General features: G+C 62.3%; 53 protein-coding genes and 4 tRNA genes (1 of these 57 running past the window's edge). 18 read left to right on the plus strand and 39 right to left on the minus strand.

Annotated features, from left to right (window positions below; genetic code table 11):
• From NKJ26_RS05380 to rpsL, 4 genes are all read right to left on the minus strand, one after another.
• A partial coding sequence (locus NKJ26_RS05380) for a GTP-binding protein (protein WP_352694296.1) occupies positions 1 to 542 on the minus strand: 542 nt, incomplete at its 3' end.
• A gap of 64 nt (positions 543 to 606) precedes the next feature.
• Positions 607 to 2697, minus strand: a complete 2091-nt coding sequence (gene fusA / locus NKJ26_RS05385) for an elongation factor G (RefSeq protein ID WP_352694298.1) — start codon at positions 2695 to 2697, stop codon at positions 607 to 609.
• Between the two features lie 30 nt (positions 2698 to 2727).
• Entirely contained in the window at positions 2728 to 3198 is a 471-nt protein-coding gene (gene rpsG, locus NKJ26_RS05390; protein ID WP_008875664.1) for a 30S ribosomal protein S7, read from the minus strand.
• Between the two features lie 75 nt (positions 3199 to 3273).
• Entirely contained in the window at positions 3274 to 3645 is a 372-nt protein-coding gene (rpsL, locus tag NKJ26_RS05395; RefSeq protein WP_006333356.1) for a 30S ribosomal protein S12, read from the minus strand.
• Positions 3646 to 4119: 474 nt separating this feature from the next.
• On the opposite strand from rpsL, the gene NKJ26_RS05400 reads away from it, so the two are divergent.
• Both NKJ26_RS05400 and NKJ26_RS05405 read left to right on the plus strand, forming a co-directional pair.
• Positions 4120 to 4401 (plus strand): hypothetical protein, encoded by a 282-nt coding sequence (locus tag NKJ26_RS05400; protein WP_027027747.1) that lies wholly within the window; start codon positions 4120 to 4122, stop codon positions 4399 to 4401.
• Between the two features lie 145 nt (positions 4402 to 4546).
• Positions 4547 to 5473: a Gfo/Idh/MocA family protein gene (locus NKJ26_RS05405; protein ID WP_352694301.1), complete on the plus strand. Its 927-nt coding sequence runs from the start codon at positions 4547 to 4549 to the stop codon at positions 5471 to 5473.
• Between the two features lie 359 nt (positions 5474 to 5832).
• Here the strand turns inward: NKJ26_RS05405 and rpoC are convergent, their stop codons facing one another.
• From rpoC to tuf, 12 genes are all read right to left on the minus strand, one after another.
• A complete protein-coding gene (gene rpoC / locus NKJ26_RS05410; RefSeq protein WP_352601823.1) occupies positions 5833 to 10029 on the minus strand; it encodes a DNA-directed RNA polymerase subunit beta' in 4197 nt (1398 codons plus the stop codon).
• A 128-nt stretch (positions 10030 to 10157) separates the two neighbouring features.
• Positions 10158 to 14294 (minus strand): DNA-directed RNA polymerase subunit beta, encoded by a 4137-nt coding sequence (gene rpoB, locus NKJ26_RS05415; protein ID WP_352694303.1) that lies wholly within the window; start codon positions 14292 to 14294, stop codon positions 10158 to 10160.
• Between the two features lie 252 nt (positions 14295 to 14546).
• A complete protein-coding gene (gene rplL / locus NKJ26_RS05420; protein WP_023762907.1) occupies positions 14547 to 14924 on the minus strand; it encodes a 50S ribosomal protein L7/L12 in 378 nt (125 codons plus the stop codon).
• A 54-nt stretch (positions 14925 to 14978) separates the two neighbouring features.
• Complete coding sequence (gene rplJ, locus NKJ26_RS05425) at positions 14979 to 15497, minus strand: 50S ribosomal protein L10 (protein ID WP_013531412.1); 519 nt, start codon at positions 15495 to 15497, stop codon at positions 14979 to 14981.
• 396 nt (positions 15498 to 15893) lie between these two features.
• The gene (rplA, locus tag NKJ26_RS05430) at positions 15894 to 16592 is read right to left on the minus strand and encodes a 50S ribosomal protein L1 (protein ID WP_352694305.1); all 699 of its coding nucleotides are present in this window, start codon (positions 16590 to 16592) and stop codon (positions 15894 to 15896) included.
• A gap of 4 nt (positions 16593 to 16596) precedes the next feature.
• The gene (gene rplK / locus NKJ26_RS05435; protein WP_056590915.1) at positions 16597 to 17025 is read right to left on the minus strand and encodes a 50S ribosomal protein L11; all 429 of its coding nucleotides are present in this window, start codon (positions 17023 to 17025) and stop codon (positions 16597 to 16599) included.
• Positions 17026 to 17200: 175 nt separating this feature from the next.
• Complete coding sequence (nusG, locus tag NKJ26_RS05440; protein WP_027027737.1) at positions 17201 to 17728, minus strand: transcription termination/antitermination protein NusG; 528 nt, start codon at positions 17726 to 17728, stop codon at positions 17201 to 17203.
• 27 nt (positions 17729 to 17755) lie between these two features.
• Positions 17756 to 17959: a preprotein translocase subunit SecE gene (gene secE / locus NKJ26_RS05445; protein WP_352602025.1), complete on the minus strand. Its 204-nt coding sequence runs from the start codon at positions 17957 to 17959 to the stop codon at positions 17756 to 17758.
• Positions 17960 to 18429: 470 nt separating this feature from the next.
• A tRNA-Trp gene (locus NKJ26_RS05450) sits at positions 18430 to 18505 on the minus strand.
• A 200-nt stretch (positions 18506 to 18705) separates the two neighbouring features.
• The gene (locus tag NKJ26_RS05455) at positions 18706 to 19188 is read right to left on the minus strand and encodes a group II truncated hemoglobin (protein ID WP_352694703.1); all 483 of its coding nucleotides are present in this window, start codon (positions 19186 to 19188) and stop codon (positions 18706 to 18708) included.
• Between the two features lie 92 nt (positions 19189 to 19280).
• Positions 19281 to 20903 carry a COG3904 family protein gene (locus tag NKJ26_RS05460; protein WP_502903084.1) on the minus strand — a complete coding sequence of 541 codons (1623 nt, stop codon included), beginning with the start codon at positions 20901 to 20903 and terminating at the stop codon, positions 19281 to 19283.
• A 204-nt stretch (positions 20904 to 21107) separates the two neighbouring features.
• Positions 21108 to 22283, minus strand: a complete 1176-nt coding sequence (gene tuf / locus NKJ26_RS05465) for an elongation factor Tu (RefSeq protein ID WP_256753628.1) — start codon at positions 22281 to 22283, stop codon at positions 21108 to 21110.
• Positions 22284 to 22597: 314 nt separating this feature from the next.
• Here tuf and NKJ26_RS05470 point away from each other — a divergent pair, with 314 nt between their 5' ends.
• Positions 22598 to 23485 carry a DMT family transporter gene (locus NKJ26_RS05470; RefSeq protein ID WP_352694308.1) on the plus strand — a complete coding sequence of 296 codons (888 nt, stop codon included), beginning with the start codon at positions 22598 to 22600 and terminating at the stop codon, positions 23483 to 23485.
• A gap of 150 nt (positions 23486 to 23635) precedes the next feature.
• Here the strand turns inward: NKJ26_RS05470 and NKJ26_RS05475 are convergent, their stop codons facing one another.
• Positions 23636 to 23893, minus strand: a complete 258-nt coding sequence (locus NKJ26_RS05475) for a GlsB/YeaQ/YmgE family stress response membrane protein (RefSeq protein ID WP_352694310.1) — start codon at positions 23891 to 23893, stop codon at positions 23636 to 23638.
• 130 nt (positions 23894 to 24023) lie between these two features.
• Here NKJ26_RS05475 and NKJ26_RS05480 point away from each other — a divergent pair, with 130 nt between their 5' ends.
• Positions 24024 to 24488, plus strand: a complete 465-nt coding sequence (locus NKJ26_RS05480) for a YidB family protein (protein ID WP_352694312.1) — start codon at positions 24024 to 24026, stop codon at positions 24486 to 24488.
• Between the two features lie 65 nt (positions 24489 to 24553).
• Here the strand turns inward: NKJ26_RS05480 and NKJ26_RS05485 are convergent.
• Together NKJ26_RS05485 and NKJ26_RS05490 are read right to left on the minus strand one after the other, a co-directional pair.
• A tRNA-Gly gene (locus tag NKJ26_RS05485) sits at positions 24554 to 24627 on the minus strand.
• A 90-nt stretch (positions 24628 to 24717) separates the two neighbouring features.
• Positions 24718 to 24802 (minus strand) — tRNA-Tyr (locus NKJ26_RS05490).
• A 200-nt stretch (positions 24803 to 25002) separates the two neighbouring features.
• Between NKJ26_RS05490 and NKJ26_RS05495 the strand changes: the two genes are divergently transcribed.
• The gene (locus NKJ26_RS05495; RefSeq protein WP_352601835.1) at positions 25003 to 25848 is read left to right on the plus strand and encodes a TrmH family RNA methyltransferase; all 846 of its coding nucleotides are present in this window, start codon (positions 25003 to 25005) and stop codon (positions 25846 to 25848) included.
• Between the two features lie 119 nt (positions 25849 to 25967).
• Here the strand turns inward: NKJ26_RS05495 and NKJ26_RS05500 are convergent, their stop codons facing one another.
• The 3 genes from NKJ26_RS05500 to gcl form a co-directional block, all read right to left on the minus strand.
• Positions 25968 to 26855 carry a 2-hydroxy-3-oxopropionate reductase gene (locus NKJ26_RS05500; protein ID WP_352694315.1) on the minus strand — a complete coding sequence of 296 codons (888 nt, stop codon included), beginning with the start codon at positions 26853 to 26855 and terminating at the stop codon, positions 25968 to 25970.
• Positions 26856 to 27085: 230 nt separating this feature from the next.
• The gene (gene otnI / locus NKJ26_RS05505; RefSeq protein ID WP_352694317.1) at positions 27086 to 27883 is read right to left on the minus strand and encodes a 2-oxo-tetronate isomerase; all 798 of its coding nucleotides are present in this window, start codon (positions 27881 to 27883) and stop codon (positions 27086 to 27088) included.
• A gap of 168 nt (positions 27884 to 28051) precedes the next feature.
• Positions 28052 to 29833 carry a glyoxylate carboligase gene (gcl, locus tag NKJ26_RS05510; RefSeq protein ID WP_352694319.1) on the minus strand — a complete coding sequence of 594 codons (1782 nt, stop codon included), beginning with the start codon at positions 29831 to 29833 and terminating at the stop codon, positions 28052 to 28054.
• Positions 29834 to 30047: 214 nt separating this feature from the next.
• On the opposite strand from gcl, the gene bhcR reads away from it, so the two are divergent.
• On the plus strand, positions 30048 to 30869 hold the full coding sequence (gene bhcR, locus NKJ26_RS05515) for an HTH-type transcriptional regulator BhcR (RefSeq protein ID WP_352694705.1): 822 nt from the start codon (positions 30048 to 30050) through the stop codon (positions 30867 to 30869).
• A gap of 94 nt (positions 30870 to 30963) precedes the next feature.
• Here bhcR and NKJ26_RS05520 read toward each other — a convergent pair whose 3' ends face one another.
• Both NKJ26_RS05520 and NKJ26_RS05525 read right to left on the minus strand, forming a co-directional pair.
• The gene (locus NKJ26_RS05520) at positions 30964 to 31272 is read right to left on the minus strand and encodes a BA14K family protein (protein WP_027028248.1); all 309 of its coding nucleotides are present in this window, start codon (positions 31270 to 31272) and stop codon (positions 30964 to 30966) included.
• 240 nt (positions 31273 to 31512) lie between these two features.
• The gene (locus tag NKJ26_RS05525) at positions 31513 to 31680 is read right to left on the minus strand and encodes a hypothetical protein (protein WP_081689692.1); all 168 of its coding nucleotides are present in this window, start codon (positions 31678 to 31680) and stop codon (positions 31513 to 31515) included.
• Between the two features lie 217 nt (positions 31681 to 31897).
• Between NKJ26_RS05525 and NKJ26_RS05530 the strand changes: the two genes are divergently transcribed.
• Positions 31898 to 32629 carry a cysteine hydrolase family protein gene (locus NKJ26_RS05530; protein WP_352694322.1) on the plus strand — a complete coding sequence of 244 codons (732 nt, stop codon included), beginning with the start codon at positions 31898 to 31900 and terminating at the stop codon, positions 32627 to 32629.
• Positions 32630 to 32796: 167 nt separating this feature from the next.
• A tRNA-Thr gene (locus NKJ26_RS05535) sits at positions 32797 to 32872 on the plus strand.
• A 79-nt stretch (positions 32873 to 32951) separates the two neighbouring features.
• Here NKJ26_RS05535 and NKJ26_RS05540 read toward each other — a convergent pair.
• Positions 32952 to 33533 (minus strand): DUF2569 family protein, encoded by a 582-nt coding sequence (locus NKJ26_RS05540; protein ID WP_352694324.1) that lies wholly within the window; start codon positions 33531 to 33533, stop codon positions 32952 to 32954.
• Between the two features lie 368 nt (positions 33534 to 33901).
• Positions 33902 to 34516 carry a TetR/AcrR family transcriptional regulator gene (locus tag NKJ26_RS05545; protein WP_352694326.1) on the minus strand — a complete coding sequence of 205 codons (615 nt, stop codon included), beginning with the start codon at positions 34514 to 34516 and terminating at the stop codon, positions 33902 to 33904.
• Between the two features lie 91 nt (positions 34517 to 34607).
• Here NKJ26_RS05545 and NKJ26_RS05550 point away from each other — a divergent pair, with 91 nt between their 5' ends.
• The 5 genes from NKJ26_RS05550 to NKJ26_RS05570 are packed head-to-tail and all read left to right on the plus strand — an operon-like array spanning position 34608 to position 39178.
• The gene (locus tag NKJ26_RS05550) at positions 34608 to 35699 is read left to right on the plus strand and encodes a polyamine ABC transporter substrate-binding protein (protein ID WP_352694328.1); all 1092 of its coding nucleotides are present in this window, start codon (positions 34608 to 34610) and stop codon (positions 35697 to 35699) included.
• A 13-nt stretch (positions 35700 to 35712) separates the two neighbouring features.
• Positions 35713 to 36579 carry an ABC transporter permease gene (locus NKJ26_RS05555; protein WP_352694330.1) on the plus strand — a complete coding sequence of 289 codons (867 nt, stop codon included), beginning with the start codon at positions 35713 to 35715 and terminating at the stop codon, positions 36577 to 36579.
• A gap of 1 nt (position 36580) precedes the next feature.
• Positions 36581 to 37363 (plus strand): ABC transporter permease, encoded by a 783-nt coding sequence (locus NKJ26_RS05560; RefSeq protein WP_352694332.1) that lies wholly within the window; start codon positions 36581 to 36583, stop codon positions 37361 to 37363.
• Positions 37360 to 38424, plus strand: coding sequence for an ABC transporter ATP-binding protein (locus tag NKJ26_RS05565; protein WP_352694334.1), 1065 nt, complete (start codon positions 37360 to 37362; stop codon positions 38422 to 38424). The genes NKJ26_RS05560 and NKJ26_RS05565 overlap by 4 nt, the downstream gene beginning before the upstream one ends.
• A 1-nt stretch (position 38425) precedes the next feature.
• Complete coding sequence (locus NKJ26_RS05570) at positions 38426 to 39178, plus strand: MBL fold metallo-hydrolase (RefSeq protein ID WP_352694336.1); 753 nt, start codon at positions 38426 to 38428, stop codon at positions 39176 to 39178.
• Between the two features lie 7 nt (positions 39179 to 39185).
• Here the strand turns inward: NKJ26_RS05570 and NKJ26_RS05575 are convergent, their stop codons facing one another.
• The 4 genes from NKJ26_RS05575 to NKJ26_RS05590 all read right to left on the minus strand — a co-directional run bounded on the left by NKJ26_RS05575 (position 39186) and on the right by NKJ26_RS05590 (position 43988).
• Positions 39186 to 39884 (minus strand): TetR/AcrR family transcriptional regulator, encoded by a 699-nt coding sequence (locus NKJ26_RS05575; RefSeq protein WP_352694338.1) that lies wholly within the window; start codon positions 39882 to 39884, stop codon positions 39186 to 39188.
• Positions 39885 to 39970: 86 nt separating this feature from the next.
• Complete coding sequence (locus NKJ26_RS05580) at positions 39971 to 41398, minus strand: amidase (RefSeq protein ID WP_352694340.1); 1428 nt, start codon at positions 41396 to 41398, stop codon at positions 39971 to 39973.
• 95 nt (positions 41399 to 41493) lie between these two features.
• Positions 41494 to 42528, minus strand: a complete 1035-nt coding sequence (locus NKJ26_RS05585; protein ID WP_352694342.1) for an extracellular solute-binding protein — start codon at positions 42526 to 42528, stop codon at positions 41494 to 41496.
• A 485-nt stretch (positions 42529 to 43013) separates the two neighbouring features.
• On the minus strand, positions 43014 to 43988 hold the full coding sequence (locus tag NKJ26_RS05590; RefSeq protein WP_352694344.1) for a hypothetical protein: 975 nt from the start codon (positions 43986 to 43988) through the stop codon (positions 43014 to 43016).
• Positions 43989 to 44178: 190 nt separating this feature from the next.
• Between NKJ26_RS05590 and glf the strand changes: the two genes are divergently transcribed.
• Complete coding sequence (glf, locus tag NKJ26_RS05595) at positions 44179 to 45363, plus strand: UDP-galactopyranose mutase (protein ID WP_352694346.1); 1185 nt, start codon at positions 44179 to 44181, stop codon at positions 45361 to 45363.
• 34 nt (positions 45364 to 45397) lie between these two features.
• On the opposite strand, the gene NKJ26_RS05600 is transcribed toward glf, so the two are convergent.
• Positions 45398 to 46369 carry an NAD-dependent epimerase/dehydratase family protein gene (locus NKJ26_RS05600; RefSeq protein WP_352694348.1) on the minus strand — a complete coding sequence of 324 codons (972 nt, stop codon included), beginning with the start codon at positions 46367 to 46369 and terminating at the stop codon, positions 45398 to 45400.
• 181 nt (positions 46370 to 46550) lie between these two features.
• The gene (locus NKJ26_RS05605) at positions 46551 to 46742 is read right to left on the minus strand and encodes a hypothetical protein (RefSeq protein WP_352694349.1); all 192 of its coding nucleotides are present in this window, start codon (positions 46740 to 46742) and stop codon (positions 46551 to 46553) included.
• A gap of 343 nt (positions 46743 to 47085) precedes the next feature.
• Between NKJ26_RS05605 and NKJ26_RS05610 the strand changes: the two genes are divergently transcribed.
• Positions 47086 to 47859, plus strand: coding sequence for an NAD kinase (locus NKJ26_RS05610; RefSeq protein ID WP_352694351.1), 774 nt, complete (start codon positions 47086 to 47088; stop codon positions 47857 to 47859).
• A gap of 191 nt (positions 47860 to 48050) precedes the next feature.
• Positions 48051 to 49613 carry a DEAD/DEAH box helicase gene (locus NKJ26_RS05615; protein WP_352601878.1) on the plus strand — a complete coding sequence of 521 codons (1563 nt, stop codon included), beginning with the start codon at positions 48051 to 48053 and terminating at the stop codon, positions 49611 to 49613.
• 60 nt (positions 49614 to 49673) lie between these two features.
• On the opposite strand, the gene NKJ26_RS05620 is transcribed toward NKJ26_RS05615, so the two are convergent.
• Positions 49674 to 50567 carry a LysR family transcriptional regulator gene (locus tag NKJ26_RS05620; RefSeq protein WP_352694353.1) on the minus strand — a complete coding sequence of 298 codons (894 nt, stop codon included), beginning with the start codon at positions 50565 to 50567 and terminating at the stop codon, positions 49674 to 49676.
• Between the two features lie 120 nt (positions 50568 to 50687).
• On the opposite strand from NKJ26_RS05620, the gene NKJ26_RS05625 reads away from it, so the two are divergent.
• Positions 50688 to 51569, plus strand: a complete 882-nt coding sequence (locus NKJ26_RS05625; RefSeq protein WP_352694355.1) for an NmrA/HSCARG family protein — start codon at positions 50688 to 50690, stop codon at positions 51567 to 51569.
• 47 nt (positions 51570 to 51616) lie between these two features.
• The gene (locus tag NKJ26_RS05630) at positions 51617 to 51889 is read left to right on the plus strand and encodes a DUF2798 domain-containing protein (protein WP_352694357.1); all 273 of its coding nucleotides are present in this window, start codon (positions 51617 to 51619) and stop codon (positions 51887 to 51889) included.
• A gap of 213 nt (positions 51890 to 52102) precedes the next feature.
• Here NKJ26_RS05630 and NKJ26_RS05635 read toward each other — a convergent pair whose 3' ends face one another.
• From NKJ26_RS05635 to NKJ26_RS05660, 6 genes are all read right to left on the minus strand, one after another.
• Positions 52103 to 52708 carry a hypothetical protein gene (locus NKJ26_RS05635; protein ID WP_352694359.1) on the minus strand — a complete coding sequence of 202 codons (606 nt, stop codon included), beginning with the start codon at positions 52706 to 52708 and terminating at the stop codon, positions 52103 to 52105.
• Positions 52709 to 52949: 241 nt separating this feature from the next.
• On the minus strand, positions 52950 to 53600 hold the full coding sequence (locus NKJ26_RS05640; RefSeq protein WP_352601882.1) for a YiaD family glycine zipper/OmpA-like lipoprotein: 651 nt from the start codon (positions 53598 to 53600) through the stop codon (positions 52950 to 52952).
• 152 nt (positions 53601 to 53752) lie between these two features.
• Positions 53753 to 54121: a GFA family protein gene (locus NKJ26_RS05645; protein ID WP_352602033.1), complete on the minus strand. Its 369-nt coding sequence runs from the start codon at positions 54119 to 54121 to the stop codon at positions 53753 to 53755.
• 194 nt (positions 54122 to 54315) lie between these two features.
• Positions 54316 to 54693: a hypothetical protein gene (locus NKJ26_RS05650; protein WP_352601884.1), complete on the minus strand. Its 378-nt coding sequence runs from the start codon at positions 54691 to 54693 to the stop codon at positions 54316 to 54318.
• 240 nt (positions 54694 to 54933) lie between these two features.
• A protein-coding gene (gene prfB, locus NKJ26_RS05655) for a peptide chain release factor 2 (RefSeq protein WP_155915073.1) occupies positions 54934 to 56065 on the minus strand; the annotation gives its coding sequence in 2 pieces (ribosomal slippage) (positions 54934 to 55998 and positions 56000 to 56065; 1131 coding nt in all).
• A 123-nt stretch (positions 56066 to 56188) separates the two neighbouring features.
• Positions 56189 to 56657, minus strand: partial view of a penicillin-binding protein 1A gene (locus tag NKJ26_RS05660; protein WP_352694361.1) — the 3' portion only. 1988 nt of this gene lie beyond the right edge of the window; only the last 469 of its 2457 coding nucleotides appear in the window; its start codon lies beyond the right edge, outside the window — the gene reads right to left on this strand; it ends in the stop codon at positions 56189 to 56191.

Raw genomic sequence — 56657 nt, forward strand, 5'->3', positions numbered from 1 at the left:
ATCTTCTTGTCGGAATCTTCCAGGGCGGCCAGCGCCGAACCCTTGACGATCGGAATGTCGTCGCCGGGGAACTCGTTCTTGGTCAGAAGCTCGCGAACCTCGAGCTCGACCAGTTCGAGCAGCTCGGCGTCGTCGACCTGGTCGACCTTGTTCAAGAACACCACGATCGACGGCACGCCGACCTGACGGGCGAGCAGGATGTGCTCGCGGGTCTGCGGCATCGGGCCGTCGGCGGCCGACACGACCAGGATCGCGCCGTCCATCTGCGCGGCGCCGGTGATCATGTTCTTCACATAGTCGGCGTGGCCGGGGCAGTCGACGTGGGCGTAGTGGCGGTTGGCCGTCTCGTATTCGACATGCGCCGTCGAGATCGTGATGCCGCGCGCCTTCTCTTCCGGCGCCGCATCAATCTGGTCATAGCGCTTGTATTCGCCAAAATACTTCGTGATCGCCGCCGTCAGCGACGTCTTGCCATGGTCAACGTGACCAATCGTGCCGATGTTCACATGAGGCTTGGTGCGCTCGAATTTACCTTTTGCCATGTGATGTCTCCAATCCTGCTCGCCCGTACGGGCCTTGAATTAAGTTACCGCCGCAACCCGTTGGTTACGCGTATTTCTTCTGCACTTCCTGGGCGACCGCGGTCGGCACAGGCTCATAATGATCGAACTGCATCGTGTAGGCCGCGCGGCCCTGGCTCATCGAGCGCAGGTTGTCGACGTACTTGAACATGTTGGCCAGCGGCACCATCGCGTTGATGACCACTGCCACGCCACGCGCTTCCTGGCCCTGGATCTGGCCGCGACGGCCGTTCAGGTCGCCAATCACGCTGCCGACGTAATCTTCCGGCGTCACCACCTCGACCTTCATGATCGGCTCGAGCAGCTGCACGCCAAGCTTGGGCGCTGCTTCACGGAAGCAAGCGCGGCCGGCGATTTCGAAGGCGAGCACCGAGGAGTCGACGTCGTGGTAGGCGCCGTCGATGAGCGTCGCCTTGACGCCGATCATCGGGAAGCCCGCGAACGGACCCGACGTCATGACGCTGTTGATGCCCTTCTCGACGCCAGGGATGTATTCCTTCGGAACGGCGCCGCCGACGATCTTGGTCTCGAACTCGAATTCGCTGCTGTCCGGGTTCGGCTCGAAGACGATCTTGACGCGGGCGAACTGACCGGTACCGCCGGTCTGCTTCTTGTGGGTGTAATCCTGCTCGTGCCTGCGGGTGATCGTCTCGCGATAGGCCACCTGCGGCGCGCCGACATTGGCCTCGACCTTGAACTCGCGACGCATGCGGTCGACGATGATGTCGAGGTGAAGCTCGCCCATGCCGGAAATGATCGTCTGGCCGCTTTCCTCGTCGGTCTTGACGCGGAACGACGGATCCTCGGCGGCCAGGCGGTGAAGGGCGAGGCCCATCTTTTCCTGGTCGTTCTTGGTCTTCGGCTCGATCGCGATCTGGATGACCGGATCGGGGAATTCCATGCGCTCGAGGATGACCGGATGCAGCGGATCGCTCAGCGTGTCGCCGGTGGTCGTGTCCTTGAGGCCAGCCAGGGCAACGATGTCGCCGGCAAAAGCCTCCTCGACGTCGGCGCGCGAGTTGGCATGCATCTGAAGCATGCGGCCGATGCGCTCTTTCTTGCCCTTGACGGTATTGTCGACCGAGATGCCCTTGGTGAGCCTGCCCGAATAGATGCGGGCAAAGGTCAGCGAACCGACGAACGGGTCGTTCATGATCTTGAAGGCGAGCATCGACAGCGGCTCGTTATCGTCGGCGTGACGCTCGATCTCGGCGTCGGTCTTGGCATCGACGCCCTTGATGGCGGGAACATCGGCTGGCGACGGCAGATATTCGACGACGGCGTCGAGCAGCGGCTGCACGCCCTTGTTCTTGAAGGCCGAGCCGCAGAACATCGGGTAGAACTTCACCGCGATGGTGCCCTTGCGGATCAGCGCGCGGATCTCGTCATTCGACGGCATCTTGCCTTCGAGGTAATTTTCGAGCGCCGTCTCGTCCATTTCGACGGCGGCTTCGATCATCTTCTCGCGGTATTCCTCGGCACGAGCCTTGAGGTCTTCCGGGATCTCGACGACGTCCCAGGCGGCGCCCAGCGTCTCGTCGCGCCAGACCAGCGCGTTCATCTCGACGAGATCCACAACGCCCTTGAACTCGGTCTCGGCGCCGATCGGAAGCTGCATGACGACGGCATGCGCGCCGAGGCGCGAACCGATCATCTCGACCGAGCGGTAGAAGTCAGCGCCGATCTTGTCCATCTTGTTGCAGAAGATCATGCGCGGCACGCGGTACTTGTCGGCCTGGCGCCAGACGGTTTCCGTCTGCGGCTCGACACCGGCGTTGGCGTCGAGCAGCGCAATGGCGCCGTCGAGGACGCGCAGCGAACGCTCGACTTCGATGGTGAAGTCGACGTGTCCGGGGGTGTCGATGATGTTGAAGCGGTGCATCTTGCCGTCACGAGCCTTCCAGAAGGTCGTGGTCGCGGCGGACGTGATGGTGATGCCGCGCTCCTGCTCCTGCTCCATCCAATCCATGGTGGCAGCGCCGTCGTGCACTTCGCCGATCTTGTGCGACTTGCCCGTGTAATAGAGGACGCGCTCGGTGGTCGTCGTCTTGCCGGCGTCAATATGCGCCATGATACCGAAATTGCGGTAGTCTTCGATTTTGTATTCGCGGGCCATCGTAGCTGCCTCTCAGTCTCGTTCGCGCTTTTACCAGCGGTAGTGCGCGAAGGCGCGGTTGGCTTCAGCCATCTTGTGGGTGTCTTCACGCTTCTTGACGGCCGTGCCGCGGTTGTTGGCCGCGTCCATCAGCTCGCCCGAAAGGCGGTCGACCATGGTCGTCTCGTTGCGGTTGCGGGCAGCCGCGATCAGCCAGCGGATGGCCAATGCCTGGCGGCGCTCTGGGCGCACGTCGACCGGAACCTGGTAGGTGGCACCACCGACGCGGCGCGAACGCACTTCCACATGCGGCGCGACATTGTCGAGCGCCTGATGGAAGACGGTGACCGGCTCCTGCTTGGTCTTCGACTGAACCTGGTCGAGAGCGCCGTAGACGATGGTCTCGGCAACCGACTTCTTGCCGTCATACATGACGGCGTTCATGAACTTGGTGACGATCAGATCGCCGAACTTCGGGTCCGGATTGATCTCACGCTTTTCTGCACTGTGACGACGGGACATTTTTTCTCTGCCTCAATTCTGCGTGGTGGCCTGGATCCCGGATACTTGTCCGGGATGACCTTCGCTACGCTTCGGTCACTTCGGACGCTTGGCGCCGTACTTCGAACGGCGCTGCTTGCGGTTCTTCACACCCTGCGTGTCGAGCACGCCACGGATGATGTGGTAACGGACGCCCGGAAGATCCTTGACGCGGCCGCCGCGGATCATGACCACGGAGTGCTCCTGAAGGTTGTGACCTTCGCCGGGGATGTAACCGATCACTTCAAAACCATTGGTCAGGCGGATCTTGGCCACCTTGCGCAGCGCCGAGTTCGGCTTCTTCGGCGTCGTGGTGTAGACGCGCGTGCAGACACCCCGCTTCTGCGGGTTCTGCTGCATGGCCGGGACCTTGTTGCGCTTCACCGGCGCAATGCGCGGCTTGCGGATCAGCTGGTTGACGGTAGGCATTAAACCCTCTTGTCTCTCAATTCCGTGTCTCGCCCGGTCAGGGCCGCTCAAAGCGTCATTTCCATACGCAAATTCGGGCCACAACCGCGCCTCGCGGTCTTGCCCGAACAAATCGCAGAGGAAGCGGAAGCCGCTTCATGCACGCCGGAAATGTCTTTTCGCTCGTAAAACGAACCCTGTTTGAAGCAAACTCCAAAGCGTGTCGCTTCGGACGGGAGAGCCTCACATCGGTTCTGACTGGCCGGCTTCTACTCGTAAGCCTGCGAACCGTCAACCCCGAAGCGGCAAATATTGCAATGAAGCCGGGGGTTGGCAGCCATGCGAAAACCGCATGTAATTTTCTTTCGCCATTTTGCAAGGGCGCGGCAGAAAGTGACCGGCTTTTGGCTGTCCCATGGCCCTGCTTCATGCGAAAAGGCCGCATGAGCAGACAAAGTGCCCTCGCCCGCATCCATTTGCCAGGAGGAATCGGCCGTGAACGACAATGAAGAACGTCCGGTCACCATCATCACCGGCCGGGTGTGGAAGCGGAAGGGCGGCAAAGTGGAAGGCGTCCACGTCATGCTGGTCGCCCCGGACGACGATTCGGCAGTGCGCCGGGCGCTCGAATCGCTTGCGGCGGAAGGTTACGCCGAAGCCGAGCTCGACCAGATCGGCGACATGGACGGCGTGCCCGACGACGAGCCGCACCTTTCGGCCTATCAGGGCGCGCTCGAAGGCGAAGTCTCGATCGTGACCTTCGACGAGCCGATCTGAAAACCTGGAGCCGATTCGGTCTTTCGAACCGGCGAATCGAATCCTCACGGGTGCCTTGAAAGCCGGGACCGACCGTTCCGCTTCGGCTTGCCCGCGACAAGTGTTCTGATAGAACGCTCACCATCATTCAACAGACGGAGCGGCCGTGTCCCAGCCTATCAACATCGGTATCGTCGGCGTCGGCAAGATCGTCCGCGACCAGCACTTGCCAGCCCTGGCGAAAGACCAGGGCTATCGCCTGATCGCCGCCGCCAGCCGGCATGGCAAGGTCGATGGCATTCCGAATTTTCCCACCATCGAATCCATGCTCGACGCGGTGCCGGAGCTTGAGGCCGTGTCGCTCTGCATGCCGCCGCAGTTCCGCTACGATGCAGCGCGGACAGCCCTGTTGGCGAAAAAGCATGTCTTCCTGGAAAAGCCGCCCGGCGCAACAGTCAGCGAGGTCGAGGACCTGAAGGCGATCGCCGCGAAAAACGGCGTCTCGCTGTTCGCCAGCTGGCATTCGCGCTACGCGCCGGCGGTCGAGGCCGCGCGCGCGTTCCTAGGTTCGGCCAAGATCAAGTCCGCCGCCATCAACTGGAAAGAAGATGTGCGCCGCTGGCATCCGAACCAGGAGTGGATCTGGGCTCCCGGCGGTTTTGGCGTCTTCGATCCCGGCATCAACGCGCTATCTATCGCGACGCACATCCTGCCGGCGATGTTCATCACCTCGGCCGAGCTCGATTTTCCCGAGAACCGCGCCGCGCCGGTCGCGGCCCATGTCACCTTCCGCACCTCGGGGGGATTGCCGGTGACGATGGAACTCGACTGGCTGCAGACCGGTCCGCAAAGCTGGGACATCCTGGCCGACACCGACAAGGGCGCCATGGTGCTGTCGGGCGGTGGCTCGAAGCTGGCCATCGACGGCCGCGTCGTCCATGACGAGCCGGAAGCGGAATACCCGATGCTTTACAGGCGTTTTTCCGAGATCGTGCGGGCCGGCGCCTCCGACGTCGATCTGGCGCCCCTCCAACATGTCGCCGACGCCTTCATGCTCGGCAAGCGCAATGTGGTGGAGGCGTTTTTCGACTGAAGTGACAGAGGCCGGGGGCGACCATCGCTGCGGGCTCTCGGATCACCTGGCAAGCGCCCGCGCTGCCCCTCATCGCCCTGCCGGGCACTTCTCCCCGTATAGTGACGGGGAGAAGGGGCTGGCCGCGAACTCGGCGCCTTTTCTGCACCGCTGGCGATTTGGCGAAATCATCCGCGAAAGTGTCCTTCTCCCCGTCGCTATACGGGGAGAAGATGCCGGCAGGCAGATGAGGGGCGGCGCAAACCATCAAACAAAAGAGCCGCCGGGTTGCCCCGACGGCCCTGTTGCCTGAGATTCCTAGAGCGATTCACGGGTGAACCGCTCTATTTTTTTGTTTTGTTGCCCTGGGGCCGCCGCGCTTACTGCGCGGCGGTTGTCATGTCGGCCAGCATCGGCTCGGCGACTTCCACACCGGAGGCCTTGCGGCGCTCGTCGATGATCAGTTCGTCGCGCGAGGTGGCGATGCGGCGGATCTGGCTCATCGTGCCGCCGGTACCGGCCGGGATGAGCCGGCCGACGATGACGTTTTCCTTCAAGCCCTGCAGCATGTCGGTCTTGCCGGCAACAGCCGCTTCCGTCAGCACCCTGGTCGTCTCCTGGAAGGAGGCGGCCGAGATGAAGGACGGCGTCTGCAGCGATGCCTTGGTGATGCCCAAGAGCACCGGCTGGCCTTCGGCCGGCTTCTTGCCGTCTTCGATCAGGCGCTCGTTGACCTCTTCCAACTCGATCACGTCGACGTGGTCGCCCGGAATGTAGGTCGAATCGCCCTGCGTGGTGATCTCGACCTTCTGCAGCATCTGGCGAACGATCACCTCGATGTGCTTGTCGTTGATCGACACGCCCTGCAGGCGATAGACCTCCTGGATTTCGTTGACGAGGTAGGAAGCAAGTGCCTCCACGCCCTTGATCGCCAGGATGTCGTGCGGCGCCGGATTGCCGTCGAGGATGTAGTCGCCCTTCTCGATGACGTCGCCGTCCTGGAGATGGAACGGCTTGCCCTTCGGGATCAGGTATTCGACCGGCTCAAGCGTCGAGTCATGCGGCTCGATGATGATGCGGCGCTTGTTCTTGTAGTCGCGGCCGAAGCGAATCGTGCCATCGATCTCGGCGATGATGGCGTGATCCTTCGGACGACGTGCCTCGAACAGTTCGGCAACACGCGGCAGACCGCCGGTGATGTCCTTGGTCTTGGCGCTTTCCATCGGGATACGCGCCAGCACGTCGCCGGGGCGAACCTGAGCACCCGGCTCGACCGAGAGAATGGCCTCGACCGAGAGCAGGAAGCGAGCGTCGCCGCCCTTCGACAGCTTGCCGACCTTGCCCTTGGCGTCCTGGATGGCAATTGCCGGCTTGAGGTCGTTTCCGCGTGGCGTCGAGCGCCAGTCGATGACCTCACGCTTGGTGATGCCGGTCGACTCGTCGGCGGTTTCCTGAACGGAAATGCCGTCGACCAGATCCTCGTACGACACCCTGCCCTCGATTTCGGTGAGGATCGGGCGGGTATAGGGATCCCACTCGGCGATACGCTGGCCGCGCTTCACCTTGTCGCCATCGTCCACGAAGATACGCGAACCATAGGTCAGACGGTGCGTGGCGCGCTCCTTGCCGGCCTCGTCGAGGATCAGCACCGCCATGTTGCGGCCCATGACCATCTGCTGGCCGTCCGAGTTGCGCACCACGTTGCGGTTGCGGATCTCGACCTTGCCCTCATACGAGGCTTCAAGGAACGAGCTGTCCACCACCTGCGCGGTACCGCCCATGTGGAAGGTACGCATGGTGAGCTGGGTGCCCGGCTCGCCGATCGACTGCGCCGCGATGACGCCGACGGCTTCGCCCTGGTTGACCGGGGTGCCGCGGGCCAGATCGCGTCCGTAGCAGACCGCGCAGACGCCGACCCTGACTTCGCAGGTCAGCGCCGAGCGGATGCGAACCGACTGGACGCCGGCCTTTTCGATCTTTTCGACGTCGCGCTCGTCCATCAGCGTTCCGGCCTTGACCAGAACCTCGCCCGACACCGGATGGGTGATGTCGTCGAGCGACGTACGGCCCAGCACGCGCTGGCCGACGGAAGCGACGACCTGGCCGGCATCGACGATCGGCTGCATGGTGAGGCCCTTGTCGGTGCCGCAATCCACGGAGTTGACGATGCAGTCCTGCGCCACGTCGACCAGACGACGGGTGAGGTAACCCGAGTTCGCCGTCTTCAAGGCGGTGTCGGCCAGACCCTTGCGGGCGCCGTGGGTCGAGTTGAAGTACTCGAGCACGGTCAGGCCTTCCTTGAAGTTCGAGATGATCGGCGTCTCGATGATTTCACCCGACGGCTTGGCCATCAGGCCACGCATGCCGGCGAGCTGGCGCATCTGAGTGGGCGAACCACGCGCACCCGAATGCGACATCATGTAGATCGAGTTCATCGGCTTCTGACGGCCATTGTCCTCGAACTCGACCGCCTTGATACGGGCCATCATCTCGTCGGCGACCTTTTCCGAGCACTTGGCCCAGGCGTCGACGACCTTGTTGTACTTCTCGCCCTGGGTGATCAGACCGTCATTGTACTGCTGCTCGTATTCCTTGGCCAAAGCCTCGGTTTCCGACACCAGCTTGATCTTGCTGTCCGGGATCAGCATGTCGTCCTTGCCGAACGAAATACCGGCACGGCAGGCATGAGCGAAGCCAAGCGCCATGATGCGATCGCAGAAAATGACCGTCTCCTTCTGACCGCAATGGCGGTAAACGGTGTCGATCATCTTGGAGATGTTCTTCTTGGTCATCTCCTGGTTGGCGGTCTCGTAAGGCACGTTGACGTTCTTCGGCAGAAGCTCGCCGATGATCATGCGGCCAGGAGTGGTGTCATGGATCTTCGACACCACCTTGCCTTCGGCATCGACCGTGCGGAAACGACCCTTGATCTTGGAGTGCAGCGTCACCGCCTTGGTCTCGAGCGCATGCTGGAGTTCGCCCATGTCGGCAAACACCATGCCTTCGCCCGGCTCGTTCTGGTTGACGATCGAGAGATAGTAGAGACCGAGAACCATGTCCTGCGACGGCACGATGATCGGCGCGCCGGAAGCCGGGTGCAGGATGTTGTTGGTCGACATCATCAGCACGCGGGCTTCGAGCTGCGCTTCCAGCGAGAGCGGCACGTGGACCGCCATCTGGTCACCGTCGAAGTCGGCGTTGAAGGCCGTGCAGACCAGCGGATGCAGCTGGATCGCCTTGCCTTCGATAAGGATCGGCTCGAACGCCTGGATGCCGAGGCGGTGCAGCGTCGGCGCGCGGTTCAGAAGCACCGGATGCTCGCGGATGACCTCGTCGAGGATATCCCAGACTTCCGGACGCTCCTTCTCGACCAGCTTCTTCGCCTGCTTGACGGTCGAGGAGTAACCCTTGGCGTCGAGACGGGCGTAGATGAAGGGCTTGAACAGTTCGAGCGCCATCTTCTTGGGCAGGCCGCACTGATGCAGCTTGAGCTCGGGACCGGTGACGATGACCGAGCGGCCGGAATAGTCGACGCGCTTGCCGAGCAGGTTCTGGCGGAACCGGCCCTGCTTGCCCTTGAGCATGTCGGACAGCGACTTCAGCGGACGCTTGTTGGCGCCGGTGATGACGCGGCCGCGACGGCCGTTGTCGAACAGCGCGTCGACGGCTTCCTGCAGCATGCGCTTTTCATTGCGCACGATGATGCCGGGGGCGCGCAGCTCGATCAGCCGCTTCAGACGGTTGTTGCGGTTGATGACGCGGCGATAGAGGTCGTTCAGATCCGACGTGGCGAAACGGCCGCCGTCCAGCGGGACCAGCGGGCGCAGGTCCGGCGGGATCACCGGGACCACCTTCATGATCATCCATTCCGGACGATTGCCGGACTCCATGAAGTTCTCGACGACCTTGAGCCGCTTCAGATACTTCTTCTGCTTCAGCTCGGACGTGGTCGAAGCCAGCTCCGAACGCAGGTCGCCGGCGATCTTTTCCAGGTCCATGCCGGCCAGAAGGTCATGAATGGCCTCGGCGCCGATCATGGCGGTGAAGCTGTCCTCGCCATATTCGTCGACGGCGATCATGTACTCTTCCTCGCTGAGCAGCTGGTGCTCCTTCAGCGCGGTGAGGCCAGGCTCGGTGACGATGTAGTTCTCGAAGTAGAGGACGCGCTCGATGTCCTTCAGGGTCATGTCGAGCAGCGTGCCGATGCGCGAGGGCAACGACTTCAGGAACCAGATATGGGCGACGGGCGCGGCGAGCTCGATGTGGCCCATGCGCTCGCGGCGAACGCGCGACAGCGTGACTTCGACGCCGCACTTCTCGCAGATGACGCCCTTGTACTTCATGCGCTTGTACTTGCCGCACAGGCATTCGTAGTCCTTGATCGGGCCAAAAATGCGCGCGCAGAACAGACCGTCACGCTCCGGCTTGAAGGTGCGGTAGTTGATGGTCTCCGGCTTCTTGATCTCGCCGAAGGACCAGGACAGAATCTTCTCAGGGCTGGCGAGCGATATCCGGATGGAATCGAACACCTGCGCAGGCGCCTGGGGATTGAAGAGATTCATGACCTCTTGGTTCATGCCGTTCTCCTTTCGGGGTCCTCGAAAACCCCTTGCATCTAGTCGCGGGCAGGATGCCCGCTGAGTGGTCGGCCCACCGGCCGAAGAATTTGGTGAGCGCGCCGCGGTTTCCGCGGCGCGCCGTTGCCTTACTCGGCCGCGTCGGGCAGCCGGATCGGGTTGTCGTCGAGCTTGGTGTTCTCAAGCTCGACATTGAGGCCGAGAGACCGCATTTCCTTGACGAGAACGTTGAAGCTCTCCGGAATGCCGGCCTCGAAGGTGTCGTCGCCACGGACGATCGCCTCGTAGACCTTGGTGCGGCCCGCGACGTCGTCCGACTTCACCGTCAGCATTTCCTGCAGCGTGTAGGCGGCGCCGTAGGCTTCCAGTGCCCAGACCTCCATCTCGCCGAAGCGCTGGCCACCGAACTGCGCCTTGCCGCCCAGCGGCTGCTGGGTGACGAGCGAGTACGGACCGATCGAACGCGCGTGGATCTTGTCGTCCACGAGATGGTGAAGCTTGAGCATGTAGATATAGCCCATCGTCACTTTGCGATCGAACGGCTCGCCCGTGCGTCCGTCATAGAGCTGCGACTGACCGCTGGTGTGCAGGCCCGCCTGCTCCAGCATGATGTTGATGTCAGCCTCGTGAGCGCCGTCGAACACCGGGGTCGCGATCGAGACGCCGCGGCGCATCTGCTCGCTGAGGCGAACGATGCTCTCGTCGTCATACTCGCGGACCGGCTCGTTGCGGTCGTTGGCAGGCATGAAGCTTTCCAACGTCTTGCGCAACGGCTTGATGTCGCCGGCTGCCTTGTAGGTGTCGATCAGCTCGCCGATCTTCCTGCCCATGCCCGCGCAAGCCCAGCCCAGATGCGTCTCCAGGATCTGGCCGACATTCATGCGGCTCGGCACACCCAGCGGGTTGAGCACGATATCGGCATGCGTGCCGTCCTCGAGGAAAGGCATGTCCTCGACCGGAACGATCCGCGACACGACACCCTTGTTGCCGTGACGGCCGGCCATCTTGTCGCCGGGCTGCATCTTACGCTTCACGGCCACGAAGACCTTGACCATCTTCATGACGCCCGGAGGCATCTCGTCGCCGCGCTGCACCTTCTCGACCTTGTCCATGAAACGCTGTTCGAGCGCCTTCTTGGAGTCGTCGTACTGGCCACGCAGGGCTTCCAGTTCGCTCTGGAGTTTTTCGTTCTCCACGGCGAACTGCCACCACTGCGAACGCGGATACTCGTCGAGCGTGTCCTTCGACAGCGTCGAGCCCTTCTTGAAGCCCTTCGGTCCGGCGATCGCTTCCTTGCCGACGAGCACGTCGGAAAGGCGCGCGTAGACGTTGCGATCCAGGATCGCCTGCTCGTCGTCGCGGTCCTTGGCGAGGCGTTCGATCTCCTCGCGCTCGATCGCCATGGCGCGCTCGTCCTTCTCCACACCGTGGCGATTGAACACGCGCACCTCGACGACCGTGCCGAAGGTGCCCGGAGGCATGCGCATCGAGGTGTCGCGCACGTCCGAAGCCTTTTCGCCGAAGATGGCGCGCAGAAGCTTTTCTTCCGGCGTCATCGGGCTTTCGCCCTTCGGCGTGATCTTGCCGACCAGGATGTCGCCCGGCTGAACTTCGGCACCGATATAGACGATGCCGGCTTCGTCGAGGTTCTTCAGCGCTTCTTCCGAGACGTTCGGAATGTCGCGCGTGATTTCCTCCGGACCGAGCTTGGTATCGCGCGCCATGACCTCGAACTCCTCGATGTGGATCGAGGTGAAGACGTCGTCGGCGACGATGCGCTCGGACAAGAGGATCGAGTCCTCGTAGTTGTAGCCGTTCCACGGCATGAACGCGACCAGCACGTTACGGCCGAGCGCCAGATCGCCGAGCTCCGTCGACGGACCGTCGGCAATGATGTCGCCCTTGTTGACCAGGTCGCCCATACGCACCAGCGGACGCTGGTTGATGCAGGTGTTCTGGTTCGAACGCTGGAACTTCATCAGCCGGTAGATATCGACGCCGGACTTGCCCGGATCGAGATCCTCGGTGGCGCGGATAACGATACGCGTCGCGTCCACCTGGTCGACGATGCCGCCGCGGCGGGCGCCGATGGCGGCGCCCGAGTCACGAGCGACGATCGGCTCCATGCCGGTGCCGACGAACGGCGCCTCGGCGCGCACCAGCGGCACGGCCTGGCGCTGCATGTTCGAGCCCATCAGCGCGCGGTTGGCGTCGTCGTTCTCGAGGAACGGGATCAGGGCCGCGGCCACCGACACCATCTGCTTGGGCGAAACGTCCATCAGGTCGACGTTTTCGCGCGGCGCCATCATCACTTCGCCGGCACTGCGGCAAATGACGAACTCGTCGACGAAACCGCCATTCTTGTCGAGCTCGGCGTTGGCCTGCGCGACATGGTGCTTGGCTTCTTCCATCGCCGAGAGATAGACGACGTCATTGGTCAGCTTGCCGTCGACGATCTTGCGGTACGGGCTCTCGATGAAGCCGTACTTGTTGACGCGCGCGAAGGTCGCCAGCGAGTTGATCAGACCGATATTCGGGCCTTCCGGCGTCTCGATCGGGCAGATGCGGCCGTAATGCGTCGGGTGCACGTCGCGCACCTCGAAGCCGGCGCGCTCGCGGGTCAGACCGCCTGGTCCAAGCGCCGACAGGCGGCGCTTGTGGGTGATCTCCGACAGCGGGTTGGTCTGATCCATGAACTGCGACAGCTGCGAGGAACCGAAGAACTCGCGCACGGCCGCGGCCGCCGGCTTGGCGTTGATCAGGTCCTGCGGCATGACAGTGTCGATCTCGATCGAGGACATACGCTCCTTGATCGCGCGCTCCATGCGCAGCAGGCCGACGCGGTACTGGTTTTCCATCAGCTCGCCGACAGAACGCACGCGGCGGTTGCCGAGATTGTCGATGTCGTCGATCTCGCCCTTGCCGTCGCGCAGTTCGACCAGCGTCTTGACCACGGCCAGGATGTCGTCCTTGCGCAGCACGCGCACGGTGTCCTCGGCCTTGAGCTCCAGGCGCATGTTCATCTTGACGCGGCCGACGGCCGACAGATCGTAGCGCTCGCTGTCGAAGAACAGCGAGTTGAACATGGCTTCGGCGGTCTCGAGCGTCGGCGGCTCGCCGGGGCGCATGACACGGTAGATGTCGAACAGCGCGTCCTGGCGGCTCTCGTTCTTGTCGACGTTGAGCGTATTGCGGATGTAGGCGCCGACATTGACGTGGTCGATGTCGAGAACCTTGATCTCGTTTTCGCCGGTGCCAAGCAGAACCTTCAGCGTCTTCTCGTCGATCTCGTCGCCGGCTTCGAGGAAGATCTCGCCGGTGGCGTAATTGACGATGTCCTCGGCGAGGTAGTTGCCGAGCAGATCCTCGTCGGTCGCCTTGATCGCCTTGAGACCCTTCTCGCCGAGCTGACGTGCCTGGCGGGCGGTGATCTTCTTGCCCGCCTCGACGACGATCTCGCCGGTGTCGGCATCGACCAGGTCGCCGACTGCCTTGAGGCCGCGGAAACGATCGACGTTGAAGGGAATGCGCCAGTGGTCGCCGGCGCGCTTGTAGATGATCTTGTTGTAGAAGGTCGACAGGATCTCTTCGCCGTCCATGCCGAGCGCCATCAAGAGCGACGTCACCGGAATCTTGCGGCGACGGTCGATGCGGGCGTGCACGACGTCCTTGGAATCGAACTCGATGTCGAGCCAGGAGCCGCGATAGGGAATGACGCGCGCGGCAAACAGAAGCTTGCCCGACGAGTGCGATTTACCCTTGTCGTGGTCGAAGAAGACGCCTGGCGAACGGTGCATCTGCGAGACGATGACGCGCTCGGTGCCGTTGACGATGAAGGTGCCGTTCAAGGTCATGAGCGGCATGTCGCCCATGTAGACGTCCTGCTCCTTGATGTCCTTGATCGACTTGGCGCCGGTGTCCTCGTCGATATCGAACACGATGAGGCGCAGCGTCACCTTCAGCGGCGCGGCATAGGTCAGGTCGCGCTGACGGCATTCGTCAACGTCGAATTTCGGTCCTTCGAACTCGTACTTCACGAACTCCAGCATCGAGGAGCCGGAAAAGTCGGAGATCGGGAAGACCGACTTGAAAACAGCCTGCAGTCCCTCGTCCGGACGCCCGCCCTTGGGCTCGTCCACCATAAGGAACTGGTCATAGGACGCCTTCTGAACCTCGATGAGGTTCGGCATCTCCGCAACTTCCGGGATCTTTCCGAAGAACTTGCGTACGCGTCTGCGGCCATTGAAAGTCTGGGTCTGGGCCATCGTCGCTCCTTAGCTCTAAACTCGGGGCCGAGCCTCGCCGTGGCTCGCCTTGCATTCCGAGCCGCCTTGGCGGCGGCTCTTTGTCTGTTCTCCGGCAGCCGCTCGGCGGCCGGCTAAAACGGGAGAAAACCCGTTTCCTGAAGGCCGTTTCGCGGCCCTCAGGAAAGAGGTTCTCGTAGATCTCGCGTTACGCTTCCTCCCTTCCTGGCGAAGGGAGTGGCGGACGGCGCGAGGCCGCCCGCCGCTTTACGCTTACTTCAGGTCGACCTTGGCGCCGGCTGCTTCCAGCTGGGCCTTGAACTTGTCGGCGTCGGCCTTGGAAACGCCTTCCTTGACCGGCTTCGGAGCCGCTTCGACCAGGTCCTTGGCTTCCTTGAGGCCAAGACCGGTGATGGCGCGGACTTCCTTGATGACGTTGATCTTCTGAGCGCCGGCTTCGGTGAGGACGACGTCGAATTCCGTCTTTTCCTCAACCGGAGCAGCGGCGGCAGCACCGCCGCCAGCAGCGGCAACCGCCACCGGAGCAGCGGCGGAAACGCCCCACTTTTCTTCCAGAAGCTTCGACAGCTCGGCCGCCTCGAGGACGGTCAGCTTCGAAAGGTCGTCTACGATCTTTGCGAGATCAGCCATTGTTGTATTCCTTCATAAGGTTCGAACGTGTGTTTGTGATAGCGAGGAACGGCCTCATGCCGCCTCGTCCTTCCGGGCGTAAGCGCCGATGACGCGCGCGACCGAGGCCGCTGGCGCATTGACGATCTGGGCGATCCGGGTTGCCGGCGTGGCGATCATGCCAACCAGCCTGGCGCGCAGCTCATCGAGCGACGGAAGTGTGGCGAGTGCCTTCACACCGTCGGCATTGAGCGAGGTGGTGCCCATTGCGCCGCCGAGAATGACGAGCTTGTCATTTCCCTTGGCGAAATCGGACGCGACCTTCGGCGCCGCAATCGGATCCTCCGAATAAGCGATCAGCGTCTGTCCCTTGAACAGTTCGATGATCGATGCGGAGTCCGTGCCCTGAAGAGCGATTTTGGCGAGACGGTTCTTCGCGACTTTAACGGTGCCACCGGCGGCGCGCATTTTCGACCGAAGGTCGTTCATTTGCGCGACGGTGATACCGGCATAGTGGGCCACGACCACTGAACCTGCGTTCGAGAACGCACCGTTCAGGCCCGTGACGAGTTCGCGTTTTTCCGCTCTGTCCACTGCCTATCTCCAGTTGACCCCAATCCTGCTAATGGGAACATTCCCATTCACGAGGACAGGCGTCGGGTTGCCTTTTGTCGGCCGGGCCATCCAGTAACGGATCTCCCGAACGACGCTCGAGGATCCTGCCCCCTTTCGCCACACCGGCCGGCAAGCCGGACGATGCGCAGACAAAAGGCAAACACGGTTCGAACCTTTCATTGGAGCTTGTCGCTCCGTTGTCCGGTCTTCACCCGTCTCATGCAGGCCCACATGAATTAAGGCTTTTGGGCCGCCTGCAATCTCGGACAGGATGTCCGGAAACCTTCCGGCTTCCGGTACCGGGCCCAGGATAAATCCGGGGCCCGGAATTCAGTCACGGATCAGCTTTTCAGCAGCCGATCCAGATGGTCTTAATCAGGACGCGGCGAGCGTCGAGACGTCGAGCTTGAGGCCAGGGCCCATCGTCGAGGTGACCGACACCTTCTTGACGTAGTTGCCCTTGGCGCCAGCCGGCTTTGCCTTGTTCACCGCGTCGGTGAAGGCACGGATATTCTCTTCCAGCGCCTGGAGCTCGAACGAGACCTTGCCGACGCCGGCGTGAACGATGCCGGCCTTCTCGACGCGGAACTCGACCGCGCCACCCTTGGATGCCTTGACGGCGGCGGCGACGTCCGTGGTGACGGTGCCGACCTTCGGGTTCGGCATCATGCCGCGCGGGCCGAGCACCTTGCCGAGACGGCCGACCAGCGGCATCATGTCCGGCGTGGCGATGCAGCGATCGAAATCGATCGTGCCCTTCTGGACGATGTCGACCAGGTCCTCGGCACCGACGATGTCGGCACCCGCGGCCTTGGCCTCTTCGGCCTTGTCGCCACGGGCGAACACGGCAACGCGAACCGAGCGGCCGGTGCCGTTCGGCAGGTTGACCACGCCGCGGACCATCTGGTCGGCATGGCGCGGGTCGACGCCGAGGTTCATGGCGACTTCGATGGTCTCGTCGAACTTGACCGAGGAACGGTCCTTGAGCAGCTTCAGCGCATCACCCAGGGCATAAGCCTTGTTGGGATCGATGCCTTCGCGGGTCTTCGATACACGCTTTGCAATCTTCGCCATGATCTTAGCCCACCACTTCCAGACCCATCGAGCGGGCGGAGCCCTCGACCATGCGCATGGCCGCTTCGACGTCGTTCGCGTTCAGATCCTTCATCTTTGCGGTTGCGATCTCGCGGACCTTTTCACGCGAAACCGTACCGGCCTTGACCTTGCCCGGCTCCTTGGAACCAGATGTCAGGTTCGCCGCCTTCTTCAGGAAATAGCTCACCGGCGCCGTCTTCATGACGAAGGTGAAGGACTTGTCCTGGTAGTAGGTGATGACGACCGGAACCGGCGATCCCTTTTCCATCTCCTGGGTCTGCGCGTTGAACGCCTTGCAGAACTCCATGATGTTGATGCCACGCTGACCAAGCGCCGGGCCGATCGGGGGAGACGGCGTAGCCGATCCCGCTTTCACCTGGAGCTTGAGCTGGCCTGCAATTTTCTTAGCCATCTCTTTTCCTGCCTTAGTCTATGCCGGCCCCACTATTGGGGAAACACCGGCGGTTGCAGTCTGGTGGTGCGGTTCTTGCGGCCGGCTTAAGCCGCCTTCGCCTCCCACCGTCCTTCAGGCCGCGCGCTTCCGCGCCGCCTCCCCTGATCGCCGGACCGGCGCCAGGGATTTCGGATCAGCCCTTTTCGACCTGTCCGAATTCCAGATCGACAGGCACCGCGCGCCCGAAGATCGAAACTTCCACCTTGAGCCGCGCCCGCTCCTCGTCCACTTCCTGGACGAAGCCGTTGAAGGACGCGAACGGACCATCCGACACACGGATCGCCTCGCCGATTTCGAACGTGACCGAAGGCTTCGGCCGCTCGACGCCTTCCTGCACCTGGTTCAGGATACGCTGCGCCTCGACTTCGGTGATCGGCACCGGCTTGGAGTCACCGAGGAAGCCGGTCACCTTCGGCGTGTTCTTCACCAGCGAGAACACGGCATCGGTCAGGTTGGCCTTCAGGAGCACATAGCCCGGGAAGAATTTGCGCTCGGCATCGACCTTGCGGCCGCGACGAACCTCGACGACCTTTTCGGTCGGCACCACGATCTGCTCGATATCGGCGGACAGGCCCTTTTGCTTGGCCTTGTTCTCGATGTCCTCGGCGACCTTCTTTTCGAAGTTCGAATAAGCGTGGACAATGTACCAGCGCGCAGTCATTTCACGACTTCTCCGTAATCGCCGGACTTAACGTCCAATGCCCAGAATCTGCTCTACCGCGATGCCCATGAGCTGATCGGCGGTGAAGAAAAAGATCATCGCAATCACGGCAAAGGCCAGAACCATCACCGTCGAGATCACGGTCTCGCGTCGCGACGGCCAAGTCACCTTGGCTGTCTCCGCGCGAACCTGCTGGAGAAAGACGAAAGGATTTGTGGTTTTCGAAGCCATATGCCGCCTGTATTCGAGACCCGTTGGCCGGGCCTCCTGGATGATCCCGCTGACCGGGACGTGCCGCCTGAGCCAAAATCGCGCCGAATCAGCGCAACCATTTCGCCCATGCAAATCAGACGCGTAAAGCCGGCTTCCCAGCTCCACGCGTCGCGTGTCTGTTCCGTCTACATAAAACCGATTCTTGATCCACGCAAGTGGCAAGTGTCCGCTTTATGACCAAACGCCGCCTCGGAACCATCCAGTCGTTCCGTCCCGGCTATGAGGCCCTTATGCCCCAATCAGGCTAATATGGCAAGCCGGTCGCCGATTTTCAAAGGCACTCCGCAAAAATACCGTCCCTGGTGGCCATTTAGGGAAATGGCGAAGTTTTTGTTTTGAGGTGCCAATTCGAGAAACGGCGGAATTTTGCTGGAGGTGCCATTTCGAGAAATGGCGGAATTTTTGTCATGAGGTGCCATTTCGAGAAATGGCACGGGCAGCAGGGCTCGAACCTACGACCTGCGGTTTTGGAGACCGCCGCTCTACCAACTGAGCTATGCCCGTATCCCTGCGCATTTCGGCGCAGCAGGCGCTTCCTAAAAGCTTCCGCGCACTCTGTAAAGAGCGGTTTGCATGCGAACGTGCCTTAAGTCTCGGCTCCTGCAACACGACCTGTCCGAGGCCGGGTCCTTCCTACTCGCGCCGGCACACGATCTTGACTATCTTCCCGGCATCAGCCCGACGCTTCCCGTGGCAACTGGAAGCTACTTGGCGTCCGGCGGCTCGTATGGCCCGCCAGGCACGCCCCAGCCCCAGGCCGGCATCGGTTCGGTCTCGGGATCGCAGGTTTCACCGAGATTGGAATTCATCTTGGCCAGCCGCGATCCCCATTCGATGTAGCCCATGAAGGCCGAGCGGAACTCCGGATCGTCGGGCAGGCCGACCGCGTCGGCGGCATCGGCCAGGAGGTTTATCCAGCGGCGGCGCTGCTCCTCGGTCAGATGCCTGCCCAGATGATGCATGACCATCTCGCGGTGGCCGCCGAATTGCTCGCTGTAGGTTTTCGGTCCGCCGAACACCTCGCCGATGAACGCCGCGACGTGGGCGGGATGGTCCGGCGACATGGTCTTGAACACCGGCCCGACGATCGGGTCCCGCGCAACCTTGTCGTAGAAGGTCTGCGTCAGCCGGTTCAGGGCCTCGCCGCCGCCGGCCCAGTCATAGAGTGTCGGTACGTCCTTGCGCATCGGCATTCACCTGTCCTCGATGCCGCGGACGGTAGCGGAAAGACCTGGTCCGGCTCAAGCTGCCCCTTTGGCCAGCCCAGCCGGCGGATGCGCTACAGTTTCGCTGGCGTGTCCGCCTCGGCGTTTGTCGACGGCATGATCCTGCAATTGTCAGGCCTCGGCGGCGATCTGCATATGGTGGCGCCCGTCAGTTCGTCAGCGGACTGGCGTCCGGTCGCCAGCCCGAATTTCAGCGCCGTGTCCTGATCGAGCTGCCGTTGGCTCGAGGAACGCTGCATCGCCGCGATCAGGCCTGGCCCGATCGCCATTTCCTCGAGATACGCCTTGACCTCATCCTGCGGTTCAAGGGCACCGACGCTGAGATGCACGGCCGGCCCGATGAGGCGCCTGACGCCACCGGCGACCATCATCGCGCATGCCGAAGCGCATTGGCCCTGCGTATCGTTGGTCAGCCCGACATGGACGCCGTCCTTGGCCGGGCAATCGGCCGAGGGAGCGCAGTCGACGAAATCCGTGTGGGCGACGGCCACATCGAGCTTGCGGTCACGGATCAGCCTGCCGGCGGCAACAGCGGCCTGGATGTCGCCTTCTTGCGAGCTGATCACGATCGGCAGCCGCCGCCCGACCGTGGCATCGAGCAGCTGGCGCAGCGTCTCCGGCGTCCGCGTGGTGATCGCGCCCTCCGCCGAGATCCATTCCGGGCAGTCGGGATTGCAGAGCGGGTTGCTGCCGCGGACAAGGACGAAGCGCATGTCCGCCTCCTTAGGAGGCATGCTCTCAACCGGCTGAGGCAGGACCGGCCTGGCATCGGCAATCGGGATATCGGCCGTCTTCGCGATCTTGCTTGCCGGTATTGCCCGGCAGTTCGCCGGCACCGGATCCAGCCCGCAGATGGTCCGTTCGGTCATCAGATCGACGGTGTCCAGGCTGGTGACGAGCTTCAGCCGCAGCATCGCATCGAGAGCGATCTGCTGGATATCGCTGGCCTGGGTCTGCTTCATCGTACCAAGCACACCCTGATCGATGCCCATTTCCTTCAGATAGGCGGCAAGCTGCTTCTCGGTCGCCTTGCTCATTTCGTAGGTCTTGTAGCTGCCGGCATTCTTCCGGCTGATGATCTTGGTGCTGATGATCTTCTTCTTGCCGTTCACGACCCGGTAGGTGGTCCGGTAGACCAGCTTCATCCGCTGAAAAGTGGTCGTGATCTGGTGGACGCCGAGATAGGCGAAATCCCCGACCACGCGGCGCACGCCCCCCGAAAACATCAGCGGACAGGCCGAATTGCACATGGAGCCGCTGTCATAGGCCATGCCGAAATAGCCGGTGGGCTTGCCGTCCTTGTCCTTGCAATTCTTCATGTCCGGCTCGCAGCCGGTGAAGACCGTCATGCCGACGGCGGTGTCGAGCTTGTTCTTGCGGATCAGGCGGCCAAGCGCCAGCGCCGCATCGACATTGCCGCCGGGGGAATTGACGACGACCGGCAGCTGCCGGCCTCCGAGCGCCCTGAGCGTTCGCTTGAGCAGCGACGGCGTACCCGCCGAGATGGTGCCTTCGGCCGAGATCCATTCCGGACAATTGGGCTCGCAGCCCGGCGCGCTGCTGCGCACGACGACGAACCGCATCGGCGGGATGTCCGGCGGCTCTTCCTCGGCTTGGGCCACAAAAGCGACCAGACCGATGGCCACCGACAGCGCGAGGCGGACCAGTGTCCGCAAGCACCATGCATTCACGTCCAAACCGCGCCCCGCAACCACTCTGGCAAAGCTCCCTCGGTGCAACCCATACTAATTGCGGCGATGGCGCTTGCAACAGCTTTGACGTGGCGGCTGACGGCACCCGTCCCGTGGCTGGGCGCACAACGAAAAAAGGCGGCCCGAAGACCGCCCTTTCCTTGTCGAACCGGCGGATGCCGGCCTCGATTACTCTTTGATGGTGACGACGATGCCGGCACCGACGGTGCGGCCGCCTTCACGGATGGCGAAGCGCAGCTTCTCTTCCATGGCGATCGGCACGATCAGCTCGACATCGACCGTGATGTTGTCGCCGGGCATCACCATCTCGGTGCCTTCCGGCAGCGACACGATGCCGGTCACGTCGGTCGTGCGGAAGTAGAACTGCGGACGGTAATTGGTGAAGAACGGCGTGTGACGGCCCCCTTCGTCCTTGGTCAGGATGTAGGCTTCGGCCACGAACTTCTTGTGCGGCTTCACCGTGCCGGGCTTGGCCAGAACCTGGCCGCGCTCGACGCCTTCACGGTCGACGCCGCGCAGCAGCGCGCCGATGTTGTCGCCGGCCTGGCCCTGATCGAGCAGCTTGCGGAACATTTCCACGCCCGTGCAGGTCGTCTTGGTCGTCGGACGGATGCCGATGATCTCCAGCTCCTCGCCGACCTTGACCACGCCGCGCTCGACGCGGCCGGTCACCACCGTGCCACGGCCCGAGATCGAGAACACGTCCTCGATCGGCATCAGGAACGGCTTGTCGAGCGGACGAACCGGGGTCGGGATGTAGGCGTCGACCGCCGCCATCAGCTCGCGGATCGCGTCCTCGCCGATCTTCTTGTCGGAATCTTCCAGGGCGGCCAGCGCCGAACCCTTGACGATCGGAATGTCGTCGCCGGGGAACTCGTTCTTGGTCAAAAGCTCGCGAACCTCGAGCTCGACCAGTTCGAGCAGCTCGGCGTCGTCGACCTGGTCGACCTTGTTCAAAAACACCACGATCGACGGCACGCCGACCTGACGGGCGAGCAGGATGTGCTCGCGGGTCTGCGGCATCGGGCCGTCGGCGGCCGACACGACCAGGATCGCGCCGTCCATCTGCGCGGCGCCAGTGATCATGTTCTTCACATAGTCGGCGTGGCCGGGGCAGTCGACGTGGGCGTAGTGGCGGTTGGCCGTCTCGTATTCGACATGCGCCGTCGAGATCGTGATGCCGCGCGCCTTCTCTTCCGGCGCCGCATCAATCTGGTCATAGCGCTTGTATTCGCCAAAATACTTCGTGATCGCCGCCGTCAGCGACGTCTTGCCATGGTCAACGTGACCAATCGTGCCGATGTTCACATGAGGCTTGGTGCGCTCGAATTTACCTTTTGCCATAGTCTCTTTCCTTGGACGGCCTTGACCTTCAGTTCAGTCGAATGCGGGGCGATTAGCGACAAAGGCCAAAAAACACAAGCGTCTTTTGGCCGGGTGCCGTCTCACTCGGTCCGAACCCAGGATCCGGTTGCGGGGATGTGGCGCTGATATAGGAAGGCGGGCGGCGAAATGAAATGGCTGCAAACCCGGCCGGCTGAAGCCCGAATCGTGCTGCCTGCTTGCCCATCCCTGTCTGAATTCATGCCCATCCTGTCTGAATTCATGGAAGCCGATGGCCCATTGCGGTCGTCATCGAGGTCTGATCTCCTGACCGGATGCATTTCATCCCAGCCTCAATCCGCGGCCCGCTGTTCATGATCGTCTCGACCGGGTCGTATCTCGTCAACGACACGATGATGAAGCTCGCGACGGCGGGCCTGCCGTCCTACGAAGTGCTGTTCCTGCGCGGTGCCGCGGCAACGCTGTGGGGCTTTCCGCTGTTGTTCGCGCTGGGCTACGGCAAGCAGATTCCGCTGATCTTCGACAGACGCGTGCTGCGCCGGAACCTGCTCGAACTGGCCGCCATCCTCTGTTACGTCGTGGCGCTCGCCAACATGCAGATCGCGGATTCCACCGCGCTCGGGCAGATCACGCCGCTGCTGATGCTGGTCGGTTCCTCGATACTGTTCGGCGAGCGGATCGGCGGCCGGCGCATGGCGCTGATCGGGCTTGGGTTCATCGGCGCGCTGATGGTGGCGCAACCGACCATGCAAGGCATTTCAGTCTACGCCTTGCTGGCGCTCGGCAATGCGGCGCTGGCGGCCGCGCGCGACCTCGCCGGCAGGCGGGTCCCGGCCGAAGTGCCAGGCATGATCGTGGCGATTTCTGCCATCGTGGTGGTGCTGATCGGAGCCGGTGCCGCGCATCTGGTTTCGGAGCGCTGGGTGATGCCCGAGACACGCCATCTGCTGCTGATGGCCGGCGCAGGGTTTTTCCTCATCTTCGGCCATTTCTTCATCTTCATGGCCTACCGCGTCGGGCCGACCAGCGCGGTGGCGCCGTTCTACTATTGCTTCACCGTCTGGGCGGTCATTTCGGGCCTGCTGGTGTTCGGGCAATTCCCCAATGCGCTGGCTGTCTGCGGCATCCTGCTGGTTGTCGGCAGCGGCTTGGCCATCGTGTCGCTGGACCAGCGCAAGCGCCGGCTGGCCGTGGTCGCGTAGGAACCATCAAAACAGCGGTGAGGCGCTCCCGAAGCGCCTGCTCAGAAGCCACCGCCGATCATCGCCAAAAGGCTCGCCGCCGGGCTCGACACGCAGATCAGGGAGATCCTGAAAAGGATCGGGAGATGTCCGGCGGCCTGCCTCGGACCTCTAAATCGTCCGCTTACCGCTGAACTGGTGATAGGCCCACAGCACCACCACCGCCCCGATCACGGCAACGATAAGGCTGTAGATGTTCAGGCCGGTGACGCCCGACGCCCCGAAGGCGCTGAAGATCAGGCCGCCGACGATGGCGCCGACGATGCCGAGCACGATATCCATTATCATGCCCTGGCCGCTCTTGTTGACGATCTTGCTGCCCAGGAAGCCGGCAATGACGCCGAGTATGATCCAGCTGATGATTGACATTTTTTCCTCTCCATCCCCCCGCCAGCCGGACATTTTCATAGGATTGTCAAAAGCTCAAGCCAGCTTGCAATTCCGCCCCGATGCGCCATTGTTGAAGATGGGCGGGCTTGGTTGCGATGGAGGATCCATTATGGGACTTTTTGACAACGCCGTTCCCGGCGGCAACATCACCAAACCGCTGATGATCGCACTCGGTGCCTTGCTGGTCGGAAAAATGCTGAGCGGCAGAAGTGCAGAACAACCGGATCAGCCGCAAGCTCCGGTGCCAGCCGAGCCCGCTCCGACCGAAGCCAATTCCGGCGACGGCGGCCTGCTGGGTGGATTGGGCGGCCTGCTCGACAAGCTCAAGACCGCCGGCCACGGCAACGTCGCCGACTCATGGGTCGGCACCGGGCAGAACCAGTCGATCAACGCCAACGAACTCGGCAATGCGATCGGCCCGCAGATCATCCGCGAGATATCGCAACGGACAGGGCTGGACGAACAGGAACTGCTCAAGCAGTTGTCGACCGCGTTGCCCGGCATCGTCGACAGACTGACGCCGAACGGCCAGCTGCCGCAGCAGCACCAGGTCGCCTCCGCGTTCAACAGCTGAAGCGAGCGCTGAAGCGCTGCGCGCTTTGTGCAGCGTTTCGGCTGCCAATAACAGGGATGGAAATCTGGAGCGGGTAGCGGGAATCGAACCCGCATATTCAGCTTGGAAGGCTGCTGCTCTACCACTGAGCTATACCCGCGCCTTGCACTGAAGTATCGGATTCACCCGAAAAGCGCCATGCACTTTTCGATCCGATGCTTTTCTCGTTTCAGGGCTTCCGGGCCGGCAGTGGTGGAGAGGGTTGGATTCGAACCAACGTAGGCTAAGCCAACGGATTTACAGTCCGTCCCCTTTAACCACTCGGGCACCTCTCCAGTCTGCCGCCGGAGCCACGCAACGAGGCATTCTCGCCAATCCGGACCCGAGTTGGATGTCTTCTCCGAAATCAGCGAAGCGCCTTATGGCGGCAAGGCCAGTGGGTGTCAACCGCACAGCCAGGGTTTTTCGTTTCTGTTCGCCGGCTGCGGCGACAGGCCATATCCCTAGCGGCGACGGACCGCTATAGAAGCCGGCCATGAGCAACAAAACCGGCACTCCGAAAGACACCCATTACGCCAAGCTGCGCCGTGCGCACCGCGACGAGAAGAGCGGCGGCGCGCCGGCGTTCCGCCCGCGCCAGCCCGTGCCGCCCGGCGAGAACGCCGCCGACGGCCTGGTACGGCTCTACGGCCTGCACACGGTGCGGGCGGCGCTCGACAATCCGCGCCGCAAGATCAGGAAAATGCTGGTGACGCGCAACGCGGCCGAGCGCCTTGATATTGCCGATCTCGCCGCCCTGCCCTTCAAGGCGGAACTGGTCGAACCCAAGGACATCGACAAGATCACCGGTTCGGATGCCGTGCATCAAGGCGTGCTGGTCGAGGCCGAGCCGCTGAAGCCCAAGCGCCTCGACGCGCTTGGCGACACGAAGCTGGTGCTGGTTCTCGACCAGATCACCGATCCGCACAATGTCGGCGCCATCCTGCGCTCGGCGGTCGCTTTCGGCGCGGGCGCGCTGATCACCACGGCGCGCCACAGCCCGCAGGAATCGGGCGTGCTGGCGAAATCCGCCTCGGGCGCGCTGGAGCATATCGACCAGATCGAGGTGAAGAACCTGGCGGACGCGCTCGGCCAACTGCACGACGCCGGCTTCCAGACAATCGGTCTCGATTCGGACGGGCCGGCCGAACTCGAAACGAGCTTTGCCGGCGACAGAATAGCCCTGGTGCTGGGCGCCGAAGGCAAAGGCCTGCGCCAGAAGACCCGCGAGACGGTGACGACACTGGCCCGCCTCGACATGCCCGGCGCCATCCGCTCGCTCAACGTATCGAATGCCGCGGCGGTCAGCCTCTATGCGGCGAGGAAATTCCTGGGGCAGTAGGGCAGTACGGCAATAAGGCAGTATGTTCCGAGAAGCGGCGCCGAACGGGCCTGCCCTACTGCCCTACTGCCCTACTGCCCTACTGCCCTACTGCCCTACTGCCCTACTGCCCTACTGCCCTACTGCCCTACCTCATGTCCCGCCATCCGCTCCAGCGCCCTGACCAGCGCGGAGTGATCCTCCTTCGCCCCGCCATTGGCGGCGCAGGAATTGAACAGTTGCTGGGTGGTCGAGGTGTTGGGCAGGGAGACGCCGAGCGCCCTTGCCCCCTCTAGCGCCAGGTTCAGATCCTTCTGGTGCAGTTCGATGCGGAAGCCCGGCGCGAAGGTGCGCTTGACCATGCGCTCGCCATGGACCTCGAGGATGCGCGAGGCGGCCAGACCGCCCATCAGCGCCTGCCTGACCTTGGCCGGATCGGCGCCGGCTTTCGATGCGAAAACAAGCGCTTCGGCGACAGCTTCAATGGTCAGCGCGACGACGATCTGGTTGGCCACCTTGGTGGTCTGGCCGACGCCGTTCGGCCCGACCAGTGTGATGTTCTTGCCGATCTTTTCGAACACGGGTTTTGCACGCTCGAAGGCGCTTTCCCCGCCGCCGACCATGATGGTGAGAGACGCCGCCTTGGCGCCGACTTCGCCGCCCGAGACCGGCGCGTCGAGGTAGTCGCAGCCGAGTTCGTTGATCTTTTTCGCGAAAGCTTTGGTTTCGATCGGCGATATCGAGCTCATGTCGATGACCAATTTGCCCTTGGTCAGCCCCGAGGCGACGCCATTTTCGCCGAACAGCACCTCGGCGACTTGTGGTGTGTCGGGCACCATGGTGATGATGATATCCGCCGCACTGGCCACGGCGGCATGGCCGGTGACAGTTTTCAGTCCCTTGGCCACGAGTTCGGCCGGCGGCTTGGAGCGGTGGTCGCTGGCGATGACCGTGTGGCCGGCGTCCAGCAGATGTCCCGCCATCGGCGCGCCCATGATGCCGAGGCCGATGAAGCCGATGGTTTCCATTGTGGTTCTCCGTTTTTGTTAGGCGGCGTTCCTGCGCGCCCCCCTCTGGCCTGCCGGCCATCTCCCCCACGAGGGGGGAGATTGGATGCGTCCCGGCCTTCGCCAATCTCTAACGCCGTAGGAGTGAGCGGCGCGCCGAAGCTGCCAATCTCCCCACCTGTGGGGGAGATGGCCGGCAGGCCAGAGGGGGGCGCCAAGGAACGCGACCTAGACTGCTACCCTCGAGCCAACTAAGCCGCCGCGCTCCCCTGCCCGGCCAAATCCCGAAACCACCCCAACCCAGCTTCCGTACCCGCTTTCGGCTTATATTCCGCCCCAACCCAGCCGGAATAACCGATGCGGTCGATATGCTCGTAGAGGAAGGGAAAATTGATCTCGCCCGTCCCCGGCTCATGACGGCCGGGATTGTCCGCAAGCTGGATATGCGCGATGCGGCTGAGGTTTGCCTCGATGGTGCGGGCGAGATCCCCCTCCATGACCTGCATGTGATAGATGTCGTATTGCAGGAACAGGTTCTTCGAGCCGACACGGTCGATGAGATCAAGCGCCTGGTCGGAATAGTTGAGGAAGAAGCCCTCGATGTCGCGGGTGTTGATCGGCTCGATCAACAGCCTGATGCCGGCCTGCTCCAGCTTTTCCGCCGCGAAGGCGAGGTTTTCGGCGAAGACATCCTCCAGCACCTTGCGGTCGGCGCCGGCGGGCGCGATGCCGGCCAGGCAATTGACCTGCTCGCAGCCGAGCGCCTGCGCGTAGGCGATCGCCTTGGCGATGCCCTGGCGGAATTCCGGCACGCGGTCCGGCAGTGCGGCGATGCCGCGCTCGCCCTTGCCCCAATCGCCTGCCGGCAGGTTGAACAGCACCTGCGTCAGGCCGTTCTTCTTCAACCGGGCAGCCACGACATCGGGCGCATGATCGTACGGGCCGATATATTCGACGCCCTTGAAGCCGGCGCGGGCGGCGGCATCGAAACGATCGAGGAAGTCGTGCTCGCTAAAGAGCATCGAAAGGTTGGCTGAAAAACGCGGCATTCTTTTCTCCTTCTCCGCCAGATACAAAGCCATGTTGAGATTCGGGTCAGGCCGAGCCGAAAATGGTGGCTTCCGAGAACCGGAGCGGAGCGTACTTTCTGTACGTGAGCACCGGAAGCGCAGGAAGCTGCCGTTTACAGGCCGGCCTCACCTGAATATCAGCATGGCTCAATCCAGCATCACGATGGCGGTCGGCGCGTCTTCATGGTTTTCGGCGAGGTCCTCGAATTCGGTGACCTTGTCGATCTCGGTGCCCATCGAGATGTTGGTGACGCGCTCGAGGATGAATTCGAGCACGACCGGAACCTGGTGTTCCTTCATCAGCCGCTGGGCTTCCTTGAAAGCGCCCGCGAATTCCTCCGGCTTGCGCACCCTCACCGCCTTGCAGCCCATCGCCTCGGCAACGGCGACATGGTCGACGCCGTAGCCGGCCTCGGGATCGCCGACGCGGTTGATGTTCTCGAAGGCGAGGCTGACCTCGAAATCCATCGAAAAACCGCGCTGCGCCTGGCGGATCAGCCCAAGATAGGCATTGTTCACGACGACATGGAGGTAGGGCAGTTTGTGCTGCGCGCCGACCGCCAATTCCTCGATCATGAACTGGAAATCATAGTCGCCCGACAGCGCCACGATGGTACGGTCGGGATCGGCGGCGCGCACGCCGAGGGCGGCCGGCAACGTCCAGCCGAGCGGGCCGGCCTGGCCGCAATTGATCCAGTTGCGCGGCTTGTAGACATGCAGGAACTGCGCGCCGGCGATCTGCGACAGGCCGATCGTGGTGACATAGGTGACGTCGCGGCCGAACGCCTTGTTCATCTCCTCGTAGACGCGCTGCGGCTTGAGCGGCACCTGGTCGAAATGCGTCTTGCGCTTCATCGTCTTCTTGCGCGCCTGGCATTCCTTCGCCCAGCCGGACCAATCGCGCAGCTTTCCGGCCGTCTTCCACTCGGTGGCGACGTCGAGCAGCATCTTCAGCGCGGCACCCGCATCCGAGACGACGCCGAGATCCGGCGCGAAGACGCGGCCGATCTGCGTCGGCTCGATGTCGACATGGATGAATTTTTTGCCCCTGGTGTAGACATCCACGGAGCCGGTGTGGCGGTTGGCCCAGCGGTTGCCGATGCCGAACACGAAGTCGGCCTCGAGCATCGTCGCATTGCCGTAGCGGTGCGAGGTCTGCAGGCCGCACATGCCGGCCATCAGCCGATGATCGTCGGGGATCGCGCCCCAGCCCATCAGTGTCGGGATGACCGGCACGCCGGAAATTTCGGCGAATTCGATCAGCAGGTCCGACGCATCGGCATTGATGATGCCGCCGCCGGCGACGATCAGCGGCTTTTCGGCGGCGTTGAGCATCGCCAGTGCCTTTTCGGCCTGGGCGCGCGTCATCGCCGGCTTGAACGGGATAAGCGGCTCGTAGGCGTCGATGTCGAACTCGATCTCGGCCAGTTGGACGTCGACCGGCAGGTCGATCAGCACCGGACCCGGCCGCGACGAGCGCATGAGATGAAAAGCCTTCTGCAGCGTCATCGGCACCAGATAGGGTTCCATGACGGTGACGGCCCATTTGGCAACAGGTGTGGCGATGGCTGCGATGTCGACGGCCTGGAAATCCTCCTTGTTCAACCGCGCCCGCGGCGCCTGACCGGTGATGCAGAGGATCGGAATCGAATCGGCCGCGGCCGAATAAAGCCCGGTGATCATGTCGGTACCGGCCGGACCCGAGGTTCCGATGCATAGTCCGATATTGCCCGCCTTGGCGCGGGTGTAGCCCTCGGCCATGTGCGAGGCGCCCTCGACGTGACGGGCAAGCACATGGCGGATCGTGCCTCGCGTCTTCAGCGCCGAATAGAGCGGATTGATCGCCGCCCCTGGCACGCCGAAGGCACAGGAGATGCCTTCCTTTTCGAGAACGAGAACCGCGGCATCGACAGCGCGCATCCCAGCCATTTTCCGGCCCTCCACAGGGTTGTCATTGTTGGATTGACCAAAGGATGCCAGTACCCCGTGCATTTTTCAATTTTTCCAAAATATTTTTTCATTTCTAGAAAACGGCGGCTACGTGCTGATTTTGTTCGGTTTTCCGTTTTCCAGGAAACTTGGAGTGCGATATGATGAAAAACTTTTTCATTGCCTGTCCGGCAAATTCGACGACAATGGCGCCATGGAAACGACCGAAAAACGCCAGCGCGGTCGTCCGCGCGCTTTCAACGGGCCGTCAGAGGCCAATTCGGTGCAATCGCTCGATCGCGCCTTGCGCATACTGGCCATTGTCGCTGAGGGCAGCGGCCTGTCGCTGAGCGAGATATCGGCGCAGAGCGGGCTTGCGGCCTCCACCGCCTACCGCATGCTGACGACGCTGGAAAACCACGGCATGGTCGAATTCGACACCAGCGACCAGCTGTGGTCGATCGGCGTCGAGACCTATCGCATGGGCGCGGCGTTCCTGCGCCGCCGCAAGCTGGTCGACCGCGCCCGCATCGTCATGCAGGAACTGATGGAGAAGACCGGCGAGACCGCCAATCTCGGCGTCGCCGAGGACGATTGCGTCGTGTTCGTCAGCCAGGTCGAGACGCACCAGGCGATCCGCGCCTTCTTCCGGCCGGGCACGCGCAGCGCCTTCCATGCTTCCGGCATCGGCAAGGCGGTGCTGGCGCATCTCGACCCGGAGCGCGTCGAAACCATTTTGCGCAAGGCCGGCTTGCAGCGCTTCACCGACAGGACTCTGTCCGACATCCCTGCCCTCGCGCATGACCTGGCCGTCATCAAGCTGCGCGGCTGGTCGGTGGACGACGAGGAACGGCACCCCGGCATGCGCTGCGTGGCCGCGGCTATCTTCAATGAATTCGGCGAACCGATCGGCGGCGTCTCGGTGTCGGGGCCGACCGTGCGGGTGACACCGGAACGGCTGGCCGAGATCGGGCCGATGGTGCGCAGTGCCGCGGCCGAGGTGACCAGGATGATCGGCGGCACCAGAGCGGCCTGACAGTCGTTGCCCCGGGTCATCGCGCCAGTGACGGTGTCACTGGAAAAGGGGCGGTGGGGCGCCCCTCTTTCCAGCTGATTGAAACGCCCTCTCCTCAGAGCCGGCAGTAATGGCGATAGCCATCGTGGCCGATATAGGTGTCGGAGTCGGGATCGTAGCTCGAATAACGATCGAAGCAGCGGCGAACGTGCCAGGAGCCGCCGTCTTCCTCTACATAGACGGTACGCGGCTGCTGCTGGGCAAGCAGGCTGCCCAGGACGAACCCGCCGACGCCGGCGGCGATGCCGATGCCAAGGTCGTGATGATGATGGCCGTGAGCCGCCGAGGGCTGGACGGTGCCGGCCAGGGCGGCGGCGGCGACCGTGGTGGCGATGAGGCCGGAAACGAGTGTGCGCTTGAACATGACGATCTCCTTGCTTCGTTGACCGAGGCGATCCATCCGCCTCTTGATCATCTGTCGTTGCGGCCAGGAAAAAGGTTCGTGAGGTTTGGAGATTTTGTGGAGCGGCCGGGAAAACGAGCAAACGAGCGAGTAGTGAGTAGTGAGTAGCGAATAGGGAAAACCCACGCGTCTCCTCGCTACCTGACTACTCACTACTCACTACTCGCTATTCGCTACTCGCTATTCGCTACTCGCTCTCTTTCACCCCATCCCCGTGACATGGCGAAGCCAGAAAGCAAGCGCGATGAAGCCGATGATGGTGGCGACGCCGGTCCAGTCGACATTGGCCTTCTTCACATCGCTGATGAGCTTCACCAGCAGCATCCAGGCGATGACGACGATCGGCAGAATGATGACGAGCCTGATCATGCGACACTCCAGTCCGAAGCGATTGCATCTCGACAACATGTAGGTAGCGTGTTTGCGGATTTCAGCACGCCCCGGCGGCCTCATCAACGTGACCGCCGTTCTCAGGCCACCATTGGGTTCGCAAGCGGGGCTGTAGCTCCCCTTTGTTGACGCGAAGTACGCGGCGGATCATCATGACACGCACAATGGACGGCACCTCATGCTGGTGGGAGGTAAAATGCAGGCGCTCATCATTGAGGCAAAGCCTCAGCCGATTTCAATTGATCCTACCCAGGCTGCTGTTCTCGTCGTCGATATGCAGAATGACTTCGGCTCCAAAGGTGGAATGTTCGACCGGGCCGGAATCGATATTTCCGGGATTCAACGGGCGATCGGCCCTACTGCAAGCGTAATAGCCGCCGCCCGCAATGTGAGAGTGCCCGTCGTCTATCTGAAGATGGGATATCGTTCCGATCTCTCGGACCTCGGGGCGTCGGGCGCCCCGAACCGGTTGCGACATCTCCAGATTTTTGGGGTCGGAGAGAGCATGACAGCCCCGGATGGCAGCGAGAGCCGGATTCTGATCCGCGACACTTGGGGAACAGATATCGTCGACGACCTCAAGCCGAAAGCAGGCGATGTCGTCCTCTACAAGACCCGGTTCAGCGGTTTCTACGAGACCGAACTCGATGCTGTTCTGCGGACCGCAGGTATCAGGCACCTCATCGTGACAGGATGCACGACCAGCGTCTGTGTCGAGTCGACGATACGAGATGCCTTTTTCAGGGACTTTCAATGCATACTGCTCATAGATTGCACCAGCGAGCCCATCGCGCGAGACGCCTCAAGGAGCAATCATGACGCCTCGCTCACGCTCGTAGAGGTGCTATTCGGGTGGACATCGACGTCCGACCATTTCCTGATGGCCATTGAGGCGCACGTTCAGGGGCGTCTTGAATTAGCCGAATGAGATCGCGACCGTCGGTATCATCTGATCTCGAAACGGCAAGGCCTCCGCTCCGGGTCAGCGTAAGGTCAAGTCCAGATACGACACCGCCTGCTCATCAACCGTGGTGGCGAATCGAAAACGGAGTTTTGTCTTTACTGGCGCAACAAATATGCTAACCGGAGCGCCGTGCCCTTGTAGCTCAGCTGGTAGAGCAGCGGTTTTGTAAACCGAAGGTCGGCGGTTCGATTCCGTCCGGGGGCACCAGTTCCGCACGAAATTCCACGCGAGGCCAAAACCTCACGGTCACCGTTTCCGAAGCGGATTGCCGGCCACGAGCGCTCTGTCAGGCGCTCACGATCCGGCTTGATGTGCTCGCCCTGGTGAAAGTGTTCCTCACCCTCACCGAATTATAGACATAAGCCACCCATATCCCCGTGAACACGAACGAGACCAGGGGCGTTACCAGTGCGTTCCCGGCAAGCAGCTGGTTCACCGGGATATCGAGGATTGTTGAAGTCCACGCCGTGTCCAGGATGAAAACGAGAGGAATCGCGAACCACTGGCATAGAAACAAGCGCGGGAAGCGGTGGCTTCGTCGCAGCATCGAGACCAGAACAACCAACTGAAGCGCCAGGAACGGCAGGTTGAGGGCAACCTCGCCATACACCGCCAAGGGTCCATTTGGCAGGGTCATGAGCTGTTGGTAGCCTTCGACCGAATTGCCCAAGCTGGCGAGCGTGCGCAGCGGTGACAATGCCTGACCGATCGCCAGCAGCATCAGCCAGCCCCCAAACCCAACCAGATCTGCTGGGGCCTGTGAAGATTTGCTTGCCTGTGAAGATTTGCTTGCGGACCTGATGGCGACGAAGACGGGCACACCGATCAGCAGCAACACTATTGCCCAATGCCAGATAGAAAATCCCATTTTACTACCCCCCCTAATGCATCCTTAGGTTGTAGCACGTTTTGACGGCGACTCAAGAGGGCTTGCTGACGACCCACGAAGCCCGGGTTAACGGGTTCTTCCGGCGCGCTGGTTGAGAAGCATCAAACGAAAAACCCGCCTGTGCGGCGGGTCATTGGCGCAAATCTGCACCATAGATAAATATCTACCATAGCTGCACTCACCCTGCAAGAAAAAATTCCTATCGTGAAAAGCCGCCGGCACAAAAAGCTGGCGGTACCGCCGGTGTTGGCCGTCGTCAGTCCTTTTGCCAACCTGCGTTCGGGGCCCTGGTTGACGACCCGGACTCCAAAGCCCGCTTCAACCTGTCTGTTCCCCAAAGGATCGGCTCACACAGTAATCGACGTCACCAAAATCCGGTTCTGCCGGCGTATCGCCGCGCGCAATTCGGCGATCCTCGCCTCATCGCGTTTCACAAACTCGATGAACATCATGTTCATGTTGTTGAAGATCAGTTCGCCGAGCGCCGCCCCGTCGATGTCCTGCCGCACCAGTCCAAGCGCCTGCAGCCTTGCGATCAGGGCGCGGATCTGTTCGGTGAGCGCGCGGTCGAGCGCGGTGTAAGCCTGGCCGAACGGGCTGTCGGGCAGTTGCGTCGAGATCGCCATCGCCTGCCGCCACATCTCCTTGCTGAGATAGTGCAGGGAGTGCTCGATGTAGATGCCGACCAGCGTGTCCAGCGCATCGCCGACGTTGGCCGGCGGCCTGGCGACGACGCCCTGCCCTGCATTCAGCACCTCGTTGACCTCCAGCGAGACGATGGCGCCGAGGATATCACCCTTGTTCTGGTAGTAGTTGTAGATGGTGCCGACCGAGACTTCGGCCTGGGCGGCGATGGCCTCGATCTTGGCGCCCTCATAGCCGGCATCGCGAAAAAGCTCGGCCGCCGCCTCGATGATGCGCCTCTGCCGGTCCGCCTTTTGCCTTGCCCGCAATCCGCTCATCTCAGCCTCTTGCCATAAAAACAGAATTGACTCAATTTTAGAATTGGTTCAATTTTTTGCAAGAAGCCACAAAGGCAAGGGAGAACACTCGATGTCCATCAAATCCGCATCCAGGAATCCGCTTTCCACCTTGAAGAACCATCTGCATGCGGCGTCCGCCGCCACGGCACTGCTTCTCGCGACGGGCAGCGTCGCCGGGGCAGCCGACCTCAACGCGCTGATCTGGTGCGATCATTCCGATCCGGCGCTGCTGCAACCCTTCGAGGAGGCCAACAACGTCAAGGTCAACGTCAAGGAATTCGAGGGCACCGGCGCCGGGCTCGCCATCGTCGAGCAGTCGCAGCCCGGCGATTGGGACGTGATGGTGATCGATAGCATCGACGTACCGCGCGGCGTCGAGAAAGGCCTGTTCGAGCCGCTGCCGGAAGACAAGCTGCCACTGGCCGATTTGTTTCCGCAGGTGAAGATGGACGGCTCCACCGTGGTCGGCGGCAAGCGCTACGGCATCACCGAAAAGTTCGGCTACAACACGATCGGCTTCAACAAGACCAAGGTCGATCCGGCCGACATGCAGTCGCTGGCGTCGCTGACCAGCGACAAATACAAGGGCAAGGTCGCGATCTACGATTATTACCTGCCGGTCATCGGCATGGCGGCGCTGGCCATCGGCAAGAAGACGGCGGAGCTGACCGAAGCCGACCTGCCCGCCATCAAGGACGAACTTCTCAAGATGAAGGCCAATGCCAAGCTGGTCGGCGAAGTCACCGCCAGCCAGACGGCGCTGGCAACCGGCGAGGTCGATATTCTGGTCGGCGGCGGCGAATGGGTGACGGCGGGATTGGCCAAGGAAAACCCGGCGCTGGACTTCTCCATTCCAAAGGAGGGCGCGGTGCTGTGGTCGCAGTCGCTGGCCATGTTCAAGGACTCAGAGAACAAGGACGTGGCGCTGAAATTCATCCAGTACATCATGAGCCCGGAGGGCCAGGCGCGGCTTGCCACCTCGTCCTGCTACTGGGGCATGCCGGCGAACACCAAGGCGGCGCTGACCGACGACCAGAAGAAGGTCCTGCGTTTCGACGAGCAGCCGGGCTTCCTCGCCCGCGCCCAGGCCTATCCGTCGCCGAATGCCGATCTCGACAAGAAGATGCAGGACATGTGGACCGAAATGCTGCAGGCGAAGTGAGCTGATACCGCTCATGAGTACCTCGGCAAACAGCGGCCGCGCCCTGCACCGGGCAGGCGCTGCCCTGCCCTGGGCGCTGGTCACGCCGGCGCTCGGCTGGACCTTGCTGTTCTTCGTGCTGCCGTTCATCGCCATGGGGTTTTCCAGCCTGACGGCGCATGAGGGCGGCGGCTTCACATCAGCCAACTACAGCCAGTTCTTCACCAACCCCTCCTATTGGCAGGCGATGGTGAATTCGCTGGAGGTGACGGCGATCGTCACCGTGGTTTCGGTTCTGCTCGCCTATCCCTTCGCCTGGATCCTGGCCGAACAGGTGCCGGAACGCTGGCAGCGGCTGGCGCTGATGCTGGCGGTGCTGCCGTTCTGGACCTCCTATGTCGTGCGTTCCTATTCCTGGCTGCTGGTGCTGGCGCAAAACGGCGTCGTCAACCGCGCGCTGACCGGCCTCGGCGTGGTCGCCGAGCCGCTGCAGCTCGCCAATACGCGGTTCGCCACCGTCACCGGCTTCGTGCATTTCTTCGTCATGCTGTTGACGCTGACGATCTTCGCCAATCTGAAGCAGTTGAGCCCGAGCTATCGCAAGGCCGCCGCCGATCTCGGCGCCGGGCCGGTGCGCACCTTCCTGCATGTCGTCCTGCCGCTGACCTTGCCCGGCATCATGGTCGGCGCCTTCCTGACATTCGTGCTGTGCATCGGCGACTACATCACGCCGCAGATCCTCGGCGGCAATAACGAGCTTCTGATGCCGCAGCTGGTGATGATGCAGATCGGCCGGCGCGGCGATTTTCCGCTCGCCTCGGCATTGTCGATCATCCTGATGGCGGTGGTCACCATCGCCTATCTCGCTTGCGCCCGCTGGCTCAAGATCGAGCGGGCCTGAGATGCGCCGGATCGTCCGCATCGCCTCCTGGCTCTACGCGCTTGCCGTCTACGGCTTCATCTTCCTGCCGGTGGTGGTGCTGGTGCTGTTTTCGCTGCAGGCGACGTCGTTCCCGATCCCGCCCTTCACCGGGCCGTCGCTGCGCTGGTACGACGCCGTGCTCTCCGACGCGCGGCTGACCTCGGCGCTGGCCAACTCGCTGCTGGTCGCATCCATCTCGTCGCTCGCCGCCGTCACGCTCGGCTTCCTGTCCGCCTGGGGTTTCGCCCGCTTCGTGCTGCCAGGCTCCGGCCTGCTGCGCGGGCTGATCACGCTGCCGCTGACGGTCAGCTATCTCATCATCGGCATGGGGCTCTTGGTGCTGTTCAACTGGGCCGGCGTGCCGAAATCGCTGCTTGCCGCCGGCATCGGCCATGTCGTGATCAACCTGCCGCTCTGCTTTGCCATCATCTACAGCCAGATGGGCGACCACCAGATCAACATCGAGCGCGCCGCGCGCGACCTCGGCGCGCCGGAGTGGAAGGTACTGCTGCTGATCACCGTGCCGGTCATGGCGCCTGCCATTTTCGCCGGTTTCTTCCTGTCGATGACATTTTCCTGGGACGAGTTCGTGATCTCCTTCCTGCTGACCCGTTTCGACACCACGCTGCCGGTCGAAATCTGGAACCTGCTGCGCTCGGGCCTCAATCCGAAAACCAACGCCGTCGGGTCGCTGGTCTTCGCCGTCTCGATCGTGCTGGTCGTGCTGTTCGAACTGACATTGCTGCGGAGAAAGCCGGCATGAGCACGCCCCTGGTCGATATCCGCAACGTCTCGCACCGTTTCGGGCAGCTGGCGGTGCTGAAAGACGTCTCGCTCAAGATCGAGCCGGGCAGCTACACGATCCTGCTTGGCCCCTCGGGCTCCGGCAAGACGACGCTGCTTTCCATCCTGGGCGGCTTCGTCACGCCCAGCGAAGGCAAGGTCTTCATCCGGGGCGAGGATTGCACCGCAGTGCCGCCGGCCAGGCGGCCGACTACGACGGTGTTCCAGGACTATGCGCTGTTCCCGCATATGAACGTCGGGGCCAATGTCGGCTTCGGCCTGCGCATGCAAGGCGTCGACGGCACGACCAGGGCGGCGAAGGCGCGCGAGGCGCTGGCGCTGGTTGGGTTGGCCACATCCTTCGACAAGAAGCCGCACCAGCTCTCCGGCGGCCAGCGGCAGCGCGTGGCGCTGGCGCGCGCGCTGGTGATCGAGCCGGCGGTGCTCCTGCTCGACGAGCCGCTCGGCGCGCTCGACCTCAAATTGCGCCGGCAGATGCAGGACGAGTTGAAGGCGATCCAGAAGCGCGTCGGCACCGCTTTCATCCATGTCACCCACGACCAGGAGGAGGCGATGGCGCTGGCAGACCACTGCGTGGTGATGAATGACGGCCGCATCGAGGACGAAGGGCCGCCCGAGCGTGTTTATGCAAGACCGGCGACGCGGTTTTCCGCTACCTTCATGGGCGAAAGCACCATTCTTGCCGGCACGGTCACGCAGGCCAGGGACAAGACAAGCATTGTCGCGACGCCGGCCGGACCGGTCTCGCTGCCCAGCGCCTTGCCGCTCGGCTCGGCCGTTGCGCTGGCGATACGGCCGGAGCACCTTGTCCTCGGCGCGGACGCCGGCAGCGCCAAGCTCGGCACGGCCGAGGTGAGCGACGTGGTTTTCCAGGGCAGCTTCAAGCGCGTGCTCGCGGTTTCCGTCGAGGATCCCTCGCTGCAATTCATCGCCAAGCTCGCGGCCGCGGCCACCGTCCAACCGGGCGACACTGTCGCGATTTCGTGCGACACCGACCAGATCATCTTGTTGACGGACTGAAATGGGCATCCTGCCGATCATCGAGGCTCCAGACTGGTACGAAACCATCCGCATGGGCGATGGCGTGACCTTGATCCACGAGCCATGGATAAAACCGTTCTTCCGCTGCAACATGTGGCACGTGCGCGGCCGCGATCGCGATCTTCTGTTCGATACCGGCCTCGGCCATTTCAGCCTCAAACGTCACGTGTCCCTGGTGAGCGAGCGCAAGCTGACCTGCATCGCCAGCCACACGCATTTCGACCATATAGGCTGCCACCACGAATTTCCCGACCGCTGCGTGCACTTCGCCGAAGCGGAAATCCTCGCGGATCCGCGCAACGAATGGACGGTCGCGGACCGCTATGCCAATGACGAGATGTTCGACGGCATGCCGCGGGGATGGGACACGGCACGCTACAAAATCCTGTCGGCGGCGGCCGACCGCCTGCTCGAACATGGCGACGTCGTCGATCTCGGCGACCGTGCTTTCGAGGTCATCCATACGCCTGGCCATTCGCCCGGCGGCATTGCGCTCTTCGAGAAAAGAACCGGCGTGCTGCTATCCGGCGATATCATCTATGACGGCCCGCTGATCGACGACGTCTACCACTCGGACATCCCGGACTACATGGCGACGCTGCTCGCCATGCGCGACCTCGATGTCTCGGTCGTGCATGGCGGTCATTTCCCGAGCTTCGGCAAGGTGCGCTACCGCCAGCTTGTCGACGAGTATCTGGCGCAGAAACGCCGGGCCGGCTGCCATCTGCGCTGACGGCGAATTAGCGCATCAATTCGAAATGCCGCGGAAATGCCTGATGCAGCAGGAGCAGCATGGTCTTGCGCAATACGTTGGATTCGCGGCCGGGAGGGTTCAGGTGGTCCCAATACCACGCGCCATGGACCAGATAATTCAGGCTTTCGGACAAGGTGTCTAGATCGACGCCGGTGTAGCCGCCGCTGCGCGCGATCTCGGTGAGCAGTTCGCGCGCCTCGGCGGTGTAGGCGAGATCGCTGGGCAGGCCGATTTCATTGTAGATCTGCATGCTCTTGCGATCGCTGGAGAACACGACAAAAACCGAAACCCATTGCGGATGCTGCCGCGCGAAGCGCTGCGCGCAGTCGACGGCGCCCAGCAGCCTTTCGACCGGCGACAGGCCCGGCGCCCGAACCAGGGTGGCCCACAGCTCGTCATATTGATCGCTGAGATACTGCAACACGGCCCGGAAAAGGTTCTCCTTGCTGCGAAAATGGAAAACCACCAGCGCATTCGAAGAGCCGACATGTTCGGCGATGCGCTGCATGGTGACGCTTGCCAGTCCCTCCTCCGCGATGAGCTCGATGGTGGCGTCGATGATCCGCTGCACGCTCGCTTCGCCGCGCTCCCTGCGACGATCCCTGGGAGCGGCATCGTTTGCCGAAGCCCTGCCCTTGGTCGCCACGGACCCGCGTTTCTCCGCCCCTGCCTTGCGTTGCGCCATTTTCGTCAGGCCTTTCGGACCCCGCGGCGGAAATCCCGCCGCACAAGTTGCTTGGCATATGCACGCCTGCTCATCCCCAAAATTGGTCAGGGCGACGGGCGTGTCCCGGCATTCCCATACCATTGCCCCTGAGCCGTTTCATAGGCCAGACCGGCCCGGAAGACGTCGGCGTCGCAATAGGTACGGCCGACGATCTGGATACCCGTCGGCACGCCGTTCGTCGCCCTCCCCGAAGGCACGGACAGAACCGGGCAACGGCTCAGCATGTTGAACGGGGTCGTCATCACCCAGCCCAGCGAAGGGTTGACCCGCTTTCCGTTGATCTCGACCGTGTCCCTGGTCTGGTCGAACTCCGCCGGCACGGCGGGAATCGCATTCGTCGGGCAGATCAACACATTGTACGTCTCAAGCAGCGGCCCCAACGTCTGGTACATCCTGGCCGCCACCTCCAGGGTCGCGACGAAATCCGTGGCCTTGGACTTCTGCCCGTCCTCGGCGAATTGCCGGGCATAGCTGGTCATGTCCTTGCCGTGCTGCTTGAGCAGTTGCGACAGCGAGGCGCCGAAGAGATGATCCAGGTAAGCCATGCCGGCCTTGAGCACTTCGTCGCCCCAGCCCAGGTCGACCTCGTCGACCGTGGCGCCAAGCGAGCGGAACACATCGCAGGCGGCAAGCGTGTTCCTGCGCACGTCGGCATCCACCTCGAAAGAGCCGAGGTCCATCGAGAAAGCAATCCTCCAGCCCTTGATCGGCTTGTAGTCGAGCGGCAGGCGCAGTTTTGGGCGCAGCGTGGCGATGTCCAGCGGGCTCGGTCCCGCCATGACGTTCTGGAGCAGGATCGCATCCCTGACGTTTCGCGCCAGCGGCCCCGTGTGGCAATAGAAGTCGAGGTTGAACGGCGGTTCGTCGGGATTGCGGCCGTAAGGCGGCTTGAAGCCGACCAGACCGCAGGCCGAGGCAGGAATGCGGATCGAACCGGCGATATCCGAACCGGTAGCGATCGACGATGTGCCGGAAGCCAGCGTCGCCGCCGATCCGCCCGAAGAACCGCCCGGCGTGAAGTCCGGGTTCCAGGGATTGCGCGTGACGCCCCATCGCCTCGACCAGGTGTAGCCGGCGCAGCTGAATTCGGGCGTTGCCGTACGAGCATGGACGATGCCTCCGGCCTTGATGATGCGCTCGTTCATCGTCGAGGTGTGGCCACCGATGGCATCCTTCGACAGCAGCGAACCGTGCGAGGTCGGCTTGCCCTTGATGTAGCTCTCGTCCTTGATGCCGATCGGCAGCCCCTCCAGCGCCCCGGTCCTGGCGCCTTTGGCGTATTTCACCTCCGCCTTTGCAGCGAGCCCCATCGCCTCTTCGAAATGCGTGAAGGTGAAGCAGTTGATGGTCGACCTGGTGGCCTCGGCACGGCGGATGGTGGCCCGCATCAGTTCGACCGGCGAAAGTTTCTTCGCCTTGAACAGCCGCAACGCCTCGCTGGCGGGCATGTAGCACAGGTCGAGATCGGACATGGGAAATCTCCTGCGATCGCCGGACCGCCTCTGGCATGTGTCGGATGGGAGATGGCCGCGCCGCGTGTAGCGGCGCGGAGAAACGAGGGATCAGCCTATTTCTGGAGATCGGTCCAGATCTTCGTGTAGAGCGCCTGCACGTCCGGTGGACAGGCCTGCATGAACTGGCCCTTGGCAAGATACTCGGCCGGAATATTCACCTCGGGCGCATTCTTCATGTCCTCGGGCATGAAGGCTTCCGATCCCTTGATGCCGTTCGAATAACGCGCGAAGGCCGAGATCAGCGCGGCGTTCTTCGGGTCCATGATGAAATTCTGGAAAAGCTTGGCGTTCTCGACGTTCTTGGCGTCCTTGAGGACGGCGACGTTGTCCATCCAGATCGGAAAGCCCTCCTTCGGATATCCATAGACGATCTTGTCGTTCTCCAGCCGCTCGCGCAGGGATATGCCGTTCCAGTTGACGCCGGCGGCGATATCGCCCCTGCCGAGGCCGTCGACGGCCGCGTAGTCGAGCGAAAGCCATTTCGCCTTCGCCTCGGTAAGCTTGTCGTGCACCTTCTTCAGCACTGTCTTGTCGTCGGTGCAATATTTGCCGCCCTCATAGGCGATCGCGAGGAACATGATGTCTCCCATCTCGGGGACCACATTGATCTTGCCGACGAGCTCCGGCGGCGGGTCGAGGAAAATCGCGGAGGTGTTCGGGTCGCCGGCATAGACCGACTTGTTCACCGAAATGCCGGTCGTGCCCCATTGCCATGGAACAGTGTATTTGCGGCCCGGATCGAAGGGGACGTCGACCCATCTCGGATCGACGTTCTTGAAATTCTCCATTGTGTTGGGGTCGGTCTCCAGCAGCAGGCCTTCGCTGATCCAGATCGGCACGACGCTGGCCGAGGGCACGACGATATCATAGCCTGAAGCACCCTGGCGCACCTTGGCCAGCGCGGTGTCATTGGAGTCGTAGTCGGTGACGGTGACTTTGACCTTGTAGGTCTCCTCGAACTTCTTGATCAGGTCCGGGTTGGTATAGTTGCCCCAATTGTAGATGTTGAGTTCGCCATCGGCCCGGGCGAGGCCCGTAGCCGCGAGCAGCGACAGCCCGAGGGTCGCCGCGATCAGTTTGCAGTTCATGCTAGTGCTCCCATTGTTGGGACCGGCGGCGTCGCCGCCTTGGTCCGTTTCCTGCAGACGAAAAGACGGCCGTGACGATACCGACAGCACGAGGAAGGCCGTCGAGATCGCTTCGACTTCACGGTGCGCCGAAGCCCGGCCGGATGCCGGTCAAGATATTCCCCTGTCGTTTCGTGGCCATTCACCGGCGGAAGCCGGCTGGCCAACTTTGGTCCTCATCGACAGGAGTAACTATGACTAAATATACAGTCAATATCTTTCTGCCGGCAGTTCGACCGCCCATGAGGCGGCTTCGTGCAAGGGCTGGGGGCTGGGGGCTGGGGGGTGGGGGCTGGGGGCTGGGGGCTGGGGAGCGCGGTGCTGGCCGCCGCCGCGTCGGCGTCCGGCGCATGTGGCCTGCTGACCGGCCGCATGGCAGCCGCCTTCTCTTCGCGGGTGGTGGCGCGGCGAGCGTCAGGCTCGCGGCAAGGACCGGAGCCCAGGTATCAGCCGGAAATGGCCGCTGGGAGCGAGATCGTGTAGCGGGGTGGCGTCGATGCCCTGCGGCCCCTCCTCCATTGCTTCAGCCGGTCCCTCAAGCGGATCGGCGGCTTCTCGTATATAGGGGGGACCAGACCTGCGACCTCATAGTAGCCGTCGAGGATATTGGTCCGCAGCAATTGGCGTTCCTGTGTATAGAAGCTGAAATGCGCGACGACGAGGTCGCCGAAGATCTTGCCAGGACGATCCAGCTTTGCGGGCAATGTCGTTGACAGCCATTCTTCCTCATCGCCTGATGGCGGATGAAAATCCTCTCCCAGATTGACGATATCCGATCCGAAAAAGCCGATTGCGTTGATTGAAAAGCGCGACAGCCTGATCTCCCGGTCCGGTACGCGGAAGTCAGCCAGCCGCCTGGTTCGGACGGCTTCGATAAAGACCGGATGAAGCGCCTGTGGAAAGCTGGCATGAGCCCAGGAGAATTCACACGACGCCTGGCAGGTAAGCGGACCGTCCACGAGAACCTTGGAAAGCTGCTTGATCAGCGAGTTGCAGATCGCGTTGTTGATGATCAAGGGCGCATACCAGATTGCCGACCCCCTCTCCGCCATGACTCTCGCCATGAATTTTGGAAAGAAGCCGTCCTCGACGAAAACCACGTCGTCGTCGAGGCGCAGGTAAAATGCTTCCGGGTCATCGCAGAAACGGTAGAAGTCCCCGATGACATTGAACCCGCCATTGGCATGGGAGAGTCTCTTGATTTTGCAGCGAGGGTCGGAAGCGGCCAGTCGCTGCAGATAAGCGCGATCGGCTTCGTTGCGGCAATTATCCCATAGGTGCCACTCGTGCACGTCCGGGCTTTTCAGAACGTGGTGGCTAAGCAGTCGAAGGTATTTCTCGCGCCCAGCCGGCGTCACAACAACAAGTTTCATGGATGTACAACCCTGCGATGGCCGCGTTCTGTTCAGCCGATTGGTCAACGATAGTGGGCAAGCTTAATGGTCGAATTTCGGAGATTCGTCTAGGCTAAGGCAAAGGCATTATACCGTCCGAAAAAATATCTTCATCCACCCTGCCTGATATTTTCAAACGCATATCGCTTTTCACTTGAATCATGACTGACGGCAGCGAATAAGACAAAAACCTTGAACGCTGGATGGATACGGCCGAATGGACACGAATCTGCTGGCCCGGGCCGACATTCTCATCGTCGGCGCGGGTTTTTACGGCGCGACGCTCGCCGAGCGCATCGCCACGCAGCTCGGCCGGCGCGTGCTGGTGATCGACCGGCGCCGGCATATCGGCGGCAATGCCTACACCGAACCGGATCCCGTCACCGGTGTCGAGGTCCATCGCTACGGGCCGCATTTGTTCCATACCTCCAACGAAGAGGTTTGGAATTATCTGCAGCGCTTCACCGGGTTCACGGCCTATCGCCATCGCGCGTTTTCGACCTATCGCGAAAAGGTCTATCCGCTGCCGATCAACCTCGCCACCATCTGCCAGTTCTTCGGCAGGCGGCTGAGCCCGGACGAGGCTCGCGGCATGATCGCAGAGCAGGCGGCGGAGCTTGGCGATCTTGCGCCAGCCAATCTCGAGGAGAAGGCGATCTCCCTGGTCGGGCGCCCGCTTTATGATGCCTTCATCAAGGGCTACACCGCCAAGCAGTGGCAGACTGACCCACGCGAACTGCCGGCGCAGATAATCGCGCGGCTGCCGGTCCGCTATACGTTCGAGGACGGCTATTTCAACGATCGTTTCCAGGGCCAGCCTGTCGACGGCTACACGGCGATCTTCGAAAAGATGCTCGCGCATGAGCTCATCGAAACCCGGCTCGGGGTCGATTTCTTCGACATAAAAGCCCTGCTGCCAAAAGATCTGCCGGTCGTCTATACCGGTCCGATCGACCGCTATTTCGATTATTGCGAGGGTGAACTCGGCTGGCGAACCATCGATATCGACCTCGAGGTCATGAACACGCCGGACCATCAGGGCACGGCGATCATGAACTACGCCGACGAAGCGGTACCCTATACCCGCGTGGTCGAATTCCGGCATTTCAACCCGGAGCGCCAGCACAAAAGCGACAAGACGCTCATCGGCCGCGAGTATTCACGTTTTGCGGGCCGCCTCGACGAACCCTATTACCCCATCGACACGCGACGGGATCAGGCGGTCTACCGCCGTTATGTCGAGCGGGCGGCCAGCGAAAAGAACCTGCATCTCGGCGGCCGGCTGGGCACCTACCGGTATCTGGACATGCACCAGGCGATCGGCGCGGCCTTGAAGGCCTTCGAAACCGTGCTTGGGCCCTGCTTCGCGGGCAAGCCCGATCTTCTTTCACAACCGGCGTGACGATTCGAACCCGGAGATTGCCTATTTCCTTGCGTCAAGCGATCGCCGCCGATCTACCGGCAATCGCAACCTGCCGCCGAAACCATTCGAAGGTGCGTTCGATCCCCTCCTGATAGCTGGTCCTCGCCTCCCAGCCGGGAAGTACCTGCCTTGCGAAGGTCAGGTCCGGGCACCGGTTCGTCGGATCCTGCGGGACAGGCGCATGATGCTCGATGCGACTACCCGGGACAAGCGAACAGACGAATTTGGCGGTCTCGAGAACCGACACCTCGCGATTGTTACCGATATTCAGAGGGCCCCGGTGCGAGATGCTGTCGCGCCAGAAGAAACGTTCCAATCCATCGACGATGTCGTCGACATAGCCCCAGCTGCGCGATTGCAAGCCGTCGCCGTAGACGGTCAGGATTCCCGTGGTCAGCGCCTGGCTGACAAAATTCGAGACGGCGCGGCCGTCGTCGATACGGGTCCGCGGCCCATAGGTGTTGAACAGCCTGACGACGCGAACATCGAGCCCGCTAACGCGCTGCTGCTCGAACAGCAGCGCCTCGGTGCAGCGCTTGCTTTCGTCGTATGAGGACCTTGGCCCGGTACAGTCCACGGACCCCCGATAGCTCTCCGGCTGCGGTGACACCAGGGGGTCGCCATAAACTTCCGAGGTCGAGGCGAAGCAGAAACGGCCGCCGGGCCTGAGCAGCGACAGGAGGTTGAGCGCGCCTCCTATGTTGGCCCTGATCGTGCGGGCCGGCTCACGCATGTACCAAACCGGCGAAGCCGGCGATGCCAGATGTATGATCTCGTCGAAATGCCGGCCGGCCGTGAAGGTTTCGGCGTCGGCGATGTGCAGGCTGAAACGCGCGTCGGCGACATGGGCGATGTTGTCGCGCAACCCGGTCCATAGATTGTCGACGACGACTAGCTCTTCCAGATCATCGCGCCGCAGCAGGCGGTCGACGAGGTGTGAGCCAATGAAGCCGCAGCCCCCGGAAACCAAGACGCTGCGTGGCATGCGAACTCCCCTCCCAAACCCGGCCAGTCACATGCCGCCAAGCCTGTTCATCTATGCGCGAGGAGCCGCGATTGCAACGACCAAACTCGTCTTGCGCCCTGCTGGAGGAGGAACCCGCGGGGCCGGGGACGCCAAGCATCATTGCGATGCTCGTCTCGCGGACATCAGCGCATTTAGCGGCTTACAGCGCCCTTTGCGGGCAAGGCGTGCCGGCGGCATCGCCGCAGCGTGACGCCGTGGGCTGCGGCCTGACGCTCATTTCCTCGGACTGGCGCACCAGTTCGGCGAAGACGAGCGCGAAGCTTCCCAACATGACGAGAACGATGATCAGGCGTGTTACCGGCAATATGTCGGCCCCGTGCGGCTGGCGCATGTCTCTTGACATCAAGATCGGCAATCGAAGGATCATGCGCGCACATCAAAAAGGCCACAGCGTGCTTTTCGACGTCCCGAAGGAGAGCGGTGCTGCGGGCGCCCCACGCCACCCATGCCGGCTAACATGATCGATACGGCTTTACGAGAGTTTAAGGCCGGTCTTAACCATCACATTCGGCTGTGCCTTGACATGAAGCGCGACCTGCCTGTCCGGGCAGCGCCGTGGCGACCCGACTTGTCGGCCGGGACGGCGGCTCCCTTTGCAGATGTGCCTGCCCCATGCTACCCCGGCGCTTGCGCGGCCAGCACTGCCGCCGCCAATCGGCCGACATCGGAGAGCCATGAGCAAAGCAGCCAGCAGCATCGCCTTCGTCTCGTCGGGCACGGCAGACGCCAACGCGGCGCTGGAGAGCCTTTCCGCGCGCTATGGCCAGCGTTCCGTCGCCGACGCCGAAGTCGTGGTCGCGCTGGGCGGCGATGGCTTCCTGCTGCAGACCTTGCGCGACACTATGGGAACGGCAAAGAAGGTCTACGGCATGAACCGTGGCACCATCGGGTTCCTGATGAATGAATACCGGTCCGGTGGCCTCGCCGAGCGCATAGCGGCGGCCGTCGCCGAAACCATCCGCCCGCTGGAGATGACGGCCATCACGTCGGAGGGCGAAACGGTTTCGGCGCTGGCAATCAACGAAGTCGCGCTATGGCGGCAATCCTACCAGACGGCCAAGATCCGCATCAGCATCGATGACCAGATACGGCTCGAGGAGCTGAACTGCGACGGCGTGATGATCGCGACGCCGGCCGGGTCCACCGCCTACAATCTCTCCGCGCACGGCCCGATCCTGCCCCTCGACGCGCCGCTGCTGGCGCTGACGCCGGTCAGTCCGTTTCGCCCGCGCCGCTGGCGGGGCGCGCTGCTCTCGAACAAGGCGACCGTGCGCTTCGACATTCTGGAGGCGGAAAAGCGCCCCGTGAACGCCGCCGCCGACCACACCGAAGTCAAGGCCGTGGCGTCGGTGACGGTGCGGGAATCGCCGACAGCAACGGCAACCTTGCTGTTCGATCCCAACCACTCCTGGAATGAACGCATCCTGGCCGAACAATTCCGTTATTGAGCCGGCACGCGAACAAGTGGCCGGATTAAGCATCGCGATTAAGGTTACGACTTCACAATCGCACCAATCCCGCCCGTTTCTGTTGACAAATCGCGGGCTTGCGCCTAGTTGCAATGCCAATCTTGCAGGCGCGTGGCGCTTGCCGCGACGAATGACGTTGCGCTTCCCCGAACAGCCAAAGACAGCAAAACTTGTCCTCAGACACCACGATCGCTCAAGAAGCGTTGACCTTTTCCGACCTAGGCCTGTCGCCGAAGGTCCTTTCCGCAGTCACCGACGCCGGCTACACCGAGCCGACGCCGATCCAGGCTGGCGCCATCCCGCATGCCTTGCTCGGCAAGGATGTGCTGGGCATCGCCCAGACCGGCACCGGCAAGACGGCCTCGTTCGTCCTGCCGATGCTGACGAGGCTGGAAAAGGGCCGCGCCCGTGCCCGCATGCCGCGCACCCTCATTCTCGAGCCGACGCGTGAACTCGCGGCGCAGGTCGAGGAGAATTTCGTCAAATACGGCAAGAACCACAAGCTCAACATCGCGCTCCTGATCGGCGGCGTGTCGTTCGACGAACAGGACAAAAAGCTGGAACGCGGCGCCGATGTGCTGATCGCGACGCCTGGCCGCCTGCTCGACCACCGCGAGCGCGGCAAGCTGCTGCTCAACGGCGTCGAAATCCTCGTCATCGACGAGGCCGACCGCATGCTCGACATGGGCTTCATCCCCGATATCGAACGCATCTGCGAGATGATCCCGTTCACCCGGCAGACGCTGTTCTTCTCGGCTACGATGCCGCCGGAAATCACCAAGCTGACCGAGAAATTCCTTCATGCGCCGGTGCGCGTCGAGGTCTCGAAGGCCGCATCCGCAGCCACCAACATTATCCAGCGGCTGGTCAAGTCCGGCTCCAAGCCATGGGACAAGCGCGAGACGCTGCGCAATCTGATCAAGGCGGAAGACGCGGAGTTGAAGAACGCCATCATCTTCTGCAACCGCAAGGTCGAGGTGTCGGAGCTGTTCCGCTCGCTGTTGAAATATGACTTCGACGCCGGTGCGCTGCATGGCGACATGGACCAGCGCGCGCGCATGCAGATGCTGGCCAATTTCCGCGACGGCAAGCTTCGCTATCTGGTCGCCTCCGACGTCGCCGCCCGCGGCTTGGACATTCCAGACGTCAGTCACGTCTTCAACTATGACGTGCCGATCCATGCCGAGGACTATGTCCACCGCATCGGCCGTACCGGCCGCGCCGGACGCTCGGGCAAATCCTTCACCATCGCGACCAAATCCGACACCAAGTACATCGACGCGATCGAGCGGCTGATCGGCACCAAGATCGAATGGCATGACGGTGACCTGTCGACCGTGGTCGCCAGCGAAGGCGAGGACGATGCTCCGCGCCGTGGCAAGGGCGCGCCGCGCCGCGCCGGCCGCAGGGACGACGACCGCAAGGACAGAGGCGAGCGCAAGCGAGGCGGCGAACGCCGTGCCAGCGAGGACGCGGCCCCGGCAGTCGCAAAACAGGACGACCAACCTGAATCGGGCGAGACGGATGTCGTCGAGCGGCGCGCGCGCAAGGAGGCGATCCGCTCGGAGAACATCGAGCGCAAGACTTCGGCGGACCGCGCACCGGAACGCGGCGATACCAGGCCGCAGCGCGAGAGCAACCGCCCTGCCCGCCACCGCCAGGAAGACAACGACAGCACTGTCGGCTTCGGCGACGACATGCCGGCCTTCATGAAGATCGGCGGCAAGGGCTGATACGACAGCGCCACGCATCCTTTTGGACGCGCGGCACCGCGAAAGCGCGATGCCGGCCGGCTAAAAGTTTTTGAGCTCCAGGCCGGCCCCCAGCATATCCAGAAACAGGCGAACCTTGGCGGCGGAAGATCTGCCTTCCGGCCACAGGGCGTGTATCGGCACCGGCGCGGGCTCGAATTCCGTCAGGACCAATTCGACGCGACCATCATCCACCAGATGCCTTATCTGCCAAAGAGGCGAGTAGCCAAGGCCCAGCCCTTGGATTGCGGCGGCATAGATCGATGTCATCAAATTGGAGCGAAAAGCGCCGGCGACTTTGACCGCACGCGGCTTCCCGTCGATCTGAAACATCCATTCCCCCGGGCGCTCGTCAACGGTTCGAACCATGCAGCTATGCGCACTCAGCTCGAAAGGATGGCCCGGGCGCCCACGCTGTCCAAAGTAGGAAGGTGCGCCGAATACGACGCGCCGCAACGCTCCCAGGCGCTTCGCCAGCAAGCTGGAATCCGGCAAGTTGCCGATTCGTATCGCCAAATCGAAACCCACGGCACCGAGATCGACAAAGTCATCGGAAAGCTGGAGGTCAACGTCGACCCGCGGACACTTCCGCATGTAGCCGGCGATGACCGGTACGAGGAAATCCGGACCGAACAGAACCGGCGCGCTCACGCGCAGGACCCCCGACGGCTCCGAATGCTGGTTGGCCGCTTGAAGCTTTGCTTCGTTTATTTCGTCGATAGCCGGCTTTACGCGGTGAAAAAAGGCCGCTCCGGCTTCGCTCGGCGTCGAGCGCCGCGTCGTTCTATGGACGAGCTCGACGCCGACGGATTCTTCCAGCGTTGCCAAAGAGCGGCTGATCGCCTGCAGCGAGCGGTTAAGCCGGCGCGCGGCCGCCGTCAGGCTTCCCTGCTCGACGACCGCCACGAAGGCCTCGAAATCATCTATGCGGCTCATGATTTTCTCCCGAATATCGGGATAAACTATCTCACGATCGGGCAATTGTAACGCACTTCGTCACTTTGTAATTTCCTCGCAAGATGTCCCCAACGGGCAAGCCTGACGAAGGGAATTCTCATGCATGCATCCAATCCAACCGTCCTCGTCGTGGGCGCAACCGGACGGTTCGCGGGGCTCGTCGTGCCGGAACTCATCCGCCGCAATGCCAGCGTTCGAGCGTTCGTTCGCGACCCCGCGAATACCGAAAAGGCACGGAGGCTTGGAGTGTCCGAGGTTGCCACGGGCGATCTGCGCGACCGCCGGAGCATCGAGGCGGCAGTCGAGGGCGTCGACGGCGTGTTCCACATCGGACCGGCTTTTGCTCCCGATGAAGCAGCCATGGGCGTCGCCATGGTTGAGGCAGCGGCGCGAGCGGGAGTTCGAAAATTCGTCTTTTCGTCGGTGAACCAGCCTACCAACACGAAGTTGAAGAACCATGCGAGCAAGGTGCCAGTCGAAGCGGCCCTCTATTCGACGGAGATGGAATACACCATCCTGCACCCTGCCAATTTCATGCAGAATATCGAAGCGGCTTGGCCGTTCATTGTCGAGCATGGCATCTTCTCGGAGCCGTTTCCGAAGACAGCGAGCGTGGCGCGTGTCGATTATCGCGATGTCGCCGAAGTGGCGGCGATCGCGTTGACCGAAGCGCGACTGTCCTATGCAACGCTTGAACTTTGCGCCGGTATGCACAGCCGCGACGAGATCGTTTCAATGATGGGAGAGGAACTTGGCCGCCCGATCTCTGCGGGCGAGCCGACATTCGGCGACTGGGCGGCGCAGGCCCGCCTTCCCTACAGCGATCGCCAAATGCAGATGCTGGCCAGAATATTCGCTCACTACACCGAATATGGCCTCGGCGGAAACAGCCTGACATTGCGCGCCGCACTGGGCCGCGAGCCGCGTTCGTTGCGAAGCTTCATTCGGGAACTGGCCCAGCGAAGGGCACGCGCAGCCTGACCGCACTCAGCCGTGCATGCGTCTACTTTCTGAACAGGAGATACTTGATGCGAGCGTCATCGGACAAGGTTTTGAAATCGAGGAAACTACCGCCTTCCTACAATGCGCTGGTAATGCCATTCGTTCTTTCCATCATGATGTCGTGCATTGTTTCCGCGGTATCGACGCTGATCAATGCGGGCTGGACAACCGTATTCGTGGCGACCTGGCCGTATGCGTGGGGAGCGTCATGGCTTGTGGCGTTCCCGAGTCTGCTTCTGGTCTTGCCGATCGTGCGCCGGATCGTTGCGGCGATTGTCGATCAGCCGACCTCGCCCTGACCCGTCGCCAAGACCTGGTCCCCAACCGCTTTCGAAGGCAAGCCGGCCATCTGGCTTGCCTTCTCGGTAAGCTGCTGGAGCAGTTCACCGTTTCATGGAAACGGCAAACCGCTCCATCTCTCTGTCTTGACGCAATTCCTTAGGTGAAAGCGCTACGCGCTTTTCCGGGAAAACCGCTTCGCACTTCCCTGGAATTGCTCCTGGCCTCGCCTGTTACATCGGCCCGGGCATCATCTTGGTCGGTTTCTCCAGCATCGGAAACTCGGCCTTGTTGCATTTCACATTCGGGTTCGTCGGACTGAACGTGCCGTTCGGATTGTCCGTCAGCCAGGCGTGAAGATCGTAGTGGACGAACTCCCTCGGGATGAGCGGATAATGCCCCTCCATCGGGCCCATGAAGGTTTGGCCGAACAGCTTGGGCGGCTCTTTGATGTCCGGCGTCAGCGGCACCAGCCATTCCGCCCCGACCAGCCTCAGGCCCTTTTTCGTGGGTTCGTAGATGAGCACATTGGGGTGCGTCGGATCGAGTTTTTGGCCGACACTTGGGACGTTGACGAAATGGATACCCATGGCGCCTTTCGGATAATCCATCGCGCCCGATATCTTTTCTCCGCTGTAGTAGACGCAGCCGACTGTCGACAGATAGAGGTCGCGGACGGCGGCGGTATAGTCCTCATATTTGGCGAGCGACTTTTTCAAGGCGTCGATGTCGGCCTTGTTGGCGTCCTCGGCCCAAGCCGTGGCGACGCCCAACCATGCGCCTACAAGACTTGTCAAAGCGAGGGCGCCGCAGCGCCCAAGGCTGGCTGTTCTTGTCATGCATTCCTCCCAGATTTTCTGATCTGGCCGCGCAGGACCGAGGCGGAAAAAATGCTGATTGCGCGGCCAGTTGTACCGCCTCATCTCCTCTGAAACAGTAACGACGCTATTCCTTTCCATGGCAGCGGGAAAGCTATTATTTAGAAGTAGCTAATTCTCCGATACGCCAATCTGAAAAAGCTTCCGCTCAAAACAGAAACGGCCCCGTGTGGGGCCGTTTTGCATTCGCTTGCCGAACGGATCAGGTGAGCGGAGACAGCTGGATTTCGACGCGGCGGTTCTGGGCGCGACCCTCGGCCGTGGCATTGGACGCGATCGGCCGCGTCTTGCCGAAGCCGGTGACGGCGAAGCGGCGTTGATCGACGCCCTGGCCGGACAGGTAATTGGCGACCGCCAGCGCGCGACGCTGCGACAGGTCGAAATTGTGCTGCTCGCCGCCGGTCGAATCGGTGTGGCCGAAGACGTCGACCGTCGTCTGCTTGAATTTCTTCAGCACCAGTGCGACCGAATTCAGCACCTGGTAGAAGCCGGGCTTCACCGCATCCTGATCGACATTGAAGGTGATGTCGGACGGCATGTTGAGGATGATCTGGTCGCCGGTGCGGGTGACGCTGACACCGGTGCCTTCGAGCTGCCGGCGCAGTTCCGCCTCGTTCTGGTCCATCGTGGCGCCGATGGCGCCGCCGGCCAGCGCGCCGATGCCGGCCCCGATCAGCGCGTTGCGGCGGTCATTGCCGCCGGCAAGCAGGCCAAGGCTGGCACCCGCCAGGGCACCAAGACCGGCACCCGCGGCCGTGTTGGAGATCTTCTGGTCACCGGTATACGGGTCGGTGGTGGTGCAGGCGGTCACGAGCAAAGCCGTCGCCACGACGACGAGCACGGTCTTCTTCATAGGATGGTCCCTCTCCAAGTCACGCCATTGCGATGGCGCCAAATCAGCCCTTCCGGCGACTTGTACCATGAATTGCGGCGAAAAGCGGAACGGGAAAACCGCTTATCACGGCTTTTCCCGAAGCCAATTGTTCAGCTGGACGCCCGGCGGGGCTACCAGAGATTCTTGCCGTCGATGACCACCACTTCGATCTTGTCGAGATCGAAATCGTCGAACAGGCGCGAATTGACGCTGATCTTGGGATTGTCGAAATCCGGCTCGCCGGTCGACCAGTCCGGTGTTTCGGTGAACGTGCCGCAGCCGCAGTTGGCGCAGAAGCCGTGCTTTACCGTTTTCGATCCCCATTGATAGAACGAAACGTTTTTCAGCGGGGTGACGAGCTTGAACTGCGACGGGGTGTAATAGGCCCATAGCGAGCCGCGTTTCGAGCAGAACGAACAGGTGCATTGTGTCACCGTCTGCGGCGCCTGCGAAACCTCGAACGCCGTCGCCTTGCAGTGGCAGCTTCCCTTGATGGTCATGAACATCGCCTCTCCATTGTCCACCGCCCGTGCGGCAAGGCACCATAAACAGGCGATGCTGACAACCGTCCGTCAGCAGCCTCTTGCCCGCGGACAGCAGGCCAGCGGATGCGCGGCGCGCCAAACGCAGCGATGTGACGCGCTTAAGTCGATGTTTCCCTGCAAGTCGTCTCAAAGCCTTTGGGCGACATGCCTCAATAGGACGATGGCGGCACGAACAGGCAGATGGTCTTGCCGGCATCGAGCCCGGCCTGGTGCGCGCACCAATGGAATTCACCGTCGGGAGAGTCCTTGATCCGTCTGTCGCTGTAAGCCACCACCTCGCCGGTACCCTTGATGACATAACCTTCCGGGCGCTGGCTGATCGAGGTCTGCGACAGCTCGCGGCAGTCGTAGTTGGCGCAGCAGGCGAACGGATAACTCCAGCCTTGCGGCTTCGCCGCGGTCGGCTTGGCGTCATGCGCCAGGGCCGGCGCCGTCAGGCAGGCGATCGCACAGGCCGCGAACAGAGGACGAAGAAGCTGGCCAACCGATTGAACGGCGAAGGCCGATCTGGAACTGGCGGCAGACATGGGAACGTTCCTTTCAAACGAGTTTCAAGCGTTTCGCTTGCCCGTTCCCGGAACGTGTCTTCCCAGCGGCCGGATCGTCGGCTTGCAGATATGCCGCGACCGGCCATAAATGCTTTTGTCGCCTCCCGCGGAGGATGGTGAGCCGATTTATGAGTCGGTGCAAGAGTCGCGCCGAACAGTCAGCCGGCCAAGCGGCCAGCCAAAGTGGCAGGCCGGCTTCACCTGGATTATCAACATGTCTTAATCGAGGTCCGCCACCGCTTCGCCGGCGCCGCCTTCGATGCGTTGCGACAACGAGGCTTCCATGAAGTCGTCGAGGTCGCCGTCGAGCACGCTCGACGGGCTGGTGCTTTCGACGCCGGTGCGTAGATCCTTCACCAGCTGATAGGGCTGCAACACGTAGGAGCGGATCTGGTGGCCCCAGCCGATGTCGCTCTTCGATGCCTCGGTCGCGTTGGCGATGGCTTCGCGCTTCTTCAGCTCTTCCTCGTAGAGGCGCGAGCGCAGCATCTCCCAGGCCTTGGCCTTGTTCTTGTGCTGCGAACGCTCGGCCTGGCAGGCGACCGCGATGCCGGTGGCGATATGGGTGATGCGCACGGCCGAATCGGTGGTGTTGACGTGCTGGCCGCCCGAACCCGACGAGCGATAGGTGTCGATGCGGACGTCGGATTCGGAAACGTCGATGTCGATCGTGTCGTCGATGACCGGATAGACCCAGACGCTGGCGAACGACGTGTGCCGGCGCGCATTGCTGTCGTAAGGCGAAATGCGCACCAGGCGGTGAACACCCGATTCCGTCTTCGTCCAGCCATAGGCATTGTGCCCCTTGATCAGCAGCGTGGCGGATTTGATGCCGGCTTCTTCGCCGTCATGCACTTCCAGCACCTCGACCTTGAAGCGGCGGCGCTCGGCCCAACGCGTGTACATGCGCAGCAGCATCGAGGCCCAGTCCTGGCTTTCGGTGCCGCCGGCGCCGGCGTGGACTTCGAGATAGGTGTCGTTGGCGTCGGCCTCGCCCGACAGCAAGGTCTCGATCTGGCGGGCCTTCGCTTCGCCCTGCATCGACCGGATCGCCGCTTCGGCCTCGGCGATCACGCTTTGGTCGCCTTCTTCCTCGCCGAGTTCGATCAGGCCGATATTGTCTTCCAGCGCTTGGGTCAGGCCTTTGACCGCCGCGATGCCTTCCTCGAGCCCCTGGCGCTCGCGCATCAGTTTCTGCGCCTCCAGCGGTTCGTTCCAGAGGCTGGAGTCCTCGGCTCGCACATTCAGGTATTCAAGCCGTTTTATGGCCTGATCCCAGTCAAAGATGCCTCCTCAGCAGGGTTATCGCCTGCCTGATCTCGTCGACGATATTCTGCGTTTCCGCGCGCATGGCCTGGTGTTTTGTCCTGTTGCTGAAGTGACGCCTGGGTCGGCGCGATACATAGGGACGGCGCCGCCGCGTGTAAAGCGAAATGGCCGGCGCGAGGCCGGCCGGTGCTGGCGTATGGACGCGTCAGTAAAGGCCGCCGCCGCCGTCCTGGATGGCCTGATTGGCTTGCGGCGACAATGCGCCGCCGGAGGCATTGGAGCCATCGGCGCCCATGCCGATCACCCAATAGCTGTCGGCGGGACCGGTGCCCGGCTTGAAAGCCTCGATGATGGTGCCGGCATCGCCGGAATTGGCACGCATGCCGGTCTTGCGATTGATGGCGATCAGACTCATGCCGTCCGGCACCTTGAAGTCGACATTGGGTGTGCCATCCAGCGCCACGCGCATGAAGTCCTTGAAGATCGGGGCGGCGAGACCGCCGCCGGTGGCGCCATGGCCAAGGCCGCGCGGCGTGTCGTAGCCCATGTAGAGACCGACAACGAGGTTCGGCGTGTAGCCGATGAACCAGGCGTCCTTTTCATCATTGGTGGTGCCGGTCTTGCCGGCGATGTGGCGGCCGAGTTCGCCGATGGTGGCGCCGGTGCCGCGCTGA

It is taken from the genome of Mesorhizobium sp. M0152 (assembly GCF_040322415.1).
Classification (GTDB): Bacteria; Pseudomonadota; Alphaproteobacteria; order Rhizobiales; family Rhizobiaceae; genus Mesorhizobium.

Bases quoted from the DNA above. Each gene is read 5' to 3' on its own strand.
- fusA (WP_352694298.1), bottom strand. From the start codon at position 2,697: ATGGCCCGCGAATACAAAATCGAAGACTACCGCAATTTCGGTATCATG.
- rpsG (WP_008875664.1), bottom strand. From the start codon at position 3,198: ATGTCCCGTCGTCACAGTGCAGAAAAGCGTGAGATCAATCCGGACCCG.
- rpsL (WP_006333356.1), bottom strand. From the start codon at position 3,645: ATGCCTACCGTCAACCAGCTGATCCGCAAGCCGCGCATTGCGCCGGTG.
- rpoC (WP_352601823.1), bottom strand. From the start codon at position 10,029: ATGAACCAAGAGGTCATGAATCTCTTCAATCCCCAGGCGCCTGCGCAG.
- rpoB (WP_352694303.1), bottom strand. From the start codon at position 14,294: ATGGCCCAGACCCAGACTTTCAATGGCCGCAGACGCGTACGCAAGTTC.
- rplL (WP_023762907.1), bottom strand. From the start codon at position 14,924: ATGGCTGATCTCGCAAAGATCGTAGACGACCTTTCGAAGCTGACCGTC.
- rplA (WP_352694305.1), bottom strand. From the start codon at position 16,592: ATGGCGAAGATTGCAAAGCGTGTATCGAAGACCCGCGAAGGCATCGAT.
- rplK (WP_056590915.1), bottom strand. From the start codon at position 17,025: ATGGCTAAGAAAATTGCAGGCCAGCTCAAGCTCCAGGTGAAAGCGGGA.
- nusG (WP_027027737.1), bottom strand. From the start codon at position 17,728: ATGACTGCGCGCTGGTACATTGTCCACGCTTATTCGAACTTCGAAAAG.
- secE (WP_352602025.1), bottom strand. From the start codon at position 17,959: ATGGCTTCGAAAACCACAAATCCTTTCGTCTTTCTCCAGCAGGTTCGC.
- NKJ26_RS05455 (WP_352694703.1), bottom strand. From the start codon at position 19,188: ATGCGCAAGGACGTACCGACACTCTATGACTGGGCCGGCGGCGGCGAG.
- tuf (WP_256753628.1), bottom strand. From the start codon at position 22,283: ATGGCAAAAGGTAAATTCGAGCGCACCAAGCCTCATGTGAACATCGGC.
- NKJ26_RS05470 (WP_352694308.1), top strand. From the start codon at position 22,598: ATGCATTTCATCCCAGCCTCAATCCGCGGCCCGCTGTTCATGATCGTC.
- NKJ26_RS05475 (WP_352694310.1), bottom strand. From the start codon at position 23,893: ATGTCAATCATCAGCTGGATCATACTCGGCGTCATTGCCGGCTTCCTG.
- NKJ26_RS05480 (WP_352694312.1), top strand. From the start codon at position 24,024: ATGGGACTTTTTGACAACGCCGTTCCCGGCGGCAACATCACCAAACCG.
- NKJ26_RS05495 (WP_352601835.1), top strand. From the start codon at position 25,003: ATGAGCAACAAAACCGGCACTCCGAAAGACACCCATTACGCCAAGCTG.
- NKJ26_RS05500 (WP_352694315.1), bottom strand. From the start codon at position 26,855: ATGGAAACCATCGGCTTCATCGGCCTCGGCATCATGGGCGCGCCGATG.
- otnI (WP_352694317.1), bottom strand. From the start codon at position 27,883: ATGCCGCGTTTTTCAGCCAACCTTTCGATGCTCTTTAGCGAGCACGAC.
- gcl (WP_352694319.1), bottom strand. From the start codon at position 29,833: ATGGCTGGGATGCGCGCTGTCGATGCCGCGGTTCTCGTTCTCGAAAAG.
- bhcR (WP_352694705.1), top strand. From the start codon at position 30,048: ATGGAAACGACCGAAAAACGCCAGCGCGGTCGTCCGCGCGCTTTCAAC.
- NKJ26_RS05520 (WP_027028248.1), bottom strand. From the start codon at position 31,272: ATGTTCAAGCGCACACTCGTTTCCGGCCTCATCGCCACCACGGTCGCC.
- NKJ26_RS05525 (WP_081689692.1), bottom strand. From the start codon at position 31,680: ATGATCAGGCTCGTCATCATTCTGCCGATCGTCGTCATCGCCTGGATG.
- NKJ26_RS05530 (WP_352694322.1), top strand. From the start codon at position 31,898: ATGCAGGCGCTCATCATTGAGGCAAAGCCTCAGCCGATTTCAATTGAT.
- NKJ26_RS05540 (WP_352694324.1), bottom strand. From the start codon at position 33,533: ATGGGATTTTCTATCTGGCATTGGGCAATAGTGTTGCTGCTGATCGGT.
- NKJ26_RS05545 (WP_352694326.1), bottom strand. From the start codon at position 34,516: ATGAGCGGATTGCGGGCAAGGCAAAAGGCGGACCGGCAGAGGCGCATC.
- NKJ26_RS05550 (WP_352694328.1), top strand. From the start codon at position 34,608: ATGTCCATCAAATCCGCATCCAGGAATCCGCTTTCCACCTTGAAGAAC.
- NKJ26_RS05555 (WP_352694330.1), top strand. From the start codon at position 35,713: ATGAGTACCTCGGCAAACAGCGGCCGCGCCCTGCACCGGGCAGGCGCT.
- NKJ26_RS05560 (WP_352694332.1), top strand. From the start codon at position 36,581: ATGCGCCGGATCGTCCGCATCGCCTCCTGGCTCTACGCGCTTGCCGTC.
- NKJ26_RS05565 (WP_352694334.1), top strand. From the start codon at position 37,360: ATGAGCACGCCCCTGGTCGATATCCGCAACGTCTCGCACCGTTTCGGG.
- NKJ26_RS05570 (WP_352694336.1), top strand. From the start codon at position 38,426: ATGGGCATCCTGCCGATCATCGAGGCTCCAGACTGGTACGAAACCATC.
- NKJ26_RS05575 (WP_352694338.1), bottom strand. From the start codon at position 39,884: ATGGCGCAACGCAAGGCAGGGGCGGAGAAACGCGGGTCCGTGGCGACC.
- NKJ26_RS05580 (WP_352694340.1), bottom strand. From the start codon at position 41,398: ATGTCCGATCTCGACCTGTGCTACATGCCCGCCAGCGAGGCGTTGCGG.
- NKJ26_RS05585 (WP_352694342.1), bottom strand. From the start codon at position 42,528: ATGAACTGCAAACTGATCGCGGCGACCCTCGGGCTGTCGCTGCTCGCG.
- glf (WP_352694346.1), top strand. From the start codon at position 44,179: ATGGACACGAATCTGCTGGCCCGGGCCGACATTCTCATCGTCGGCGCG.
- NKJ26_RS05600 (WP_352694348.1), bottom strand. From the start codon at position 46,369: ATGCCACGCAGCGTCTTGGTTTCCGGGGGCTGCGGCTTCATTGGCTCA.
- NKJ26_RS05605 (WP_352694349.1), bottom strand. From the start codon at position 46,742: ATGCGCCAGCCGCACGGGGCCGACATATTGCCGGTAACACGCCTGATC.
- NKJ26_RS05610 (WP_352694351.1), top strand. From the start codon at position 47,086: ATGAGCAAAGCAGCCAGCAGCATCGCCTTCGTCTCGTCGGGCACGGCA.
- NKJ26_RS05620 (WP_352694353.1), bottom strand. From the start codon at position 50,567: ATGAGCCGCATAGATGATTTCGAGGCCTTCGTGGCGGTCGTCGAGCAG.
- NKJ26_RS05625 (WP_352694355.1), top strand. From the start codon at position 50,688: ATGCATGCATCCAATCCAACCGTCCTCGTCGTGGGCGCAACCGGACGG.
- NKJ26_RS05630 (WP_352694357.1), top strand. From the start codon at position 51,617: ATGCGAGCGTCATCGGACAAGGTTTTGAAATCGAGGAAACTACCGCCT.
- NKJ26_RS05635 (WP_352694359.1), bottom strand. From the start codon at position 52,708: ATGACAAGAACAGCCAGCCTTGGGCGCTGCGGCGCCCTCGCTTTGACA.
- NKJ26_RS05640 (WP_352601882.1), bottom strand. From the start codon at position 53,600: ATGAAGAAGACCGTGCTCGTCGTCGTGGCGACGGCTTTGCTCGTGACC.
- NKJ26_RS05645 (WP_352602033.1), bottom strand. From the start codon at position 54,121: ATGACCATCAAGGGAAGCTGCCACTGCAAGGCGACGGCGTTCGAGGTT.
- NKJ26_RS05650 (WP_352601884.1), bottom strand. From the start codon at position 54,693: ATGTCTGCCGCCAGTTCCAGATCGGCCTTCGCCGTTCAATCGGTTGGC.